We start from the raw sequence: 55123 nt of genomic DNA, 5'->3' as shown, positions 1-55123 counted from the left end.
TGAGGGCTTCCGAGAAGGTTCCGAAGAACACATCGGTGTCTCTGCTGGTGCCGCCCGCGATGACGTCGGTGATGCCGTCGGTGGCGGAGACCAAGGTGTAGAGGATCAGCGGGGTGAAGGCCGAGGCGAGGACCGTGAGCCAGAGGAAACCGATGGCTTCGGAGATGGCGGTCATCAGGGGGACGCCACGGATGGCGCGTTTGGCGACGGCGAGTAGCCAGAGGATCAGCGTGAGGATCGTGGCGGCGGCGAAGACGATGGCGTACTGGGAGAGGAACGTGGTGTTGGTGAAGTCGACGGTCGCGGTGGACTTCACGGCTTTGGAGAGGGTGTCGACGGTCCAGGCGGCGGCGTCGGCGCAGCCGCGGGCGAGGGCGGAGAGGGGGTCGGCGGCGTTGGCGGGGTCGTCGAGGGGACTACTTCGACGAGCGCCTCCTGATTCGCCGTTGTCGCAGAAGTCACGCGCGGGACCGCGTACCAACTCGCAGGACTCATTGCTCTTGCTGGGGCTCGGCGTAGGGCTGGGGGTCGGCGCTGCGACTGCTCGGGAGGCGAGGAGGACTGCCGCAGTCTGGGCACCAGCGAACGCGGCAGCGACGGAGACGATACGTCGGCGATTAGCGGGCATAGGTGAACCCTCCGAACTGTTCGACGGCATCGGCCATCTCCTTGGCGCCGGAAGCGGTCTGATCGCGGCCTACCGGTACGGGGCCGTCCTTCTGCGTGAAGTTGGTGACCTTCCAGTCACCGTTGATCCACTTCAGGTCGAACGTGTTCGTGTACCAGCTCTGGGTCACCGGGGTCTTGGAGGATTCGCCGGCAAGTCCGAAAAGTTCGGAGTACCAGACTGAGACCCGGGCCGCGCTGTCGCTGAAGCTGTCCACCTTCGCGCCCATGGGGTTGGTTCGCGTCACGAAGGTCATTCCATCGGGCGGTGTGCCGTCCGCCTTCAACCCGATGCCGCTGAGGAACTTTTCGTCGGAGTACACCTTGTCCAGGTCGTCTCTGCGCGCCTTTGCCACTTCAGGGGCGTACACCGTGTCCACGATGCCGTTGCGGGCCAGTTGGTTGTACATCCCGTCAGAACCCAGTGCCACGGCGTAGTTCGCCGCCGCGCTCTGGGCGCCCTGTTCATCGCGGGAGTGGCCGGTGGGGATGCCCATCGACTTGCCTTTTACGGGGGTCACGCCCGTCGCCGATGTCGGCTGGGAGCCGGTGCCCTTGGAGGAGGCGCCCGGTTCGTCGTCGTCTCCGCCGCCTTGGTTGGCGAAGGCGATGGCCGCGATCAGCAGGACCACGACCCCGACCACCATGATCAGCGAGCGGGAGCTGCGGGCAGGACGGCGGGCCGCGCCGTACTCGTCGGCGTCCGTGCCCGGTAGCCGGGTGCGGGTCTGGCCCATGCCGCCGAAATCGTCGTCGGTATGGCTGCCGGGGTCGCCGCGGTAGCCGTGTTCGTCCCCGTGGCTCATCTTGTGCCCGTCCCCTCGCTCCGCTGGGGGAGACGCCCTCCCTCAACCGTGTGCAGATCCGCGGAGGCCGACTCCGTGCCGCACTGCCTGTCGTCATCCGAGTCGTGCTCCGTGTCGTACGACGACGGTAGTCGCGCTGGGTTCCGCGTGGGCGCGGTGTGGTGACTCGACATCAGGGAGACGCAACCTCTGCGGAGAGGGAAGGAATGGGGTGCGATGAGGTGGGGTCGGGTGTGGTGGGAACGGGAGTGGAACGGGTCAGACGGCCATCCCGTACACGATGGTGAAGACGGTCCCCAGGGACCCGATGATGAAGACGCCGGTCAGGCCGGCGACAATCAGCCCCTTCCCTTGCTCCGCGCTGAAGGTGTCGCGTAGTGCGGTCGCGCCGATGCGCTGTTTGGCCGCACCCCAGATCGCGATGCCCAGGCAGAGCAAGATGGCCACGGCCATCACTACCTCGATCATCACCCGGGCCTCATTGCCCAGGCCCCCGAAGGGTCCCCAATCTGGAGCGATTCCGCCGATGATGGTGTTGATGTCGCCCTTTTCGGCTGCCAGGATCATGTGTAAGTCACCGCCCCTGTCGGGTTGTTCGCCGCCCGTGCCCGTCGGCATGGGTCATCGCTCTATCTTCGCTGATGAAACCGCCCTCGTATGCCGACTTGGGGGGTCTCTTTACCCGATCTCCGCACGTATGACCGATCCAACCCGCCCTGACCTGCGGTGAAGGGGACCAGTTCACTGCGAGGAGCCCGTACCGTCACTCTGTGTATCACGGAGCGTGACTCCGGGCAATGACTGTCGTTGTTCCACCTTTGGGGTGCTCCTCACGTTTCGGACGCGCACTGTCCACTTTGGTGCTACCTGCGCCCCGTCTGTCCCGATGGTGCGCGAGGCCGGTGGTGGCCGCTCCGAAACCTCCCTACGGCGACGAGGCTGCCGCCGCTGCGGACAAGCTGTTGCTCATGGTGGCAAGTTGCAAGGAGTGGTCGCTGTGACGGCATATCAGGATGAGCTCCCCTGCCGTCATCGGGACGTGGATGCCGTCGAGGGCGGGTGACGATCCTTCCCCCGCCGCGTAGCCAGGAGCTGTCGGCCCGGCGGAGTGGCGGCGTCCAGATCGCCAGCCGAAGGAGATGCGGAGGCTCCGACGTGGGTGGGCGAGGGGCGTGGGCGGAAGGAGGGGATGGCGCGGTGGTGGTGCCTGGCGTCCCCGGAGTCGTGGTGACGGTCCGTCATCGCGACGGATGTTTCCGGTGGGCCAACACCCCGTGTACCACCCCCCTAGACCATCTCCTGAAACGCCGCGTCGCCGCCTACACTGGCGCAGGGTGTACTCCCATGGGGTGAAGGGTGGTTGACGGTGCGTAAGGCCTGGCTGGTCGCGGGGGCGTCCATGGGAGCCTGCCTTGCGTTTGTCGCGCTGCTGTTCGTGGGGACCTACTCGGCCTCCTCCGGCCTCTTCGGCGGTGGCGCCAACGGGAAGTCCGGCGCCGTGGGGCTGGCCAAGGGCGCTGTGCCCGCGCGGTACCAGGCGCTGGTGCAGACCTGGGGCAATCTCTGCCCCGCGATCAACCCCGCCCTGCTCGCGGCCCAGCTCTACCAGGAGAGTGGTTGGAACCCCCGGGCGCAGAGCCCCGCAGCCGCGCAGGGCATCGCGCAGTTCATTCCCGGCACCTGGGCTACGCACGGCGTCGACGGGGACAAGGACGGGGACAGGGACGTCTGGGACCCGGCCGACGCGATTCCGTCCGCCGCGAGCTATGACTGCGCGCTGGCCGGATACGTGAAGAAGGCCGGCGGTGACTCCACCAACAACATGCTCGCCGCGTACAACGCCGGGCCCTATGCCGTCATCAAGTACCGGGGGGTACCCCCGTACAAGGAGACGCAGAACTATGTGAAGGTCATCCGCACCCTGGAGAAGAGTTTCGCCCGGCCTGTCGGGCGGGTTGATCCCTCGCGTCAAGCCGCGGGGGCCATTGAGTTCTCGCAGCAGCAACTCGGTAAGAAGTACCTGTGGGGCGGCAACGGCACCCCCGAGCAGGATGGGCGCTTCGACTGCTCCGGTCTTACCCAGGCCGCTTATCGTACGGTCAACATTGAATTGCCTCGGGTGGCCAACGACCAGTACAACGCCGGACCCCACCCATCACGCGATGAACTGCTCCCCGGTGACCTGGTCTTCTTCTCCGATGACTTGACCAATTCGCGGGCCATCCGCCATGTCGGGATCTATGTGGGTGGCGGATACATGATCAATGCGCCACGTCCTGGTGCCGTGATTCGTTTCGACAAAATCGACACCCCGGACTACTTTGGCGCGACCCGGGTCACCGAGGACGGCGCGAAATCGCTTCCAACACACCCCCCGACGGCCTGACGCGGGCTTCTGCATGGCCGGAACCCTCCACTAAGCCAAGGCCCTGAGCTGCGGCTATGTGTCTCTCTTCGGTAACGTCATGGTGATCTTTCGGTGGAGTATGGAACGTCCATGAGCAATAGGTCGTTCCCTGGACTGAGCAACCGCGCTGACCATGCAGCAGTCACATGACACTGATCACGGGGGTGGCAGAAGCGGTGCACCTCGGTGTGCGCCGCGGTGGACAGGGCACTACAGGGCAACAGAAGGCAGGGGCCGCAGCAGATGTCTGGACTCGCATCGGGGATTCCCCTCGCGGAGCCAAGGACGGGACTCCCCAGCGCGGACACGAGGTTCTCCCTCGCGGAAGCGGGAAATGGGACGGGTCCCGATGTCAGCCTCCTCTATGACATCAACAACCTCTCCAAAGCCGCCCCGCCCTGGTTCGACCGCATCATGGGATTCGTCGGCGAGTACGGGATCATGTTCGGTCTGGTCGCCGTCGGGCTCTGGAGTTGGTGGAGCGTTCGCCGCCGCGGAAGCGCCGAGGATTCCGTCACGGCTGTCGCCGCTCTGGCCTGGGCACCCCTGGCCGCGGCGGTTGCGATCGTCATCAACATTCCCATCCGCGGTTTTGTCGAGCGGCCGAGACCCTTTGTCGACCACAAGGGCCTGGAAGTCCTCGTCCTCGGTAAGACCGACTACTCGTTCGTCAGCGATCACTCCACGATGGCCATGGCGATCGCCGTCGGGATCTTCCTCGCCCATCGCGCACTCGGGTACGCCGCGCTCGGTCTCGCTCTCACCGAGGGTTTCCTCCGCGTCTACATGGGTGTCCACTACCCCTCGGATGTGATCGGCGGATTCGCCCTCGGCACGGCCGCCACCCTGCTGCTCGCTCCGCTCGCGATGGCCCTGCTGACCCCGCTGGTCGCGGCGATCGCCGGATCGCGTGCCGGATGGCTCGTCCGTTCCCAGGTCCTCGACCGGGACGGCGGACGGGCGACGCCGCTCGGCATCCCCGAGCCCCGGGCCGAGGGGACCGGCGAGAAGGACCTCGCGGCCTAAGGGCCGCCCCGATATCCGGCGGGCGCATGGGCCCGGTCGGAAACGGTCATCGCGATATGCCCGATCGCCCGGCTGAGCGGTGGCCGTTGCTCGTTTCTGCGGCTGGTCCGCCGGCGAATCGCATCCGGCCAGGACGGGGCGGGCGGGTCGTCGCGGGGCCGGGGGTCAGCGCCGACTGTTGCGGCTGCGGCGTTGATGGCGGCGCACGATCATCACGGTCGCCGCCCCGGCTATCGCTCCCGTGGCGGCGACGGAGAGTGAGCTTTCGATGGGCCCGTCCGGCTTGGAGGCGCTGGGCAGCGCTACCCCGGTGGTGGGCGGCTGTGCGGATACGAGGGGGCCGGAGGCCCCGGTGATCGAAACCGGTTCAGTGGTGACCGGTCCGCTGGAGGCCAGATCGGTCTGGCCGTTGGAGGCTGGCCCCCGGGTCGATGGGGCGGCGGCGGAGCCGCAGAGGGGGAGGGCGACGGTGAGTGCCGTGGTCGCGGTGAAGGCGGCTATTCGGCCGAAGCGGCTGGGGGAACGGTTCATTGCTGGCGTCCTCGCTGGATGGGATACCGGAGCCCGGGATGGTGGCTGGCGGAACTGGGCGAACTGAAGGAGTGCCGGAACGGCGGACCAACGGACTTCAGCGGGTCGCTTGGGGGCTCGAAAACCTGGCGACCCCCAGCAAGTCCGGTGCGAGCGGGCCGCCTGGGGCACGAGCGGCCGTCCAAGCGCGAGCAGGTACCGAGCACATCCGCGCAGCGCAGGCACAGAGCTGGCGCGGTTGCCTTGTCTGCCCGAACCGCCGGGATCTGCCTGCACCACCGGGACCTGCTTGAACCACTGAGATCCGTCAGAACCACCGGGACCTGCTTGAGCCACTGAGATCCGTCAGAACCGCCGGGATCTACCCGAACCACCGGGTCGGGAAGACCCCGTAGGACCAGGGCACCGCCCCGAGGCCATCGCGGCCATCCGGATGCCGCCGTCCGGGGGATGTTGCACCCGTTCGCCCGTACGCCGGACTACAGCGCCTGTGGGAAGTCGAAGAGGCGGTCGGGGTCATACCGCCGCTTCAGCGTCGTGAGGCGCTCCGCCGCAGCCCCGTAGTACGCCCGCCGCCAGTTCGCGAGCGTGGGGTCCGCGTAGTTCTGATACGCCTCCCCGGACGCGTAGCGTCGCATCACCCCATGCGTCTGCTGCAACCAGGACCGTTCGGCCCGGCCCGGGGTGCCGGCCCGCCAGGCGGCGTTGTACTGGGCCAGCACGCGGGAGCGGCGATGGACGAACGCGGTCGCCAGCGGCTGGACCCGGTTGATCGCGCCGCCGAGCGCGGTCAGGGCGATGGAGCCCTCGCCCTGACCGGCTGGAAGCCGGGTGAACCGCTCGACCGCGATGAGTAGCGTGCGGATACCCCCCGAGGGCATCTCCCGGTGGAAGAAGTCGGAGGCGGCCGTGTACGTGGCGCGTCGGAGCGCGCCCTGTGCCGTGCGCCCTGGAAGGGTGCCCGGGAGGTGGCACTGCCGGGTACTGAACGTCGAGCAGCCCGCGTACCCGAGCATCGCGTCGTGATAGGTGCGCCGGCGCAGGGAGACCGAGGTGGCCGGGGAACCCACGTCATCCATGAGCCGGTCGACGGCGTTCTGGGTCTCGCCCTCGGTCGCGAACGAGAGCAGCGACACCGAACAGGTGGGCCTGCCGCCGCCGGGTCCCGCCGTCAGCCGCATCGACGACCAGATCGCGTCCGGTTGGTCGGGGCCCCAGCGCTGCCAGGTCGCCAACACCGCGGCGGCCTTTGACCAGGGCCAGTTGAGATAGCCCAGTACGACGGGTGGGGCCGGGCGGGTGCGGAAGCGGAAGGCCGTCACCACACCGAAATTGCCGTTGCCCGCGCCGCGTAGCGCCCAGAAAAGCTCCTTCTCCTGCTGGGCGGACGCGGTCAGCACCCTTCCGTCGGCGGTCACGATGGTGGCGGCCGTGAGGCTGTCGCAGGTCAGTCCGTAGGCCCGCGATGCGACACCGTGTCCGCCGCCGAGGGCGAGGCCGGAGATGCCGACGGAGGGGCAGGACCCGGCGGGGATGGTGCGGCCGGTTCTGCCAAGCGCGTCATACACCTCGATGAGCTTCGCGCCAGCGCCCAGGGCACCGTCTGACGAGACGCGGTTCAGGGCGGATACGTCGATCACGAGGCGGCCGTTGCCCGAGGAGGTGCCCGCGTAGGAATGGCCGCCGTTGCGGATCGATACGGGGGTGCGGTGGGCCCTGGCGTAGGCCAGGCACTCCTGGACGTCCGCCTCACCGGTGACATAGGCGACGGCGGCGGGCCGCTGGTCGTCGAACCGGGTGTTGAAGAGTTGGCGTGCGGTCGGGTAGTCGGCGTCCTTGGGGCCTATCAGACGCCCGTCGAGGCCGGTCGCCAGTGCCTTCCAGTCGTGGGCCGCGCGGGAGGGGGGCGGTGTCCTGGCCGGTGGGGGACTCGGGGGTGCGGCGGTGCCGGGCGATGTGCTCCGGGGCGAGGTCCCATCGCCGCCGGGCGTGGCCGTGGGTTTGGAGCAGGCCGCGGTAGCGGTGAGGGCGGCGGTTGATGTGAGCAACGCACGCCGGTCCATCTGGCCTCCCCCGGGGCAGGACTGTGTTGGGGGCTGAGTGTTCCGGTCGTCGGGCGATATGTCACCAGGCCTTGGGCTGCTGACTTCTCCGATGTCACCAGATCTCCCGGGATGTCCCGGATGCGGAGGCGCTTCGTCGTCGAACCGGTGGGGCGTCGTCTGTGGTCGTACGGGTCCGGGCCCGGGTGGCCAGCGCCGGCCGGCCCGCTCTCGGCTCTCTGCTAGCCGGTCGTCGTGGCGGAGGGTGAGGTATGCGAGCTGGCGTCCGTACGAGCGCGCTCGCGTGAGCGTCGGGCCGGTCCACTCCAGCCGCATGGGCAGTGGGCCAGCGTGAAGGAGCCGCGTTCGGTGGTGGTCGGCCGATGGGGCGCCGACTCGTTGTCCGGGAGGTCTTGCGGAATCACCTGACCACGGTACTGGGGGCGTAGGGCGCGGTGTCGGGGGCGTCTAGGCCGTCCGCTTCGCGTGACGGCGGGCCCTGGCACTCGTTAGGCGAGACGGGCGGAGGCCTCTCGTGAACGCTCTCCAGCGTTCTCCAGAAGCAGAAGCGGTAGTTCCGGTTGTTGGGGGTTAGCAGCGATGGTGGTGCGACAGCACGGGCATAGGGGCGGGCTGGTCGCGGCCGTCGTGGTGCTGGGGGTGGTGACCGCCTCCGGTGGTTGCTCAGTAGGCGAGAACACCGGGGCGGTGGGTGGCGTGGCCGCAGATCAACGTCCGGGGTTCGAGAGCGCTCAGGGGCAGCTCGGCGGGGGTCAGACAGCGCCGAACGGGTCCCGGGCGGACGCGGAGGTCGATGATCCCGCCGACCAGGCGAGGGACGGCAAGGCGCCGGCCGATGCGATGCGGCAGGGTGTGGCGCCCGGGGAGAAGGCGCCCTCTGGTCGCTCGGCGGCTGATGTCGTGCGGTCCGCTGCTGATGTACTGCTGGCGGCGCGTAGTGCTTGGGCGCGCACCTCCATGGAGACCGTCACCGGGGGTACCCGGGTGACCCTCAGGGGGGAGGGCGGCTATGACTTCGCCCGGGGGATGGGGCGGCTCACGGTCACCCTTCCCGAGGACCTCGCGGGTGCGGAGGAAAACCGTCCGGTGATTGAGCTGATGGCTCCGGGGGCGCTGTACATGAAGAACCGTGGTGCCGGAGTGCCTGCCGACAAGTGGGTGCGCATCGACACGGCCGCCCTGGGCGATGGGAATCTGGTCACGGGCGGGGCGACCGATCCGTTGGCTGCGGCCGAGCTGCTGCGGGGGGCGCGGGATGTGACGTATGTGGGTGAGCGGACCATGGACGGCGGGAGCGTGCGTCACTATCGGGGAATCGCCGACATCGAGCGGGCGGCGCGTGTCGCTCGGCCCCCCGCGCGGGCGTCACTGGCGGCGGCGGCGAATGGGTTTGCCAGGGATCTGGTGGCTTTCGACGTCTTCGTCGATGACGAGGGACGGATGCGGAAGGTGCGTCACCGCTTCGCCTTCGCCAATGGGAGCGGAACGGTCATGGTCACCTCGACGACCATGCTGCATGGGTTCGGGGCGCGGGTGGCCGTGCGGCTGCCGGCCGAACGCGACATTTATGCCGGGAGGATCAGGGGCTAAATGGTCCGGACGTGCCATGCGCAGTGTGTGCATCACTCCCTACGCTAGGAAGCCGGTACCGGCAGGAAGAGGTGAATGCACGTGGCTCCGCCCAGTACGACATTGGTCCAGGACCACGTGGCCCTCGCCGAGATCGAGCTGTGCGGCGAGTTGATCATCGCGGCTTCGGCCGCCGATGGGGAGCGGCTCAGTTCGGACCGTATCGACGAGGTGCTGAAGGTGGCGGTCGAGCGGTCCTCCCACCAGGGGTGATCGCTCGCGGGTCGGGGTGACGGTGCGCCCCGACCTGCACACCGTCCGCCGTCACTGCATGCCGTCCACCGTCTGTGTGTGCTCATCGACCCTGTGCACGCATCGATGTGGAAGCGTCTTGGATGAGACGGCTGCCACGGAGGCCGATGCGGTCGAAGCGGCTGAGAGGCTGTTCGACCGGGACTGTTCAACCGGGACTGTTCAACTGGGACTGTTCAAGCGGGACTGGCCGACCGGGACCGGCCGGCCTCGATTCAGGTGGGCCATGGACCGCGCCGGCTCCCTACCGGATCGACCGCATGAAGCGAGACGCTCCGTGTCGCGAGCCCGTTGAGGCTGGCTGAGTGCTGGCCAGGCTCTTGGTGAATCAGCTGCGGAGCAGGCGGGCGATCGCCTTGGTGGCCTCTTCGACCTTGGCGTCCACCTCGCTGCCACCCTTGACCGCCGCATCGGCGACGCAGTGCCGCAGATGCTCTTCGAGCAGTTGGAGCGCGAAGGACTGGAGCGCCTTGGTCGAGGCGGAGACCTGAGTGAGTATGTCGATGCAGTAGACATCCTCATCGACCATCCGCTGAAGGCCGCGAACCTGGCCCTCGATCCGGCGCAGTCGCTTGAGGTGCTCGTCCTTCTGCTTGTGGTAGCCGTGCACGCCCCGATCGTGATCTGTGACGGGGATGGTGTCGGTGGCCGGGGGGCCTGCCGCCTCGGTGGTCGTCATCGGGTCCTCCCGTAGTCCTGCCGTACTTATCCGGAAACTGCTGTGTTGAGCGGGGCCGTATACCCCTCGTGGGTATATGGTACCTAATCTCTGGGGGTGCGGCCGGGGCCCCATGCTGATCACTGTGCCCGATGGGCGACACTGAGGAACGATGGTTGGCCGTGGCCGGAAGAATGCGCCTAGCATCAGCCTGTCCGAATCCAAAGCACCCTGAGGACCCCACGTGCGCTTTCGTCTGACCCCCAGGGAGACGAGCTTCTACGAGATGTTCGCGGCGTCCGCGGACAACATCGTCACGGGCTCCAAGCTCCTGATGGAACTGCTCGGGGCCGATGCATCTTCCCGGGCCGAGATCGCGGAACGCATGCGGGCGGCGGAGCACGCGGGCGATGACGCCACCCATGCCATCTTCCACCAATTGAACTCCTCGTTCATCACGCCGTTCGACCGTGAGGACATCTACAAGCTCGCGTCCTCCCTCGACGACATCATGGACTTCATGGAGGAGGCCGTCGACCTCGTCGTGCTGTACCAGGTACAGGAGCTGCCCAAGGGGGTTGAGCAGCAAATTGAGGTCCTGGCGCGGGCGGCGGAACTGACAGCCGAGGCGATGCCGCATCTGCGGACCATGGACAACCTCACCGAATACTGGATCGAGGTCAACCGGCTGGAGAACCAGGCCGACCAGATCCACCGCAAGCTCCTCGCCCAGCTCTTCAACGGCAAGTACGACGCGATGGAAGTACTCAAGCTCAAGCAGATCGTGGATGTGCTGGAGGAGGCGGCCGACGCCTTCGAGCACGTCGCGAACACCGTGGAGACCATTGCGGTCAAGGAGTCCTGAACCCCGTGGACACCTTTGCTCTGATCGTGACCATTGGTGTCGCGCTCGGATTCACCTACACCAACGGCTTCCACGACTCCGCGAACGCGATCGCGACCTCGGTCTCCACCCGCGCGCTGACACCCCGCGCCGCGCTGGCCATGGCGGCCGTGATGAACCTGGCCGGAGCGTTCCTCGGGCAGGGCGTGGCCAAGACGGTCAGTGAGGGCTTGATCGCCACACCGCAGGGCAGCAAGGGAATGGGCATCCTCTTCGCCGCGTTGCTCGGCGCGATCGTCTGGAACCTGGTCACCTGGTACTTCGGCCTGCCGTCCTCCTCCTCGCACGCCCTCTTCGGCGGCATGGTGGGAGCGGCACTCGCCGGCGGTACGGAGGTGATCTGGTCGGGCGTCCTGGAGAAGGTCGTCATCCCGATGTTCATCTCGCCGATCGTCGGGCTGGTCGCCGGCTATCTGGTGATGGTCGCCATCATGTGGATCTTCCGTAAGTCCAACCCCTCCAAGGCGAAGCGCGGTTTCCGTATCGCGCAGACCGTATCGGCGGCCGCGATGGCGCTGGGCCACGGCCTCCAGGACGCCCAGAAGACGATGGGCATCGTGGTGATGGCGCTGGTCATCGCCGATGTGGAGAACCAGGGCGACGCGATCCCGGCATGGGTGAAGGTCGCCTGTGCGGTGATGCTCTCGCTGGGTACCTACGCGGGCGGCTGGCGGATCATGCGAACCCTGGGTCGCAAGATCATCGAGCTTGACCCGCCACAGGGATTCGCCGCGGAGACCACGGGAGCGTCGATCATGTTCGGCTCCGCGTTCCTGTTCCACGCCCCGATCTCGACGACCCATGTGATCACTTCGGCGATCATGGGCGTGGGGGCGACAAAGCGGGTGAACGCGGTTCGCTGGGGAGTCGCGAAGAACATCGTCCTGGGGTGGTTCATCACCATGCCGGCGGCTGGTGCGGTGGCCGCGTTGAGTTACGGGGTTGTGTATCTGGTGTTTGGCTGAGGATTCTGAGGATCGGCGACCAGGTGGGTGGGGGAGTTCGGTACCTGAGCCTTGAGGGCTGAGGTACCGGGCCGTACTCCTGACTTGGCTCTTCTGGTCCGGCTGCTGCTATTGATCATGTCTTACCCAATCCTCTTGCTCTGTGTGCCGCAGTAAAGGGGCATCGGGCCGGGCGGCCGGCTGCGATTGGTGGACGGCCCGTCAGCCACCTTTTCTCGTGTCTCCCACTGGACAGCAACGCCTCCAGAGACCCCTCACCCATCAAACAGGCTGGCGCCGGGAAAACAGGTGGGCCCGCCCCCTGAGGAGAGGGCGGGCCCGGTGTCTTGCGGTGGCACCGCCAGGCAGCACCGCGAGACGAACTGGTGGAGCGGTGGTCAGCCGAAGCGGCCCGAGATGTAGTCCTCCGTGGCCTGGACCGACGGGTTGGCGAAGATGCGCTCGGTTTCGTCTATTTCGATGAGCCTCCCCGGCTGGCCCACCGCGGAGAGATTGAAGAATGCCGTCCGGTCCGAGACCCGGGCCGCCTGCTGCATGTTGTGCGTCACGATGACGATCGTGAAGCGCTCCTTCAGCTGTCCGATCAGGTCTTCGATCGCGAGGGTGGAGATGGGGTCCAGGGCCGAGCAGGGTTCGTCCATCAGGAGTACCTGGGGCTCGACCGCGATCGCTCGGGCGATGCACAGGCGCTGCTGCTGGCCGCCGGAGAGGCCCGAGCCCGGCTTGTGGAGGCGGTCCTTGACCTCGTTCCAGAGGTTGGCGCCCCGTAGGGACTTCTCGACGATGTCCGGCAGCTGGCTCTTCTTGAACGAGCCGTTCAGCCGGAGGCCGGCCGCCACATTGTCGAAGATCGACATGGTGGGGAAGGGGTTGGGGCGTTGGAAGACCATGCCGACCGTGCGGCGGACCGCGACCGGGTCGACCTGTGCCCCGTACAGATTCTCGTCGTCGAGGAGCACCTTGCCCTCGACCCGGCCGCCGGGGGTGACCTCGTGCATCCGGTTCAGGGTGCGCAGGAAGGTGGACTTGCCGCAGCCGGACGGGCCGATGAATGCCGTCACCGAGCGGGGCTCCACGGTCATCGAGATGTCCTCGATGGCTTTGTGGGAGCCGTAGTAGGCGGTCAGTCCGCTGATGTCGATGCGCTTGGCCATCTTTGTGATCACTTCCAGTGGGCCGCTCAGCGGCCGGTCTTCGGTGCCTTCCAGCGGGCGATGCCGCGGGCCACCAGGTTGAGGAGCATGACGAAGGCGATCAGGACCAGGGCGGCGGCCCAGGCGCGGTCGTAGGACGCCTCACTGCCGACTCGGTACTGCTCCCAGATGTAGAACGGGAGCGAGGACTGCGCACCTTCGAAGGGATTGGCGTTGATCAGCTGACTACCGAAGACCAGCAGCATGATCGGGGCGGTCTCGCCCGCGATCCGCGCGATGGCGAGCATCACACCGGTGGTGATACCGCCGAGCGCGGTCGGGATGACGACCTTCACGATCGTTCGCCACTTCGGCACGCCCAGTGCGAGTGATGCCTCGCGCAGCTCGTTCGGGACGAGCTTGAGCATCTCCTCGGTGGAGCGGACCACGACCGGCAGCATCAGGATCGCCAGTGCCAGTGCGCCCATCAGCCCGGACGGGCTGAGTTCGAACAGCAGCATGATCGACAGGATGAAGAGTCCCGCGACGATCGAGGGGATGCCGGTCATCACATCGACGAAGAAGGTGACGGCCTTGGCCAGCGCCCCACCCCCGTACTCGACGAGGTAGACCGCCGTCAGCAGTCCGATCGGTACGGACACCAGCGTGGCCAGTCCGACCTGCTCCAGGGTGCCGATGATGGCGTGGTAGACACCACCGCCCGCCTCGAAGCCGGGGACTCCGGCCATCGAGTGGGTGAGGAAGTAGCCGTCGAAGACCTTGATACCGCGGCTGACGGTCACCCAGATCAGCGAGAACAGGGGTACGACGGCCAGGATGAAGCAGACCCAGACCACGCTGGTGGCCAGCCGGTCCTTGGCCTGTCGCCGGTTCTCCACCAGGGAGGTCGTCACATAGGAGAGGACGACGAAGAAGATCGCGGAGACCAGGCCCCACTGGATCTCGCTCTGCCAGCCGGCTGCCGCCCCCAGTCCACAGCCCAGCGCGATCGCTCCCGCCGCGAAGCCCAGGGGGGCCCAGCGCGGCAGTGTCCGTCCGCTCAGGCTGTCCGTTGGGGGAGGCGTCGGGTCGGTGGGCTTGTTCTGCTGGTGCTGCACCGCTGTCCGGCTCATGCGTTGGCCCCCGAATACTCCTTGCGGCGGGCGATGATCAGCCGTGCCGCGCCGTTGACCAGCAGGGTCAGGATGAAGAGCACCAGACCGGAGGCGATCAGAGCGTCTCGTCCCAGCTCATTGGCCTCGTCGAACTTGGCCGCGATGTTCTGGGCGAAGGTGCCTCCGCCCGGGTTGAGCAGATGCAGGGAGATCACAAAACTCGGGGAGAGGACGGTGGCCACGGCCATCGTCTCGCCGAGCGCCCTGCCGAGTCCCAGCATCGAGGCGGAGATGACTCCCGAACGACCGAAGGGCAGTACGGCCATTCGGATGACCTCCCAGCGGGTCGCGCCGAGTGCCAGTGCCGCCTCTTCGTTGATCTTCGGGACCTGGAGGAAGACCTCCCGGCTGACGCTGGTCACAATCGGCAGGATCATGATCGCGAGCAGGATGCCCACGGTGAACAGCGAGCGGGCGACCCCGATCTCGGTCTTCTCGAAGAGGTACGTCCAGCCGAAGAACTCGTCCAGCCAGAGGTTGAGGCCTTCGAGGTACGGGACGAGGAAGAGCGCGCCCCAGATGCCGTAGATGATCGACGGTACGGCGGCCAGGAGATCGACCACATAGGCGATCGGTGCGGCGAGTCGGCGCGGCGCGTAGTGCGAGATGAACAGGGCGATGCCCACCGCGACCGGTACCGCGATCACCATGGCGATCAGCGAGCTGACGATGGTGCCGAAGAGCAGGACCGCGATGCCGAAGACGGGCGGGTTACCGGCCGGGTTCCAGTCGAAGGTGGTGAGGAAGTTGCCCTCGTCCTGGGAGATGGCGACGCTGGCGCGGTACGCGAGGAACGCGGCGATCGACGCCATGATCACCAGCAGCAGGATGCCCGAGCCTCGGGAGAGGCCCAGGAAGATCTTGTCGCCCGCACGTCCGGTGGAGCCGCTCTTCGCGTCGAGCGGCTGGGTCGGGGGCGAGGGGGGTGGAGGTGCGTCTACGGGTGTGGTTGATGCCATGGTCTTTCCGGTCTGTGTGGGGGAGTCCCCGGGTGGGGCCTCCCCTGGCGGCGGTGCACCGGATGGGGTGGGTGAAGTCGGTGGAGTCCAGGGGCTGGGCCGCGCTCCGGGGCGGGGCGACGGCCGATCACGCTTGGTTGAGGTCGGGGCCGAGCCGGGTGTCGTCTCGAAGACCGACAGCGACTCGATCGCCTGGCGCCTGGGGCGCCCCAACCCGGGGGTCCGATCCTTTCGGGGCGCCTTCGGCCGCTGGAACCAAGGCCTGAGCCGAGGCCGGTAGCCAAGGCCGGAACCAGGAGCTTTGGCCGCCCGGTCCGTCGGCCCCGGGCCGGGGCCGGGCCGAGTCGCCCGGAGAGGGATGCCGCCGCGTTCTGGCCTGGGCGCATCCGACCCGGAGCTCCCTCCGGTGCGCCCATGGTCGACGCACCGGCCGGTCGATCCCGGTTCGGCGACCCGTGCTACTTCAGACCTGCCACGGTCTCCCGCACCTTGGCGTTGATCTCCGTGGGAATCGGGGCGTAGCCGGCGGTCGAGAGGACCTTCTGACCCTCGTCGCTCGCCGTGTACGTCAGGAAGGACTTGACCGTGTCCAGGGTCTCCGGCTTGTTGCCGGTGTCGCAGACGACCTCATAGGTCACCAGCACGATCGGATACGCGCCGTCCGCCTTGGTGGCGTAGTCGAGTTCCAGGGCGAGGTCCTTGCCCGTGCCCTTGACCTTGGCGGCGGCGATCGCCTTGGACGCGTTCTCGGAGGTGGCCTCCACCGGTGCCGTCGCACCGGTGTCGATCTTCACGGCCGGGATGGACTGCGAGGTGGCGTAGGACAGCTCGAAGTAGCCGATCGCGCCGTCCACCTGCTTGACCTGGGCGGCGACACCGGAGGAGCCGGAGGCCGCCTGGCCGCCGGGTGCCGGCCACTTCTTCTCGGCCTCATAGGGCCATTCGCTCTTGGCCGCCGCTCCCAGGTACTTGCCCAGGTTCTGCGTGGTGCCGGAGTCCTCCGAGCGGTGGAACGCCTGGATCGCCTTGTCCGGGAGCGAGGTGCCCTCGTTCTGCTTGACGATCGCCGGGTCGTTCCACTTCTTGATCTTGCCGTTGAAGATGTTGGCGATGGTGGGGGCGTCCAGGCTCAGCTCGTCCACGCCGGCGAGGTTGTAGCCGATCGCGATCGGGCCGCCGACCATCGGCAGATTGATGCCCTGGCCGCTCTTGCAGATCTTCTTGGACTCGTCGACCTCTTCGGGCTTGAGCGCCGAGTCGGAGCCGGCGAAGCCCACCGTGCCCTGGTTGAAGGCGACGATGCCCTCACCGGACGACGAGGACTTGTAGTTGATCTCCACGCCCGAGCAGGCCGCCATGTAGTTTTTGACCCAGAGGTCCATGGCGTTCTTCTGCGCACTGGAACCGGAGGCGAGGAGCTTGCCCTGGGCGCCGTCGCACTTGATGTTCGACGCGGCGCTGGTCTTGGCGCCGCTACCGCCCGTGCTGTCGGAGTTGTCGTCCGAACCACACGCGGTGAGAACCAGGGCGCCGGACACGGCGAGGGCACCGAGCGCCGAGGCGCGAAGCCCGTTCTTGCGCTGAAGCTTCACTTTCGGGTGTTCCTTCCAGAGACCGCCGGGACGCCGACCGTTGTCGGGTGCTCGCCTGGCGGCAGATGTCGGGGGTGGTGGGGAGCCGGCTGAGTGCCGGATACCGCGTAAGTCCGAAATTAGGCAGATCAGGTGAAGCTGCTCATGGGGGTGAGTGAACAGGAGGTGAACCGTGTCGGGCGGCTCGGTGCCCGGGCTCCCGGGGGCGGGTCAGCAGCGTTACGAGGGGGCCGGGCGCTTGGGTATCACCGCGGTGACCAGGCGCGTTGGGGCGGAGGGTGACGGGGCGCCGCTGGGCGGCTGGTGGCTGGGCAGTCCGCCCGAACGGGCGGTGTCGCTGGGCGGTGCTGTCACCGGAGGGTGGTCGGTGTCCTGCCGCGGGCGATGACCGATGTCCGCTGCTGGCGGGGTGATCCACATCTGCCGGATGGTCGCTGCCCAGGAGCGGATCGCGATCACCGCCGCTCCCGACGGCTCCCGTTCCCGGCCGCGAATCCGTTTTCGTGGTGGGGGAGGACCTGCATCTGACCTCCGGCCGAGTGCTTCCCGACCCGCCGCCCGACCCGCCGCCCGATCTGGCGTCTGGTCCGCGTTCTGGCCTGAGGCCGTGTTCACCGGCGCTGTGACCGCCGGGCCGTTCTCGGCGGGGGGTCCGTTGTCGCTCGCGTGTTGGCGCACCGCTCGCTGGCGGGCCCGCTCGTATGCCCGATGCCCCGTCGATGTCGATGTCGATGTCGATGTAGATCCCGTACGCCGGTGCCGTACATGGGTGCCGTACGGAGGGTGCCGCACCCGCCCCTTGCCCAACCCGTGTCACCTTCCCCTGGTGCTCTTCCCCCGGCCGAAGGGCGCTGTCGGCGCCCCGTGGTCGTCATCTCGGACCGCCCTCGGCCCAGGGCGCGAGCAGCGTCCTGGGCCGGGTGATCGAGTCCCTTGCGCAAAGTAGCGCGAGCCCGGCGGTGAATCGCCGGTAATACCCACCCGGGTGATCACTCCAACAGCGCTAAACCACTGGGGTGTACTGGTAGTACGCTCTTTCTGTGCGTACTATCATTCTGAAGGTCATCGGAACACTTCTCGTCCTGGTCCCGCTGATGTATCCGCTCTGGGCGCCCGAGTGGGGGCGCGGCATCCTCGGCGAGGTGGAGAGTCAGGGGATGCCCGGCGCGCTGATCGCCGTCGCCATCTTCTTCGGGCTCGTCGCGCTCTACTGCCGGGCCCTCCAACGGACCCTGACCCTGCTGCCGTCCACGGCCAGAACCGCGGCTCCCGCCTCGGTGTGGTGGATGTTCGCGATCCCCTACAACTTCACCGAGGACTTCTTCATCGTCCGCAGCATCGCGGCCTCGCTCACCGCCGACCCCGTCATCCCCACCCCGGTCGTCCGGCGCTGGGCGACCGTCGGATACGGCTGGTGCGCCGCGCAGATCCTCTCCCTCTTCCCGGGAGCAGCCGGCTATCTGGGGGGTGCGGTCGCCCTGGTGTTGTGGGCGGCACACTGGATCATGACGGTCCGGTTCAATCGACGGCTCGCCGATCGGCGGCCGGCCGCCCCGCTCGCCGCCCACCACCCCTAGGGAACCCATGCCCCTGCCTCGATACCACCGGCTTCCGGCCGAAACCCGGGCCGCCATCCTGGCCGTCGCCCGTGCCCACTTCGCCCGGGACGGCAAGGAAGCGGCCTCGTTCAACCGGATCATCGCCGAGGCCAAGATCTCCAAGACGTCCGCGTACCACTACTTCGACGGCAAGGACGATCTGTTCGACGCCGTCGCCGACGACGCGGCGGAACGCACCCTCACCGCACTCGGGCCCTGGCGGGAGGTGAGCACCGCGGCCGAGCTGTGGCAGCAGCTGACGACCGGTACCGGTCGGCTCCGGGCGCAGCTGCGCGAGCACCCGGACGATCGGGCGGTACTCGCCGAGATGCGGCAGGGGCGCGACGGCGGCCGGAGCGATGAGCCGGCGGGGGACTGGATGGGGCGACTCATCGCCAACGGCGTACGGATCGAGGTGATCGACCCGGGGCCCGATGCCGAACTGGTCGCCACCGCCACCCGCGGGGTCTTCGACGCGCTGGACCGTTGGGCGCTGGAGCACCCGGAAGCCTCCGAAGAGTCGATCGTCGACGCCCTGACCACGCTGCTCGCCCGGCTCTGGGGGACCACCGTTTCCCGCTAGCCCCGCCGGCTGCCCCTCGATCGGCTGGTCAGGACCGGCGCAGGGTGTCCAGGAGGGCGTCAACCAACTCCCGGTCCCGCTCCTGGGTCAGCCGGGCGCGCGCCGCCTCGGGGGCGAGCCATTCCACCCGGTCCACCTCGTCGCTCGCCTCGAACGAGCCCTTCCCCGCTTCCGCCGCCCAGTAACGGACCTCCTTGGGGCGCCCATCGACCAGATAGTGGACGGTGGGCAGCTCCGCCCCCGGCACACAGTCACAACCGGTCTCCTCGCGCACCTCCCGCAGCGCTCCCGCCAGAGCGTCTTCGTTCCGCTTGAGCTTCCCCTTGGGGTGCGACCAGTCGTCGTACTTGGGGCGGTGTACGAGGCAGACGGCCAGCGAATCCGCTGACGGGGGCTGGAGGGTGGTCGCGGGGCTTCCACCCGCCGACGGAACCACTCCGTTCGCCGCCTCGGTGGTGAGCGCCTCGGCGGTGAGCCCCTCGCCGGGCGGCCGTTCGCCGCCGGCCCCCGGGGTCCGTCGCCAGAGCACACACCCCGCGGCCAGCAGCGGCTCCATGTCGCCCGATCCATGGCTGGGGGCACTCATCCCATCGGTCATCTGACCGCTCCTCGCCGAGTCGTTGAAGTCTGTGGAGAGAGGGGTTTGTCTACGGCGGTCCTTTCTGGCGGACCGTGGCGGGGCGTAACAGGCCGTGCGGCACCTCGCAGGTCATAGCGGTCCGCGCAGTGCGGAGCAGTCCACGCGGAGCAGTCCACGCGGAGCAGTCCATACAGCGCAGTCCACGCGGAGCAGTCCATACAGCGCAGTCCAGCAGTCCCACCAGCACAGTCCGTACAGGGAACGTCGGCGAGTGAGGCCCGGGGCATGGGCTGACCCGGCTGCCCTTGGTCACGCCGGCCCCTGCGGTACCGGTGCATCACTCATCGGCCCGCCTGCACCGCGAAGGACGTCTGCCAGACCTCATGGAAGGCGAACCTGGCCGCCTCGACCTCATGGCGCTGGTCCGCGTGGAGGACCCCCAACGCATAGGCGGTCGCCGGGGCGATGCGCGGGGTTCGGGCAGCCGCGGTCGCTGCGGCGGCTGCCTCGGCCGCGTCGCGATGGCGATCAAGCAGCCGGCCCGCGCGCCGAAGGGCCGCCGAGGCCGCCGGATCCCTGCCGCCGAACCCCAGACCGGCCCTTGGATCCCTGCCGTCGAGGCGCAGCTCAACCTCGGTGGCCATGCCACCGAACCCCTGGGCCGCTGGTTGCTGAAGCACCTCACCGGCGTACCGGTGCAGGCGCAGCAGGATACGGACCTGATGCCAAGGAGTGTCCTGGACCTCCTCGGCAGATGCTGTGGCAAGGCCGTTGACGAGCGCGTCGGCGTTGTAGGGATGCCCGGCCCGGGCCAGCGGCAGCAAGGAAACGGCCTTCCACAGCCGTTCCTCGGCCAGCAGCGCCTGCCCCTCCAGGACATCCAGCCCGCCCAGCCCGTCCAAGATGCCCGCGCTGCCGTTGCGGTGCGGCTTCGCAGCCGGGCTGAGCGGTAGTTCGGAGGCGAGCAGGGCGACCCCGTCGGCCACCGCGTGCAGCCGGGCGGACCCCAGTGCCTGGAGCGTCGTGGAGTGCGCCCTCGTCCTGGCGAGGTTCAACTGACGCTCCAGCAACGCCCCGGCGCGGGCGGCACCTATGGCGAGGGCTCCTGCGGTGGCCTTGTTCCGCGACTGCCCGCGCTGCCCCGGCACCGATTCCGATTCTGATTCTGATTCCGGTTGTGCCTCCGCTCCCGAAACCGCCTCACCGGTGCCCGACAGCCGCCCCAGCGCCTCCAACAGCCGCTCCAGCCGTGCCGTACAGGCATGTTCCTGTGCCAGCGTGCCGGAGACCCAGGCCAGTTCCGTCCTCAGCCCGTCCGCCCAGGCCACGTCCAGCAGCGGACGGAAGGTGTGCAGGGTGGCGCTGATGCGCCGGGCCGCCATCCGCAGCGACAGCGCGGCCCCCGTCGTACCGGCCGCACCCGCCGATTCGGCGCCGCGCTCCCCGTACAGCCTGAGCCCGCGCAGAAAGTCCCCCGCGCGCGCGTGGAGATACGCGGCGAGCAGTTGGCCCCCCGGGGAAGTCCCGTCCCCGGACGGGGTTCGGGGGGCCGGGGACGATTCAATTCTTGACACGCCTGCGCCTCCGCGCATCGATCAACATCTCCTGGACATGCTTGAGCGGTTGCCCTTCCGCGTCCGTGGAGTGTCGGGTCCACTCGCCGTCAGGCCCCAGATGCCAGGACGAGACGGAGTCGGACATACCGCTCTCCATGAATCGGGTCAGGGCCGCCCGGTGGGCCGGGTCGGTGACCCGTACCAGCGCTTCGATCCGACGGTCGAGGTTGCGGTGCATCATGTCGGCGCTGCCCAGCCACACCTCGGGCTCGCCGCCGTTGCCGAAGGCGAAGAGCCGGGAGTGCTCCAGGAACCGACCGAGGACGGACCGCACCCGGATGTTCTCCGACATGCCGATGACCCCGGGCCGGATGGCGCAGATGCCCCGTACCCATATGTCCACCTGCACGCCCGCCATCGACGCTCGGTAGCAGGCGTCGATGATGGCCTCGTCCACCATGGAGTTGACCTTGATGCGGACATACGCCGGCCGGCCGGCACGGTGGTGCGCGGCCTCCTTGTTTATCCGTGAGACCAGTCCGTCCCGAAGCGACTTGGGGGCGACCAGCAGCCGGCGGTAGGTCTCGCGCCGCGAGTACCCGGAGAGCCGGTTGAACAGGTCGGAGAGGTCCGCCCCCACCTGCGGATCGGCGGTCAGCAGCCCCAGGTCCTCGTAGAGTCGCGCGGTCTTGGGGTGGTAGTTGCCGGTGCCGACATGGGAGTAGCGGCGCAGCAACTCGCCCTCCTGGCGCACGACCAGCGAGAGCTTGCAGTGCGTCTTCAGCCCGACCAGCCCGTACACGACATGGCAGCCCGACTCCTCCAGCTTCCGCGCCCATTTGATGTTGGCCTGCTCATCGAAGCGGGCCTTGATCTCCACGAGAACGAGGACCTGCTTGCCGGATTCGGCCGCGTCGATGAGGGCGTCGACTATGGGGGAGTCGCCGGAGGTCCGGTAGAGCGTCTGCTTGATCGCCAGCACATCCGGATCCGCCGCGGCCTGCTCAAGGAACGCCTGTACGGAGGTGGAGAAGCTGTCGTACGGGTGGTGCAGCAGCACATCCCGCTCGCGCAGCGCCATGAATATGTCCGGCGCCGACGACGATTCGACCTCGGCGAGGTCCCGATGGGTGCCCGCGATGAACTTCTGGTACTTCAGCTCCGGTCGGTCCTGGGCGGCGATACCGAAGAGCCCGGTCAGATCGAGCGGTCCCGGCAGCGGATAGACCTCGGCGTCCGTGATCTTCAGCTCGCGTACCAGCAGGTCAAGGACGTAAGGATCGATCGACTCTTCGACCTCAAGGCGCACCGGAGGTCCGAAGCGGCGCCGCATGAGCTCCTTCTCCAGCGCCTGGAGCAGGTTCTCGGCGTCGTCCTCCTCGACCTCCAGGTCCTCGTTCCTGGTCACCCGGAACATATGGTGCGCCAGCACCTCCATGCCCGGGAACAGCTCCTCCAGATGGGCCGCGATGACGTCCTCCAGCGGCACATAGCGCTGGGGGGACGCCTCCAGGAAGCGGGAGAGCAGCGGTGGGACCTTCACCCGGGCGAAGTGCCGGTGACCGCTGACCGGATTGCGCACGACGACGGCGAGATTGAGCGAGAGCCCGGAGATGTACGGGAACGGGTGCGCCGGGTCCACCGCCAGCGGGGTCAGCACCGGGAAGATCTGGTGCCGGAAGAGGGTGAACAGGCGGGCCTGCTCCTTCTCGGTCAGATCGGGCCAGCGGATGAGGTGGATGCCTTCGTCGGCCAGGGCCGGGGAGACATCCTGCTGGAAGGTGGCGGCATGCCGGGCCATCAGCTCACGTGAGCGGGTCCAGATCAGATCCAGCACCTCACGGGGTTGGAGGCCGGAGGCGGAGCGGGTGGCGACACCGGTGGCGATACGGCGCTTCAGCCCGGCGACCCGGACCATGAAGAACTCGTCGAGGTTTGACGCAAAGATGGCGAGGAAGTTAGCCCGTTCGAGTAGGGGCGTGGCCGGGTCCTCGGCCAGTTCCAGCACCCGCTCGTTGAACGCCAGCCAACTGCGCTCCCGATCCAGGAACCTGCCCTGGGGCAGCGCGTCCCCCGATCCGGTGCGGTCGTCCTCTTCGTAGGTGTCGAGGTCCGCATCGAGATCGGGCTCCAGATCGGAGACCGTTGCCGCAACTGTGTGGGGTCGGTGCGCGGCTATGGAACCGACGGACGGCTGGGGGTGCTGGACCGAGGCATCGGCAGGCTGCTTACTCATGAACCCATTCTTCCGCGTGAAGTGCACTGTAGGCGCGTCGGAGCGGGCCGAGATGGGGTGGATTCTCCCGGCTGGCGGTGACGGGACAGAGCGTACGGAGTCGGGCACAGCATGCTGCATGGGGCGAGGGTCTCAGCCGAGTCTGAATGCCAGATGACGGCGGGGTGGCCGGCGGGAGACCTGGTGAGGGCCCTGCGGGTGGGCCGTGGACGCCGCTCGGATGCCCTTCGGGCGATCCGGGGGCCCTGGCTTGACGAGATGGCTCAGCCTGACGAGACGGATCTTCTCGAAGGGCTGGATCGGCTGTCCGGCCCACGGCGGCGATGGGGTGGGCAGGCCGGAGCGGCCCATGCCGCACCCGTGCCCCGGTGGAGACCTGCTGGGCGAGCGGCTCGGGCCGCTGTTACGGGGGCGGGAAGCCCAGGTCAGGACTCCGTGCGGTACATCAGGTCCACCTCGTGCGTGGTGAAGCCCAGCCGTTCGTAGACCGTCACCGCGGCCTTGTTGTCCGCGTCGACGTACAGCATCGCCGTGGGCAGCCGCTGGGCCGCGAGGTGACGCAGACCGATTCCCGTGAGCGCCTTGCCGAGGCCGCCGCCCTGGGCGTCGGGTCGTACGCCGACGACATAGACCTCACCGAGCTGTTCGGCGGCATGGACCTTGGTCCAGTGGAATCCGACGAGCTGGCCGTCGCGCTCGGCGAGGAAGAAGCCCTGCGGGTCGAACCACGACTCATTCATCCGGTCGTCCAGGTCACGCTGGGTGAGCGAGCCCTGCTCGGGGTGGTGGGCGAAGGCGGCCGCGTTCACCGCGAGCCAGGCGGCGTCGTCCTGCCCGGGGACAAAGGTGCGCACCGTGACCCCCGGCGGGAACACCGGCTCGGAGATTTCGGACGCTGAGGTCAGGGGCCGGCGCATCTGACGCAGCTCGCGGAAGAGGGTCAGCCCGAGCACCTGTGCGAGATGCCGAGCGGCGGACTTACCTCCGTGTGCCCACACCCGCAGCCGCTTGCCCGACGCGGCGAGCAGCGCGTTGCCCAGGGCCCGGCCATGGCCACGACCCCGAAGCGAGGGGTGCACGACGAGTTCGGCGGCCGGAGCCTCGACGGGGTCGGTGTCCTCCAGCTGGGCGTAACCCGTCAGCTCGCCGCCGACGGTGAGCAGAAGATGACGCACGCCCTCGCGCTTTCCGCCGCGCAGTTGAAGCCGCCCCTGCTCGGAGACGGCCTGGGTGCCATCGACGGCCGCGGCCTCGGCGAGCAGGGTGGACACCTCGTCCGCCTGTTCCTGAGACAGCTCGTCATAGGTGTGGATTTGGCGGCCGGGCTCCGGGATCACTGCGTCAGTCCTCATGTGGAGAGGGTACGGCGCAGGCCAGGCGCACTGAGGGGCGGCGGGGCGGTCGCGCTCTCGCGACCGCCCCCCCGAGCTGGGAACCCGTTGGGTTCGGGCCGTCGGCAGCGGCCGGCTACCGCGGTGCCCGTCCGGCGCCGGTCCCCCGGGGTGCGCCCGGTCAGCGCTTGGGCGCGGACCCGTTGGCGGAGGTGAGGCGCTTGGCCTTGGTGCCGCAGAACTCGCCTTCGGCGATATAGGCGGACCAGTTCCAGTCGCCGTTGAGGTTGTAGGAGAGCGTGTGCCGGCCGTCCTCCGTCGTCAGGGCGTGGGAGAGCGACCCGAGCCAGCCACCGCTATGGCCCCACAGCTTGACGCCGCAGCTGGTGGTGAAGGTCAACAGACCCAGGCCGTATCCCGTCGTGGGGTCCTCGGAGTCACGGACCGTGGTCTTCATGGCGGCCAGTTGCTTCTTGGGCAGCAGCCTGCCGCGCATCAGCGCGCTGAAGAATCGGTTGAGGTCCGTCGTGGTGGAGATCATGTCGCCGTCCGCCCACGACTGCGAGGCGTTCTGCCGGGTGACGTCGTAGATCTTGGTCGCCGCCACGTCGGACAGCTTGGAGTACGCCTTGCTGTGCGGGTTCGGCATGTCCGACGTACTGCCGGGCATGATCGTGCCCCGTAGCCCGAGGGGCCTGATGATGCGCCCCCGCACCTCGTCCTCGTAGGTCCTGCCGCCGACGGCCTCGATGATCAGCGCGGAGAGTACGTAGTTGGTGTTGGAGTAGCTGTGCCGGGCGCCCGGCTGGAAGTTCGGCCGGTGCGAGAGCGCGGTTCGCACGGCCAGATCCGGGGTCACCGTGTCGTAGCGGTGCTTGAGGAAGCCTTCGGCTTCGACGTACTTCTTCTGGTAGCCGGGGTCGCCGAGATAGTCGAAGAGTCCGCTGGTGTGGTTCAGCAGCTGTCGGACGGTGATCTTCCGGCCGTCGTTGCCATGGCCCCGGACGACTCCTGGTAGATGGCGTTCCACCTTGTCGTCCAGGCTGAGTCTGCCCTCGGTCTCCATCTGGAGCAGCACGGTCGCGACGAACGTCTTGGTGATGCTGGCGATACGGAAGCGGTCATTGACCCCGCGCGGTGCGCCCGTCTTGAGGTTGCCGACGCCCGAAGTGCTCTGCCAGCTGCCGTTCTTGTCCCGAGCGCCCGCGGTGATGCCGGGGATACCGGCGGCGACCAGCTCATCCATGGCGCGCTGGGTCGCTTGATGTCCTGTGTGCCGTGGGGCCGGAGAATCGGCCTGCGCCGGAGTGGTGAAGGCGGTTGCGGCCATTGCCGCCGCGACCGTGCCCACCGCGCCGGTGCGCGCCCACCGTCGTGCTGCCATGCGTTGCTCCTTAGCCGTTCCCGTGACCGGGTGTCTGCGAAAGCGGTGACCGGCGCCGGCACACCGGGGAGCCCCGGTCGGACCCCGCCGACACTGTGGAAGAGGACTGCGGACAGGGCCGTACAGGTTGATCTATGTCGTACGGTTGTCCGGATTTAAGCCCCTTGGGGATTACCGGAGTGCGGCCAGTGGGAGTAAAGGAGGGTTGCTGACCCTTTGGGCGCTCTGGGGTGGCATGGTGCGGAGTTGGCCCCACTGGATGGCCGAAAGTGGCCGTAGGCGGCCGTCAGGGCCGATGGTCCTGGTGAACCGTCTCGAAGCAGCCTTCGATCTCCCCGAACTCGGCGGGCTGCTGGGCCGGTTGTGGCGGGGGTGGCGCCGAGGTGATGGGTCGATGGCCGACGTGACCCGATCGCGGGGGCGATGGGGCGCCGGGCCTCCCGGCGTCTGATCCGCCCGGTCGTACCCTATGCCGGTGCAGCTCACGGGAGGTTTCCTGGGCTGATCGGCGAGTCCGGGAGTGTGCTGTGCGGCGGGTGCTCCAGGGTCGCTCCACGGCCCCGATCGGCGTCCTGGGTGGGCCCGGATCGGCGCTGCAATCGGGTGCGGATCGGCGCTGCAATCGGGTGCGGATCCCTGAGAAGGCAATCAGCTCGTAACCGCATACCCCTGTCGCGCTACGCGCGTTGACTCTAGGCTTCCGCTCGCAGCGGTACCGCCACGGCCGAGCCGCAAGGGGACTAAGGGGACAAATGACAGCAAGATCGCGTCAGACGAAACTTCAGAGAAACCGACGCCGCCTGCTCACCGCGGTCGCCGCGTTCACCACCGTCGGCGCACTGGTCGCCGCGATGCCCGCCGGGGCTCAGGAACGCGACGACCGTCAAGGCAAGGGCGGCGGTCATGGGCACGGTCACGGTCGTACCGTGGACGTCCAGTTGCTCTCCTTCAATGACATCCACGGCCATCTGGAGCCGCCGTCCGGGTCATCCGGCCGGGTCACCAAGACCAATCCCGACGGCACCACCAGCACCGTCGACGCGGGCGGTGTCGAGTACCTCGCCACCCATCTGCGCAAGGCGCGCAAGGGCAACCCCTACTCGGTCACGGCGGCTGCGGGCGACCTCATCGGTGCCACTCCGCTGCTCTCCGCCCTCTTCCACGACGAGCCCATCGTCGAGGCGTTGAACAAGCTGGACCTGGACGTCTCCTCCGTCGGCAACCACGAGTTCGACGAGGGCGCCAAGGAACTGGCCCGCATCCAGAACGGCGGCTGCCACCCCACCGAGGGCTGTTTCGAGCGCGGCAAGAAGTTCAAGGGTGCCGACTACCCCTATCTGACCGCCAATGTGACCCATGAGAAGACCGGCCGTCCGCTCCTGGACCCGTACTTCGTCTGGGAACGCAATGGAGTCAGGATCGGCTTCATCGGGGTGACCCTCGAAGGCACGGGCAACATCGTCAACGCGGCCGGCGTCAAGGGCCTGAAGTTCGGCGATGAGGCCGAGGCCATCAACAAGTACACCCGCATCCTGGAGCGCAAGGGCGTCAAGTCCATCGTCGCGCTGCTGCACGAGGGCGGCGCACCCGCCTCGACCTCGTACAACTTCAACTGCGACAGCCCCGGCCCCGGTGACGGCATCTCCGGCCCGATCGTGGACATCGCCAAGCGGATCAGCCCGCAGGTCGACGCCCTGGTCACCGGTCACACCCACCAGGCGTACGCGTGCAGCATCCCGGACCCGGCGGGCAAGCCGCGCACGGTGACCTCGGCGGCCTCCTTCGGCCGGCTGTACACCGACACCACCCTGACGTACGACCGGCGCACCAAGGACATCGTCCGCACCGCGGTCACCTCGGCGAACCATGTCGTCACCCGTGACGTCCCCAAGGCCGCGGACATGACCCAGCTGATCCAGCGCTGGAACACCCTGGCCGCGCCCATCGCGAGCCGTCCGATCGGTCATATCTCCGCCGACATCGAGAACTCGACGACTCCCGAGCGCCCGTTGGGCAATCTGATCGCCGATGCCCAACTCGCGGGTCTCTCGCCCACCGACAAGGGCGGGGCCCAACTCGCGCTGATGAACCCCGGCGGCATTCGGGCGAGCCTGGTGCACAAGAGCACCGGGACCGAGGGCGACGGTGTGGTGACCTATGGCGAGGCGTTCACCGTCCAGCCGTTCACCAACATGATGCATGTGGTGGATCTGACCGGTGCCCAGCTGATCACCGCACTTCAGCAGCAGGTGAGCGGCCTCAACCAGGCATCCCCCAAGATCCTCCAGGTGTCGAGGGGCTTCACCTACACCCTGGATCTGACGAGGGCCGGTGCGGATCGGATCGTCACCGGTTCGGTGCGGCTGAACGGTGTGCCGATCGACCCGGCCCAGACCTACCGGGTGGCGATGAACGAGTTCCTCACCGGTGGCGGTGACGGCTTCTCCGTACTGAAGGAGCACACCAACAAGCTGGTCGGCGCGTCCGACCTCGACGTATTGCTCGACTACTTCACGGCCAACTCCAGCGCGGCCACACCGCTGGCCCCGCCGGCGCTCGGCCGGATCACGGTCGTCCGGTAGTCACCGATCCGGAGAGGGGGTGGCGGGCCCGGGAGGGGCCCACCACCCCCTCTCCGCTGCTGAGACCGCCTCGGCACGGGTGCGGATTCCCTCATGGGGGGCGGGAACCGCTGTGAGCTCCAACCGCTGTCCGCGAAACGATCCCGCAGCCGTCGAACACGGCGACGAGCGTCAGCGTCCCTCGGTGGAGCACCCCGAAAACCCCACGCGAGACGGAGGCCCTTGGGGGTCACTTCCCCGTGGTGACGCTCCAGCGGCCGACCTCGCGGTACGCCGAGTCGCTCACCGTCTCGCCATCGCCCGGCTCCAGTGCGTAGTGCGAGAGGTTTCCGGCCCAGTACCGCAGAATCCGGCCCAATTCCCTGGCCCGGTCATCGGCGCTCGCCGAGGGCTGCAAGTCCACTTCCAGTACGAACTTCATGCCTTCTATCGTTTCACTGAACCTCCCGGTGAGACTTTCTGTGTGGGTGTACGCAGAAGTGCCAGGCAGCTGGCGTTGACCTGGTGAAAAAGCCTCCAGGGGCGGTGCGGCCGAGTCGCGCTGGTGGGCCTGACCTGTTCGGCTCATGTGCCCGGGTTCGCCGGCACGACTTCCGTGCGGTGGCGGCAGAAGCTGGGACGAGCCGGGAGAAGCTAGAGCCGAGAAGAGCTCAGTAGGTCCGAGGAGACCCGAGTAGCTTCCGGGAAGAACCTCCGAGAGAAGAAGAGAGATCATCATGCGGATCGCCGTCGCCGGTGCGACCGGGAACATCGGGGCCCTCACCGTGGGGGCCCTGGAGCGGGACGGGCATGACGTCCGGCGCATCAGCCGCTCGCTCGGCGTGGATCTGTCGACCGGCGCCGGGCTCGACGACGCCCTGGTGGGCGCCGACGCGGTCATCGACGTCACCAACAGCCCGGTGGCCGACCGGACCGGGACGGTGGACTACTTCGGCACCACCACCAGGAACCTGCTCGCGGCCGAGGAGCGGGCCGGTGTCCGGCACCATGTGCTGCTCTCGATCGCCGGGATCGCCCATATCGAGGGCAACGCTCACTACGCGGGCAAGCGGGAGCAGGAGCGGTTGGTCGCCGCGGGGCCGGTGCCGTGGACCGTCGTCCCGGCCACCCAGTTCCATGACTTCGCCGCGATGGTGACGGGCTGGACCGAGCAGGACGGTGTTGCCCCGATCGCTCCGCTGCTCGTCCAGCCGATCGCGCCCGCGGACGTGGCCGGCATCCTCGCCGAGATCGCGGTCGGCGAACCGCAGGGACGCCATGTCGATATCGCGGGGCCCGAAACCCAGGACCTGGTGGACATGGCCCGGCGCACCCTCGCGAAGCACGGGCGCTCGGTGCGGCTCGTGCCGACGTGGTCGGGCCTGTTCGGCCTCTCCATGGCCGGCGATGTGCTGCTGCCCGGCGAGGACGCCCGGATCGCGCCGACCACCTTCGACGCCTGGCTCGCCGAACAGGGGTAGACCCGGGCAGGGGTAGGGGTAGGCGGCAAGCTGAGCCCGCCTACCCCCTGCTGCCCGTGAGCTCATGGCGGGGCGTGAGCTCACCCCAGCGAAGGCGGCGGGTGCGCGGCCCCGGGCAGCCGGATCGCCGCTTGGGTTCCCCCACCGGACGCCGGCCGCAGTTCCACCTCGCCCCCAGCCTGCTGGATGGTGCGGGCCACGATCGACAGACCGAGCCCCGACCCCGGTAGGGCCCGTGCGGAGGACGAGCGCCAGAACCGCTCGAAGACATGCGGCAGCTCGTCGACCCCGATGCCCGGACCGTGGTCCCGTACGGTCAGTTCACCCGAGGTGAGCCGCACTTCCACGGTGCCACCCGGTGGCGAGAACTTCACCGCGTTGTCCAGCACATTGACGATGGCGCGCTCCAGAGCGGCCGGCTCCGCCCGCACGTACCAGGGGCGCAGCAGGGTCTCGAAGGACAGCTCAGGGCCGCGCAACCGGGCCCGCTCCAGCGCGGATTCGGTGATCTCGTGCAGGGCCACCACCATCAGCGGACCGCCCTGGACCGCATCCGGACGCGATAGCTCCTGAAGGTCTCCGATGAGCGACGCCAACTCGGTCATCTGCGCCTTCACCGACGCCATCAGCGCTCGCCGGTCCTCCGGCGGAATCTCCCGCCCGGTCTCCTCGCTGCGTGCCAGCAACTCGATGTTCGTCCGTAGCGAGGTCAGTGGCGTACGCAGTTCATGGCCCGCGTCCCCGATCAGCCGTGCCTGGCGGTCTCGTGAGGAGGCGAGTGCCGCGGTCATCGCGTTGAAGGACCGGGACAGCCGGGCGATCTCGTCCTCGCCCTCCACCGGGATGCGAACGGTCAGATCCTCGGTGCGCGCCACGTGTTCGACCGTCTCCGTGAGGTGGTCGACCGGCCGTAGTCCGGCGCGTGCGACCCACAGTCCGGCCGCGCCCGCCCCCAGGACGCCGATGCCGGCCAGACCGGTGAGCAGCAGGGCCAGTCGGTTCAGCGAGGTGCTGATCTCATCGAGCGGCCGGGACACCGAGACCGCGAGCACCACCCCGCTCCCGCGGAGTTGCTGCTGGGTGGTGTGGACACGGACCGCGTCCCCGTCGTCCGTGGTGCCGTTGTGCAGAGCGCTCTTGCGCAGTCCGCTGGCCACGGCGATGTCCTGCGAGGTGACCTCGACCGCCTTGGATTCGGGCCCCACACAGCGGTTGCCCGCCGAGTCGACGATCTGCAGGTAGGCGAAGAGCAGATAGTTCTCCGCCGGTTTCCCACCGATGAAGCAGAGGTCCCAGGCCGCCTGCACCGACTCCTGTGATGCCCGGGTGTTCTCCAGCGTGGTGTCCAGTTCATCGTTCAACTGGGTCCGGGTCAGCAGCCAGCAGGCGACCGAGACGGCCGCCACGGCGACCGCGACCGCGGTGGCGACCAGCAGAGCGAGCCGGGATCTCAGCGCGAGCCCGCGGATCCGGCCGGCCACCGCGCTCATGTCTCACCGCCGCCGGCCCGCAGCACATAGCCGACCCCCCGTACGGTGTGCACCACTCGGGGCTCGCCGCCCGCCTCTGTCTTGCGTCGCAGGTACATCACATACACATCCAGCGAGTTCGAGCTCGGCTCAAAGTCAAAACCCCAGACGGACTTCAGGATCTGCTCCCGGGTGAGTACCTGGCGGGGATGGGCCAGCAGAAGTTCCAGCAGGGTGAACTCGGTACGGGTCAGATCCACCACGCGGCTTCCGCGATGCACCTCACGGGTGGCCAGATCCATCCGTAGATCGGCGAAGTACAGCACCTCATGGCCGTCGTCGTCGCCCGCTTCCGCCGCCGCCTGGTAGGCACTGCGCCGCAGCAGTGCGCGAATCCGGGCGAAGAGCTCGTCCAACTCGAACGGCTTCACCAGATAGTCGTCCGCGCCCGCGTCCAGCCCCGTGACCCGGTCGCCCACGGTGTCGCGGGCGGTCAGCATCAGAATCGGTACGGTCGAGCCGGCGGCCCGAATGCGGCGGGCCGCTGTGAGCCCGTCCATCCTGGGCATCTGGATGTCGAGGACGATCAGATCAGGGGCGTACGACTCCGCTTTCGCCAGCGCGTCGATGCCGTCGATGGCCATCTCGGTGGCGTAGCCCTCAAAGGCGAGAGAGCGTTGGAGCGCCTCACGCACAGCCGGTTCGTCATCGACGATGAGGATGCGTTCGGCTTCACGGGAGCTCGTCATGGGGCCAGCCTTGCACGCGTCTAGACGCTGGCGCCGGACCGGAGGGCGCCCAGTACGTCCTTCACCGTGTCGACGGGGATCGCGAAGCCGAGCCCGACGCTGCCGGCGGTGGAACCGTTGGCCGCGCTCGGTGCGTACATGGCGGAGTTGATGCCGATGATCTCGCCGCGCATATTGATCAGTGCCCCACCGGAATTGCCCGGGTTGAGCGAGGCGTCCGTCTGAATGGCCTTGTAGGTGGTCCTGGAGTCGCCGGTGTCCCCGTTGAACTCCCGCCCGCCGAACTCAAACGGCCACTCCTGCTGTTGCGGCTGGCTCTCGCGTTCCTTGGCGACGGTGACATCACGGTCGAGTGCCGAGACGATCCCACTGGTCACCGTTCCCGTCAGCCCCTCGGGGGAGCCGATGGCGACGACCTCCTCACCGACCTTCAGCTTGCTGGAGTCCCCCAGCGCCGCCGCCTTCAGCCCGCTCGCCCCCTGGAGCTTGATCAGTGCCAGGTCCTTGCTCGCGTCGGTGCCGGTGACCTTGGCGGTGTAGGCCTTGCCGTCGCTGAGCCGCACCTTGACGGAGTCGGCCCCGGAGACGACGTGGTTGTTGGTGATGATCTCGCCGTCCCCGGAGATGATCACTCCCGACCCGGTGGAACCACCCGCTGTGCTGTTCGCCGAGATCTCGACGATGCTGGGCGAAACGGCCTGCGCCACACCGGCGACGGTGCCCGCGCTGCTGGTGGACACATTGGTCCCGCTCACCCCGGTGGGGCCCGGACTCTCCTTCTCCCCGGTGACCTGGCCAAGGAGCGCCGACGCTCCGCCCCCGATGGCCGCCGCCGCGATCGCGACGGCCACGATGAGCCCCACCGGCCGCCGGGCACGACGACGGGACTGGGGCTCGGGAGGCTGAGGGGGCTGAGGCGGCCAGTAGGGCGACTGCGGCGGTGTCTGAGGGAAGTCCGTCATGGCAATGACTGTCCCGGCCGTAGATGAGAGGAGTCTGAGTCCTCGGTAAGAAGGGGCGAAGAACCCCGTATGCCCGGCATAAGGAGCCTCGGTCCGGCGGTCTGCGCCGGCGCTGGCTGATCGTCGTTCCTGCGGAATGCGCCCTGGGTACGGTTTCGGTGTCGACTCGGCGAACGGAGATGCCAGCATGTCCGGTGGCACTGACGAACACATCGGCGCGCGTATTGCCGACTACCGGAAGCTGCGCCAGCTCACCCAGATCGGACTGGCTCAGCGCGCTTTTGTCTCCAGGGGCACGATCGCGAAGGTCGAGGCCGGACTCAGCCCAGCGACACCCGCCATGGTGGCGGCGGTGGCTCGCGCGCTGGAAGTCGATGTGGCGGTGCTCAATGGACAGCCGTATCTGTCAGAGATGCAGCAGGACAAGCTCGATCACATGATCGCGCCGCTCTCCGCGGCGCTCTGCCACCCCGGCGTCCACAGCTTCGCCTATCGCGACCCCGAAGCCGAGGCGATCATCGGCAGCCCCGAACACGATCAACTGTTCTCTCCTCATACCGGAGAGAACGAGCCGGTTGCTCTCCTGGCATGGGTGCCCGCACCCCACAGCTGGCAGCGATCCCGCCTTGCTGCTACTCGCAGCCGCAGGACTGCCGGATCACCAGCCCCGAAGGGAACTGCTTCACCCGCTCCCGCCGTGACCCCGTCAGCCGCAGGCTCTCATCCAGCACCAGGTCCACCGCCGCGCGGGCCATGGCCGGTCGGTCGGAGGAGACCGTGGTCAGGGGCGGGTCGGTGAGATGGGCTTCCTTCACATCGTCGAAGCCGGCCACCGCCAACTCCCGGGGCACATCGATCCGTAGCTCACGGGCCGCCCGGAGCACCCCGATGGCCTGGTCATCGGTCGAGCAGAAGATCGCGGGCGGCCGATCCGGGCCGGCCAGCAGTCTCAACGCGACACGGTAGGCGTCGTAGCGGTTGAACGGCGCCTCGAACAGGCGCCCTTCGACCGATCGGCCGGACTCCAGCATCGCCCGTCGCCAGCCCTCGACATGGTCGTTGACCGGGTCGCCCACCGAGGGCAGGGCCTCGGGCCCGCCGAGGCAGGCCACATAGGCGTACCCGTGCTCCAGTAGGTGCCGGGTCGCCATCTGGGCGCCCCCGATGTCGTCGGTCACGACGGCGACATCGTCCATCGCCTCGGGACGGTCGTGCAGCAACACCACGCGGGCTTCCCAGGCTTCGATCTCGGCCGCGGCCTTCTCGGTGAGGCCTTGGCTCACCAGGATCAGCCCCGAGACCCGCATGCCCAGGAAGGCCCGCAGATAGTGGACCTCGCGCTCATGGCGGTAGTCGGAGTTACCGACCAGCACCATTTTCCCGCGCTCGGCCGCCGCCTGCTCCACCGCGTGTGCCAGCTCCGCGAAGAAGGGCTGCCGGGCATCGGGGACGATCATGCCTATCAGGTCGGTTCGCCGCGAGGCCATGGCCTGGGCGACCCGGTCGGGTCGATACCCCAACTCCTTGATCGCCGCGAGGACGCGCTCTCTGGTGGCCGGTGCGACCGGCCGGGGTCCGTTGTTGATGACATAGCTCACGACGGCGGTTGAAGTCCCCGCCAGTCGTGCCACGTCGTCCCTCGTCACCTTGGCCACGAGCGGAGTCTACGCGCGGTGTCCTACCTCCGGGCGGGCCGTACGTATGCGGCTTCGGCTCCGGAGGCTTCCTCCGTACGAGTGACGACAGAAGCAGCGGCTTCTTCGGCCGCCCGCTCCACTTTTTCCGGTGCAACGAAGCGATAGCCGACATTACGTACGGTTCCGATCAGGGACTCATGTTCCGGGCCGAGCTTGGCGCGCAGCCGCCGTACATGGACGTCGACGGTGCGGGTGCCGCCGAAGTAGTCGTAGCCCCAGACCTCCTGGAGGAGCTGGGCACGGGTGAAGACCCGGCCCGGGTGCTGTGCCAGATACTTCAGCAGCTCGAACTCCTTGAAGGTCAGATCGAGCACCCGCCCCTTGAGCTTGGCGCTGTAGGTGGCCTCGTCGACCGAGAGATCGCCGTTGCGGATCTCCATCGGGGAGTCGTCGGTGGTGATCTGCTGGCGGCCCATCGCGAGCCGCAGCCGGGCTTCGACCTCCGCGGGACCCGCGGTGTCCAGGAGTACGTCGTCGATGCCCCAGTCCGCGGTGACGGCCGCGAGCCCGCCTTCGGTGACGACGAGGATCAGGGGGCAACCGGGCCCGGTGGAGCGCAGCAACTGACACAGGGATCGCACCTGCGGCAGGTCGCGGCGGCCGTCGATGAGGATCACATCGGCGCCGGGGGTGTTGAGGAGGGCGGAGCCCTCTGCCGGGGCCACGCGCACGTTGTGCAGCAGCAGCCCGAGCGCGGGGAGCACCTCCGCCGATGGCTGGAGGGCGTTGGTCAGGAGAAGCAGTGAACTCATCGAGTTTCACCTGCCGGGGTCGTCGTTGTGTGATGGTGCACGGTTCGCTCGCCCATAACGTCGGTTCCTCCTCGGTCCCTGCGAGGACGTTCTGCGGCCCTGCTGCTTCCATATTGCGCGTTCTGTACGTTTTGCTCTTGGTGCTGCGGCTGGCGATCACTACTGCCGATCACCAGTGACTCCTTGTGTTCATCTGCCTGTAACAACGGCGAGAAAACACAAAAGGACCCGGGGGCTGCATCGCCCGGGTCTCTTCCCAGCACAATAGCCCACATGACTTCCGAGCCAGAGGGCCGATTTCACTCTGTGGATGTTCCCCAGATCACTTACGGCCCTCGGCGCCGCTTCCTTCGTACCTCTGACGGGGTACAGATCGAAGCGTTTTACCAACCCTGTACGCGGAGTGTGAGCGATATCGCGGTCGTCGTCGCTCACGGTTTCACCGGTTCGATTCACCGTCCGGCGCTCCGACGTGCGGCTGATGTGCTTGCCCAGCACGCGAACGTGGTCGCCTTCTCCTTTCGAGGACACGGCCATTCGGGTGGCCGCTCCACCATCGGTGACCGCGAGGTGCTGGATCTCGCGGCGGCTGTCGAGTGGGCACGGACCTTCGGCCACTCCCGGGTGGTGACCGTCGGCTTCTCCATGGGCGGCTCGGTGGTCCTGCGGCACGCCGCCTTGTACGGCCCCGGCCGCGGGGAGCGCCCCGAAGCCGGGACGGACGCGGTGGTCGCGATCAGCGCCCCGGCCCGCTGGTACTACCGGGGTACGGCTCCGATGCGCCGGTTGAACTGGGTGGTCAGCCGCCCGGTCGGTCGGCTGGTCAGCCGCTACGGGCTGGGCACCCGTATCCACCGGTCCGGCACCGCCTGGGACCCGGTGCCGCTCTCCCCGGTTGAGGCCGTACCGCTGATCGCGCCGACCCCGCTGCTGATCGTGCACGGCGACCGCGATCCGTACTTCCCGCTGGATCACCCCCGCACGCTGGCGGCGGCCGGCGAGGCGGAGCTCTGGCTTGAGGCGGGCATGGGCCATGCCGAGAACGCGGCCGACGAAGGCCTTCTCGGTCGGATCGCCCACTGGCTGGCCCAGGAGTAGCCGGGCGGATGGACGATGATGGATGCCGACGAGAGGAGTGGCATATGGCGGCGGTCACGATCCGCTACTGGGCCGCGGCGAAGGCGGCCGCCGGGATCGCGGAGGAGCCCTGTACGGCGCTCACGCTCGCCGAGGCCCTGGCCGGAGTCCGGCAGCGGCACCCGGGGGAGCTGACGCGGGTGCTCAGCCGGTCGTCGTTCCTCGTGGACGGTGCGCCCGTGGGGACCCGTGACCATGAGACCGTACGGCTTGCCGAGGGCGGCACGGTCGAGGTGCTCCCGCCGTTCGCAGGAGGGTGAACCCCACAGCATGAGCAGCGATCAGCAGTACCCCTACCCGCCACAACCCGGCCAGCAGGGGCAGCCGTACGACCCCTACGCGGACTCCTACCAAGGTCAGGCGCAGCCGGGTCAGCAGGACGGCCAGCAGACCCCGTACGGCGACCAGGCCCACCAACCGCAGCCGCAGCCGTACCAGCAGCCGGGGCCCTACACCCCCCAGCAGCCAGCGCCGCAGCCGTTCCAGCAGCAACAGCAACAGCAGCAGCAGCAGTCGCCGTATGGGCAGCCCTACGCTCAGGCCGCACCAGGACACCAGGACCCCTCCGCCCAGACCTGGGAGGGCGAGACCTGGGACACGACCTACCAACCCGCGGTGCCGCCCCACACCGCGCCGGCCGCGCCGTCGCCCGCGGCCGCCGAGACGGCGTACATGCCCCCGGTGCGTGATCACCAGCCCGGCCCGGCGCCCGCGGAGACCGCCTATCTGCCGCCCGTGCGCGACACCCGTCAGGCCACCCCCCACGGCCCTGGTTCCCCGCTGCCGCCCGAGGCCCGCCCTACCGCTCCGCGCCCGCCGGGTGGGCACGCGGCCCCCGCGCCCGCGGCGGCGCAGGGAAGTCCCGGGGAGGGCTACAGCACTCCGACCACCGCTGGGAACACCCGGATCACCGATGCCCAGCGCGCCAGGGCCGAAGGGCGCTCACCGATCATCGCGCCCGGAATCCAGCCGGCCGCGCTGACCGCCGGGCTCGGTCTGCTCCTCGCGGTCGGTGCGGCTCTCGGTTCCTACGCGATGCTGCTGCCGCTGGTGCTGCTCCAGGCGGTCACCGCGGCCGGCTGGTTCCGGCTGAACGGCATGTGGCCCGCGCGCCAGGGCATCGCGCTGGCTTTCGCGGGCGGGCTCGCCGCCGATGGCGTACTGCTGTGGGCCGGTCGGGAGAACGCCCCGGCCGCGATCCTCGGCACCCTCGGAGTGTGGGTGCTGCTCACCCTCGTACTCCAACTCCGCAGCCACGCGGGCGCGGACGAGCGGATGTACGGGCTGATGGCGACCGTGGCATCGGCGGCGCTGGCGATCCTCGCCGCCGGCTACTTCGCCGCGTCCGATGACGCGGTGACGGTCGGCGCCATCGCGGTAGCGGTCGCCACCGTGGTCAGGGCGCTACCGCTGCCGGGGCCGGCCTCCATCGTGGTGTCGCTGCTCGCCGCCGCGGGCGCGGGCGCCGTGGTGGGGGGCATGACCGACCTGGGGTCGGGGGGCGCTCTGCTGGGAGTGGTCGCCGGTGTGATGGCGTTGGTCGGCCTACGGGTGGCCAGCTATGACTACCCGTCGCGGTTCGTTCACTTCACCGCCGGGGTGGCGCTTCCCCTGACGGCGGCGGCACCGGCCGTCTATCTGATCGGCCGGGTCTTGGCCTAGACCTGCCACGCGGTGATCAGGAACCAAAGCCAGTGCCCATACGTCGTTCGCTGATGACAAGGCGTCGTCCGGACTCAGCCAATTCCCTCGGGCGTCACGCGGAAGGGCACACCAAGGTGGGGGACACCGGGCAATGCGCGCAGTGCGAATACTTCTGATCATCTCCGTCATACTCGGCGGCATCTTCATCGCCGCGGATCGGTTGGCGGTCAACTTCGCCGAATCCGAGGCGGCGGAGAAGGTCAGAACCTCCCAGGGGCTGCGTTCGACTCCGGAGGTGTCCATCAAGGGCTTTCCCTTTCTGACCCAGGTCGCGGCCAAGGAGCTCGACGAGGTCGGCATCAGCCTCTCGGGCATCACGGCGGTCGCCGGCGGCCGTACCGTCAATGTCACCGAGGTCAGGGCCGCACTCGTCGATGTGAGGATCGACAGCAACTACTCGTCCGCCGTCGCCGCCAGCGCCAAGGGTTCCGCCCGGATCTCCTACGCGGATCTCAGCCTGGCCGCGCCCAAGGGAGCCCAGGTCAGCTATGCCGGCGCCGAACGGGCGGCAAAGGGCCAGGTCAAGGTCTCAGGACCGCTCCTCGAAGTGCTGGAAGGCGCGGGAATCGGGGTGCCGAGCACTTTTGAGGACCTGTTGAAGGGGCGCACGGTCACCGCCTACAGCGTGGTCGAGTTGGGGAGCGACAACGCGGTCAAGCTCAAGGCCGACTCGCTGCCGAAGCTGCCGGTGCCGGGCTTTGACGACGAGGTGCGCCGGGCCCTCGACTACGACCTGAAGATCGAAGGAATGCCCGCAGGGCTGAAGCTCGATCGGGCGGAGACCACGGAGGACGGACTGAAGTTCTCCGGCACGGGCACCAATGTCTCCCTGGTGGGCTGACGGCTCCGGCCCTGTCCGGTGTCTCGTCGATCCTCGACCGTGACGCCGGGTGGCGGCGAGGAGTGACCGCCACCGGCGGGTGCACGGGTGGCAGCCGCGCTTGCCGAGCCGCTCCCGACTCGCCTCTCTCACGACCGACCGCTCTCCGGTGGCTGTTCTTCTGCTGTCGTTCTTCAGCGGTCGTTCTTCGGTGTCCGGGTGGCTCGGTTCTGAACCGAGCGTTCTGTACAGGTGTTCGTTCTGTACAGAACGAACACCGGTCGTCCGAAACCGTTTCCCGCCGGTACACGGGCCCGAGCCGGAGCAAGGTCGAATCCGTCGTACGGGAGCCGCAGCGGCCACGGGGAGCGCACGTGACCCATGGACCGCGCGGTCCGTTGACCCCCTGGGGACCTGAGTCCATGAGCTCTCCCGGCGCCCCAGCGCGGGGGCCGGCAGCGGTTATCGCCCGCCACGCCCCAATCGATCCCCATCCATGGGCATATTCCGTATGGTGAGACGGCTGTGTCCGCTGAGCAGGAAGTGGGCAGGTGCAGGCCGCCCCGAGGTCGGTCGGGGTCGTCTGGATTCAAAAATAGTCTTACATAGTGGATGATCGCGTCTCAATATTCGACACGCCGGTGACATGGCGCCCGGATCGTCCCTACGATCGGACCCATGAAGCGACAGGCGGACCTTACGAAGCGGCGGGCAGTAGACCTGTGCCGCGTCGCCGCCATGCTCTGTCGCGCCATCTGAGCGGGAGCCTCGCTCCCGTATCCCCGGCCCTTCGACCTCTGCTCAGGGCCGCCCCGTGCGGTACGCCCGCCTCCCCGCGTTTTGCGCGTATCCGCACTCCACTTGATCTTCATCGCAGAACCCGCCGCACACTGCCCCGGAGGAGAAAAGCATGAGCCGCAGCGACGTCCTGGTAGACGCAGACTGGGTCGAGGCCCACATTGACGACCCGCAGGTCGCCATTGTCGAGGTCGACGAGGACACCTCGGCCTACGAGAAGAACCACATCAAGAACGCGATCCGGATCGACTGGACCAAGGACCTCCAGGACCCGGTTCGCCGCGACTTCATCGACCAGGAGGGCTTCGAGAAGCTCCTCTCCGCCAAGGGCATCGGGAACGACACCACCGTCGTCCTCTACGGCGGCAACAACAACTGGTTCGCGTCCTACGCCTACTGGTACTTCAAGCTCTACGGCCACGACAGCGTCAAGCTGCTCGACGGTGGCCGCAAGAAGTGGGAGCTCGACTCCCGTGACCTGGTGGATGGCGCGCAGGTGCCCTCTCGTGCGGCCACCGAGTACAAGGCCAAGCCGCAGAACACCGCGATCCGTGCCTTCCGCGATGACGCCGTCGCCGCGATCGGCACCCAGAACCTGGTCGACGTGCGGTCGCCCGATGAGTTCAGCGGCAAGCTGCTCGCCCCCGCGCACCTCCCGCAGGAGCAGTCCCAGCGCCCCGGCCACATCCCCACGGCCCGCAACATCCCGTGGTCGAAGAACGCCAACGACGACGGCACCTTCAAGTCGGACGACGACCTGAAGGCCCTGTACGAGAACGAGCAGGTGGACCTCTCGAAGGACACCGTCGCCTACTGCCGCATCGGTGAGCGCTCCGCCCTGACCTGGTTTGTGCTGCACGAGCTGCTCGGTGTCGAGAACGTCAAGAACTACGACGGCTCGTGGACCGAGTACGGCTCCCTCGTCGGTGTGCCGATCGAGCTCGGCGCCAACAAGTAAATCCCGACTTCCCGACTTCCGGACCTTTTGGAGAGCTGTATGTGTGGAGCGAAGGCGGGCGGCCCCGACGCCTCGACGATCAAGCCTGGTGAGACCACGATCCAGGGCCAGGTGACCCGCGACGGCGAGCCCGTCACCGGTTATGTCCGCCTGCTGGACTCGACGGGCGAGTTCACCGCTGAGGTTCCGACCTCCGCGACCGGACAGTTCCGTTTCTACGCGGCCGAGGGCACCTGGACCGTACGCGCCCTGGTGCCTGGCGGTACCGCTGACCGTACGGTCGTGGCACAGACGGGCGGCCTCGCCGAGGTCGCGATCGCGGTCTGAACGACCGCGGTCGAGACGCTCGCCGTCTCAGCGCGGTCTGAGGGCCGCGCCGCTTGACCGGCCGAAGGGCCGCACCCCCGGGGGTTGGACGCCACTGGGATTGGGGTGCGGCCCTTCGGTCGTGCCCGCGGAGGGAGCAGGCCGCCGTAGCCGCGGTGGCCCGTTCCCTCTCTTCCACGGGACGCCAGGTGCCCTCGGCCCGCGTCACGGCCGTACCCTGGAGACATGTACGCACGGCGTCGGCGTGCCTATTTCCTGCTGATGGGCGGATGCCTCGTTCTCTTCGTGTCCGCCTGGGCATTCGTACGGCTGTGGTCGGTACCGGCCGCGGTCGCCATGTGTGTGGTCGCCATGGTCATTCCGCCGGTCGCCGCGATCATCGCCAACCGGCGCGGCCCCGACGACCGCTGGTGGGACGATCCCAGCGGAGACCCGGAGTCCGATGACTGGTGGGACGAGTTGGACGGCAAGAAGCGTCGTTGACCCCAGGCGCCCAGGGGTGGGTGACGTCCCGTCAGTAGACGAGGGCCTGGACGTCCTCCGCCATGACCTCGCTGACGAATACCTGTGCTCCAGCGATCCGTACGCCGTCCAGCACGTCCTTCTCGGTGATGTCCCGACGGGCGGCGCACTGTGTGCAGAGAGTGATCGTTCCGGCCGCCTGGATGGCCGCGATCAGGTCAGGCAGCGGCGCGGCATGCGGAAGTTCGAATTCCGCGGCTCGGTCAGGTAGCGCGAACCACGCGGACTCCCCGGTCAGCCAGAGCGACACCTCAACACCACTTGCCACGGCCACGGCCGCCACGGTGAACGCCTGTGAACAGCGTTCGGGCGCATCCGCGCCGGAGGTCACCTTGATCACGAGCTTCTTGGCCATGCCCGAACTGTAATGCGCCACGCCAGGGGCTCAGCGCGCACCACCCGTACAACCCATCGGAACGGCTGAGCCCACGGGAGCCACCGCGTTCAGTGCCCACCCCGCCGACCTCAGCCCCGACTCCACCGACGCCTTCGCCGAGCCCGCCAACCCGGCTGGCCGCGCCGAGCCGGCCGATCCCGTACAAGGACGGTCCCGTACGAGCTGCGGGGTGCTCCCGTGCCGCGTTGGACGACCTCACACCACTGCCCGGGCCCCAACCCATTAGGCTGGGCCCGGGCTGGTTCTCGTCGGTCCACCGCTCACCACAGCTCATATCGAGTCACCGCGAGGAGCACACCGTGCTTGAGATTTTCTTCGAAGCCCTCCTGGTCCTGGTCTGCGTCGGCGTCGGCGCCTTCGCATGGCTGACCGTGAAGAAGCTCTACCAGGGCCAGCGCTAGTCCCCTCGCGCTCCCACCGCCTGCCAGCCGCACCGCACCCCTACAGATCGCCAGAGCCCTCATGATCGAGATTCCGTCCGACCTGAACCCGGACCTCGTCCCCCTCGCTTTCCTCCTCGGCACCTGGGAGGGCGTGGGAGTCTCCGACTTCCCCGGCGCTGAGAAGTGCAACTTCGGCCAATCCGTCACCTTCAGCCATGACGGTCGCGACTTCGTCGAGTACACCTCGCGCTCCTGGGTGCTCGACGCCGAGGGCAACAAGGTCCGGCCCCTGGAGAGCGAGCACGGCTACTGGCGCGTCGACAAGGACCGCAAGGTCGAGATCGTCATGGTCCGCGACCAGGGCATCGTCGAGATCTGGTACGGGGAGCTGGGCCAGCAGAAGCCGCAGATCGACCTGGTGACCGACGCCGTCGCCCGTACCGCCGCCTCCGGGCCCTACAGCGGTGGCAAGCGGCTCTACGGCTATGTGAAGGGCGATCTGATGTGGGTGGGCGAGAAGGCCACCCCCGATGTGCCGCTGCGGCCGTATATGTCCGCGCATCTGAAGAAGATCGTCACCCCGGAGCAGGTCGAGTCCTGGGCCAAGGACCTCGGCGACCTCCCGGACGACGGAATCGCGTTCTTCAAGTAGGGATCAACCGCAGGGCGGGCCCTCGCGGAGGGCCTCCCCGCGCCGGGCCCTCCCTTGGACAGGACTTCGCCGCCGCATCCCCCTGGGGCCTTTGCTTCCCCTGCCTACACTGGGGGTGTGGTGAGCACCGACTGGAAGAGCGATCTGCGGCAGCGCGGCTACCGCCTGACCCCGCAGCGACAGCTTGTCCTCGAAGCCGTCGACACCCTGGAACACGCGACCCCCGACGACATCCTCTGCGAGGTGCGCAAGACCGCGTCGGGAGTGAACATCTCCACCGTCTACCGGACGCTGGAACTGCTGGAGGAGCTGGGCCTGGTCTCCCACGCCCATCTGGGCCATGGCGCTCCGACCTACCATCTCGCCGATCGCCATCACCATATGCACCTGGTCTGCCGGGACTGCACCAGCGTGATCGAGGCGGATATCGAGGTCGCCGCCGAGTTCACGGCCAAGCTGCGGGAGACCTTCGGGTTCGATACGGATATGAAGCACTTCGCGATCTTCGGCCGTTGCCAGAAGTGCACCGCTCAGTCTTCAACTACCGAGTCGTAGGCTTGCCTCTATGAAGAGCCCATTGCTGTCCCTTCCCGGTGCCGTCCCCGCTGAAGGAGTCGATGAAGGAGTCGCCGCGCACTACGGCGATCTCTTCCGTGAACAGCGTGCCCTCGCGGACGGCAAGGGCCTGGTCGACCTCTCGCACCGCGGAGTACTCACCGTCACCGGGGACGACCGGCTGGCGTGGCTGCATCTGCTGGTGACCCAGCACCTGACCGAGCTCCGCCCCGGCCAGGCCACCGAGGCGCTGGTCCTCTCCGCCAACGGCCACATCGAGCACGCCCTCTATCTCGTCGACACCGGTGACACCCTCTGGGCCCATGTCGAACCGGGCAGTCAGCAGGAGCTGATCGCCTATCTGGACTCGATGAAGTTCTTCTACCGGGTCGAGGTCGCCGACCGTACCGATGACATCGCCATCGTCCATCTGCCCGCTGGTTCCATCGCCGAGGTCCCCGACGGTGTCGCCGTACGGGAGGTCCCCTACGGCCGTGACCTCTTTCTGCCCCGGGTCGATCTGGAGTCCTACGCGACCACGAACGGCCCGCTCGCCGGGACGCTGGCCCATGAGGCACTGCGCGTCGAAGGCCATCGCCCACGGGTCGGCTTTGAGACCGACCACCGCACCATCCCGCATGAGCTGGGGCTGATCGGCAGCGCGGTCCATCTCCAGAAGGGCTGCTATCGGGGCCAGGAGACCGTGGCGCGCGTGGAGAACCTGGGTAAACCGCCGCGCCGGCTGGTCTTTCTCCACCTGGACGGCAGCGACGTACATCTGCCGACGCCGGGCACCGCGGTGCGGCTCGCGTCGGACAGCGGCGAGGACGGCCGCAAGCTCGGCTTCATCACCACATCCGTCCGCCACCACGAGTTGGGCCCGATCGCCCTCGCCCTGGTGAAGCGGAACGTGCCGGTGGACGCCCAACTGATGGCGGGCGACACGGCAGCCGCCCAGGAGACCGTCGTGGAGCCCTAGGGCCTCTCGGTTGGACCGTGCCGGGCCCAGGGTCCACCCCGGCGTACCGCCAGTACGTCCGGACCCCTGTTCCGTGCCGTCCGCGTCCATCCATGCCCAGCGCCTCCGACCGTCGAGGCCGCGGTGGCTGGTGCCGGGGGTACCGGTCGGCGTGATCTGCCGGGCGGGCCCGCACGGTTTTCAGGAGTAGGCGGCCGGGCGGGACCGCACGGCTGTATCGAGCGGCCCGAGCGGGCCGATCGGCCCGAGCGCTATATGTCCAGCAGGACCGTGAACGGGCCCTGGTTGGTGAGCGACACCCGCATGTCCGCGCCGAACCGGCCCGTCTCCACCCGTGCGCCCAGCTTCCTCAACTGCGCCACCACCTCGTCCACCAGCGGTTGGGCCACCGGCCCCGGTGCCGCGGCGTTCCAGGTGGGGCGGCGGCCCTTGCGGGCGTCCCCGTAGAGAGTGAACTGCGAAATCACCAACAAGGGCGCATTCGCATCGGAGCAGGACCTTTCATCTGCCAGAATCCTCAGTGACCAGAGCTTGCGGGCCAGTTGCGCCGCCTTCTCCGGGGTGTCCTCATGGGTGACCCCCACCAGCACACACAACCCCTCACCGATGATCTCGCCCACCGTCTCGGTCCCGGACCCAGCTGCCACGACGACGCTCGCGCCGTCCACTCTCTGCACCACCGCACGCATACAGACCAACCTATCTGGGGCTGAACGGGTGCAGAGCACCTGCGTCAGACGGTAGCGGAATGGCACGATGCACTCAGAGGCGGTGCTTCCCCTCAGCCCTGTGCCCGGGGGAGAGCGCAACCCCCAACCCCCGGCCCCGCGACCGGGGGAGCCCCACCCTCGGCCTTTCTGGTCGAGGGAGGCACCACCTTCGGCCCTCCGGGCCTGGGGACATCCCATGCACCGGTCGAGGAGACGGAATACGCATATGAATACACCTGGCACCGGACAGCCCGCCGGTCCCGTATCGATTGCCACCTCTCCACTGACGATGGCAACGGCCCGGCCCGCCCTTCCGCCCCAACAGCGCGCCATCGCCACCACATCGCGCACCGAGCCCTCCCGTACGGAGAACCCGCGCCCGGCCCCCGCCCGCCCCGATGAATCGGACGAACCCGTCCAGAAGGCCCCCTCCGCGGACGGCCTCCAAACGAACGCCGCACCCCTGGAAGCCTCCCGCCCGGAAGTCTCACCCGTGGACGGCTGCCGACCGAATGTGCTGTCCGCGCCCGTTCGCCATGACCTCCCCACGCTGCGGCTGCCCGAACTGCGCACCCTGCGCCGGGACTCCCAGCGGGACGAGGCCGATCTGAGCTATGTACGACGGCTGCTCCAGGGGCGGATCGATATCCTCCGGGCCGAACTGGCCCGCCGCAGCGAACCCGAGACGCCCATCGACCCCGAGGCCCCGGTCGTGGATCGGCTCTCCGAGATCCTTGCCGACGCCCCTTCCCGCCACCGCACCTCGGCCCGCCATGTGACGCTTTCCACACCCCATGGCGAGGAGTACCGACGGCTCGCGTCCGACATGCTCGCCGATGTGGAGCTGTCCGACCTCGAAGCCCGTACGGACGACGAGCTACGGGCGGGCCTCGGTCAGCTCACCCGCTATGAGCAGCAGGTTTCCCAGCGCCGACAGCTGCTCCAGCGCACCGCGGACGAATGCAGTGCGGAGATCGCCCGCAGGTACCGTGACGGTGAAGCGCAAGTAGACGACCTGCTGACCTGAAGCGATCCTTCGGGAGGCGGGCCACCGCCCCGGAGGGCCGACGATGAGCATCACTCCTGCCGTACCCCCTGTGCTCGCCGAAGTCGTACGGTCCGGATTCACCGAGGGCCGTCACCGTGGCTCCCTGGTCGTCCTCGCACCCGACGGTGAAGTGGAGCTCGCGCTCGGCGATCCCCTGACACCGGTGTTCCCGCGGTCCAGCAGCAAGCCGTTCCAGGCCGTGGCCGTGCTGCGCGCCGGACTCGATCTGACGGGCGAGCGATTGGCCCTGGCCGCCGCGAGCCACTCCGGTGAGGACTTCCACCTCGCTCTCGTCCGCCGGATGCTCACCGAGCACGGCATCGCGGTCGATGAGCTGCGCACCCCGCCCGATCTGCCACTGGACCCGGTCGAGGCCGAGAGCTATCTCGCGGCAGGGCGGGTGCGGGAGCGGATCACCATGAACTGTTCCGGCAAGCACGCGGCGATGTTGGCGGCCTGTGCGACCCAGGGCTGGGACCGTGCGACCTATCTCGACCCGGCGCATCCGCTCCAGCTGCTGGTGGGCGAGGTGGTGGAGGACCTCTCGGGCGAGCGGATCGCCGCCACCGGGACGGACGGCTGCGGCGCCCCGCTGATGGCGATCAGCCTGGTCGGGCTGGCGCGGGCCTTCAGCTCGCTGGTACGGGCCGAGCCGGGGTCGGCCGAGCGGCGGGTCGCCGACGCGATGCGGGAGCACCCCGAGTACGTGGCGGGTACCCGTCGCGCCGACACCTGGCTGATGCGCGAGGTGCCGGGCACACTGGCCAAGATGGGCGCGGAGGCGGTCCAGGCGGTGGCGCTCGGGGACGGGCGCGCCCTTGCCTTCAAGATCGATGACGGTGGCCCCCGGGCGCTGGGGCCGGTGCTGGCACAGGCCCTGGCACTGATGGGCGTAGATGCTCCGGTTCTGGCTCGAATCGGTCGATCACCGCTGCTCGGAGGCGGTGTGGAGGTCGGAGAAATTCGCGCGACTTTCTGAGCCGGCTGCGCCTAGCGTGGTCGGTATGACCCTAGAGACCCGTGCGGTGAAGGAGTCCGAGTTCCCTGACTGGCTACGGGCCGTGGCCACCGGATTCCTCCGCCCGCCGACCCCTTCCGACGAGGAGGTCGAGGCCCGCCGACCGGGGGTGGAGCTGGCCCGCACGCTCGGCGCCTTCGACGGCGGCCGCTGTGTGGCGACGTACCGTACGTTCCCCCAACGACTCACCGTGGTCGGCGGCGCCACCGTCGCATCGAACGCCCTCACCAATGTCACGGTCTCCCCGACCCATCGTCGGCGCGGTCTGCTCAGTACGTTGATCACCGCGGATCTGGCGGTGGCGAAGGAGCGCGGCGATGTGGTGTCGTCGTTGATCGCGGCCGAGTATCCGATCTACGGGCGGTACGGCTTCGGTCCGGCCGCCTGGATGACCGAGTGGGAGATCGATGTCCCGCGCGCCGCTCTCGATCGTCGTTGGTCGGGTCCGACCGACGGCGGACGGATCGATCTGGTGGATGTCCAGGACGTCCGCAAGCTCGGCCCGGAAGTGCACGCCTGCCTCGCGGCGAGCCAGCCGGGCACCGTGAGCCGCACGGAGCGCTGGTGGCAGCTGAACACCGGCCAGCTGAGGGTGCCGAGCCAGCCCTGGACGGAGCCCTTCTACGCGGTGTACCGCTCGGCGACCGGTGGGGTGGAAGGGCTGCTCGCCTACCAGTCCGACGACAACTGGGGCGATGCCAAGCAGCCGCTGAACACCGCCCAGGTCCGCGAGATGATCGCGCTGACGCCCGCTGCCGAACGGGCCCTGTGGACCTATGTCTGCTCGATCGACTGGGTCGCCAAGGTGCGCTCGGGCTACCGGGCCCCCGATGATGTGCTGCCCCTGCTGCTGCCCGATCCCCGGGCGGCCAGGGTGCTGACCCAGGCGGACTTCCTCTGGGTACGGATCCTCGATGTGGCGCGAGCTCTGGAGGCACGCACTTATGGCACCACCGGGACACTGGTGCTGGAACTCCACGATGGGCTGGGCCTGTCGGCCGGACGCTTCCGCCTTGAGGTGACACCCCAGGGCGCCGAGTGCGCCACGACGACCGCGACACCGGATCTCACCCTCGATGTCAGGGAGTTGGGTGCGATGTATCTGGGCGATGAGTCGGCGGTGCGGTTGAAGGCGCTGGGGGCCCTGGAGGAGAACAGGGCGGGGGCGGTGCTGGATGCGGAGCGGATGTTCAGCACACCGACGCGGCCCTGGTGCCCGGACATCTTCTGAGCACTCCATCGGTCGCCCTGCCGTCTTCCCCCGATGACTTCGCTGAGGCGCCCGCTCGGTGGCGGTGCGGAGATCGCGGCGTGCGGCCGTGACGGTTGCGGGCGCCCGGGGTTGGTCGGCGCGTGTCGGTGCCGGCCGACCCCGGGCGTTCCGTTCTCCGGGGTCGTGACCGGCTCCGCAGCGCTGGGGTGTTGGTCGCGTTCGCGGTCCCAGCCGGTGTACCCAGGGGCGGGTCAGCTGCCGGAGGAGACAAGCGGAGCTGCCAGGAGCAACCCTCCGATGCCCGCACAGGTGGGGTTCTCGGCCTTCACTCCCACCATGAACAGGGCGAATCCAACGGCGGCCACAAAGCCGAACCGCACCTGCACATACTGCTCGATAAACAGGGTGATCAGGGGCACGGCGTCCCTCCTCATGGTCGTCGTCCCCGGGTCGCGGCGAGCGGAGTCGAGCAGGCGGCGAGGCACGGGGATGGGGCAGCGGGTCGGGGAGAGGCAGGTCATGCGGAACGAGCCGCAGAGAGCACCCGTACGACGCTGGACGGGAAGCCGAAGGCGCTGAGATAGCGCATAGGGTTGGCCAACTAACAACCAACTTCAATAAAGTTGTCCCCACTTGGCTGCGATCGTTAAACAACTTGCAGATATCTCGCCCTAGATGGCCAGAAGTTATAACGTTCTGTTGTGAACTCTGCGGACGGACAGCAAGCGACGAGCGGCCCGCACAAGCCCTCACCCACCGAGGTGGCCGAGATCCTCACCGGGCGCATTCGCGCCGGACACCTCCAGCACGGTCAGCGGATGCCGACCCAGGAGCAGTTGGCCGAGGAGTTCGGCGTGGAACGCCGGGCGATCCGGCAGGCGTTGGATCTGCTGCGGCAGGAGGGGCTGCTCAGTGCCGCGATCAAGGGCGCCCCGGCAAGAATCACCCAGCCGGTCGTGGGCAGCGCCTCCACCGATGAGCCACAGCCGACCGACGCCGGGCTGGGACCGCGGATCCTGTCCGCGTTCCGCGAGCCCCATGTCCGCGTCGACGCCGTGTCGCTGACCGCGGAATCGCTCAACCTCGCCATCGCCGAACCGCTGCGGTTGATGCGTACCGGACAGTTGACGCCCGAGACCGTGAAGGTCCGGCTGATGCTGCCGTCCCGGGACCTGGCGCTCGCCTTCCCGCGCCCCGCGGAGGACTCCGGGGACAGCCGGCTCGTGCATGAGCACTGGCTGTCGCTGCGCAACAGCCATGGCCGGGTGCTGCGCTCCAGCCTGCGGGCGCTGCGCACCACCCGGGACATCGATGTGGAGGTGACGCTGCGGGTGCTGCCCTTCACCCCGCCCATGAAGTTGTACCTGTTGAACGAGTGCACCGCTCTCTTCGCCTTCTACACCGTCACCAAGCGCAGGGAGCAGATCGAGGACACCTCGACCGAGATCTACGACGCTCTGGGCAGCGAGTCGGTCCTCTTCCCCTTCGAGGGCGGCGGCGGGACTCGGGACGAGGCCTTTGTGACGCAGTCCCAGGCGTGGTTCGACGGTCTGTGGGGCACGCTGGCCAAGGAGATCACCCTCGGTTGACCCCATCGGTCCGATGGAGTGGCTACCCACCGCGCCCCCCTTCGGGGGCCGTTGCGGGCAGTATGGAAGGGACCGCACCGGGAGACCGGCCCTGCCCGCCTCGACGGACGGAGCGAAGTGACTGGCTCGCCCTCAGCCGCTGCAACCGACCTCTTCGCCGCTGCCAAATGCGTCCTCTTCGACTTCGACGGGCCGATCTGCCGTCTCTTTGCCCACCATCCGGCCCCGGTGGTCGCCGCGGGCCTGAGGGACTGGGTGGAGCGTCGGGTCCCGGGCGGGGTGCCGGTGGAACAAGGCGATGAGGGTGACCCGCTCGCCCTGTTGCGAGCCGTGGCCGACCGGCATCCGGATGGCCCTCTCGTCCAGGAGCTGGAGCGGCGGCTGACCGAACAGGAACTGCGGGCCGCACTGACCGCGCAGCCCACCGAGGGTGCGAACGCGCTGATACGGGGGCTCCACGAGGCCGGCTTCCGGCTTGCCGTCACCACCAACAACGCGCCGGACGCGGCCCGCCGGTATCTCGCTCGGGTGGGACTCTCGGAGTACTTCGGCGGGCATGTGCACGGCCGGGTCCCGCGGGGGCCGCAGTTGATGAAGCCCGATCCGCACTGTCTGCGCAGCGCCCTCGCCACCACGGGGTCCACTTCCCAGGAGTCGTTGATGATCGGAGACTCGGTGGCCGACGGCGAGGCCGCGGCACGGCTGGGGGTGTCCTTCCTCGGATACGCCCGTGATGAGGCCAGACGGGAACGGCTCCACCGCGCGGGGGCGGTGGTGGTCGTCTCCTCGATGGTGGAGCTACTGCCGCTGCTCGACGGGCTGGAACCTGGCCTGCCATGGGACGGTCAACCAAGTTCGACCAACTCTCTTTGAGTTGGCCGGCGTGGGGCATGCCGGGAGATCTCCTCCCGGAGCGGGTGTTCTGGTGCGCGCCATATCCGAGGAAACGGCCTCCGCGGCGGAGTCGGAAGGGTAGCTTCCTCTCACATCACTTTTCGGTCACTGGCTTATCGGTGACACCAGGAGAACCACAGGCATCAGAGGCATCAGGGTTGGGAGAGACGCCAGTCCTATCGGCGGATCAGTCCTATCGGCGGGTCCGACGAGTCGGCGGGCGCCCGGGTGGACCCGCCGTGAGGGAAGTCAGCGGTACGAGCAGGACGGCCGTAGCGTGAGCAGTGCGGCAACCCCAACCAGGCCATAGGCACCGAGCACGGGCACCAGCATGCAAGAGCACCAGAGGCAGTAGCGATGACAGATGAGACGGCTTCAGCAGCTCATCGACAGGCCGTCGAGCTGAGCAACGGCGATGGTGAGGTCTTCGGCCCGCTCAAGGGCTACCACCATGAGACCTACGCCTTCTCGCTGCCCGAGGGCAACCCGCTCTGCGCGCGGTACAAGCGCGGCAAACTACGCGCGCCCCGGCTGGGAGTGTTCTGGTACGACCGACGGTGCTTCGCCTCCGAGGACCGTCTGCTGACCGCGCTCCAGGGACGGATCTCCCGGATTCCGGACACCGTTGAAGTGGCCGAGAACATCTTCCTCCAGGGCTTTGTCGAAGGGGCGCCGCCGAGCGTCGGAGCGCTACCCGGCCGCCCCTTGATAGCGCGGCAGGAGCGGCAACTCATGCAGCTCTTCCAGGAGTTGGTGACCGTGAAGGCCAGTGAACTCGACGGTGTGCCGCGCACCTGTGAGCCTGCCCGCCCCTGTGCGGACAGCGATGACTCCACGGCGTTCCTCCAACGGATGATCGACTTCACCGAGGACCACGTCTACCGGGACGGACTCGACGAATACGGCGAGATCTTCGACCGATTGGGCGTCCGCGGGGTGTCTCTTGAAGCCCTCAGAGCGCCCGTGCGCCCTTTTACCGCGCGTCCGTTCACCCTGGTTCACGGCGATCTCCACCGGCGCAACTTCATCGTCGACACCATGGGCGATCTCTGGACCATCGACTGGGAACTCGCGATGATCGGCGACCCGCTCTATGAACTGGCCACCCATCTGCATCTGATGCGCTACTCACGGCGGGACGCACAGCGCATCGGGGGCCTGTGGGCGCGGGCGGTGGAGAGCATGCTCCCGGGCAGTGCGCGTGGTTGGGAGCGGGATCTGCCCCATCTGCTGGCCTACAAGCGCACCCAGTCGGTCTTCACCGATGTCATCCGTACGGCAAGGGCGCTGGGCGCCGGCACCGATCCGCACTGGACCGGGCTGCCGGCCGCGGCCTGGAAGGTTCGGCGCGCCTTGGTGGCAGCCCGGCGGCCGCTGAGGCTGCGGGAAGTGCCGAACCTTCCGCAGGTGATGGCCGTGTACACGGATTGGCTTAGGGCCCGGGGAGGTTGAGCGAGGACTCCCGGGGCCGGGCTCCGGGGTCCCATTCACCGGGGCCCGGTGAGTCATCGCCGCTCACGGCGATGAAGCCGACCGTGTCGAGACCGCTGGGACCCGGCCCCCACCAGGCCGTGGGAACCGCCTTCCGGGCATCTGAGGGACCCCGCTTCTGGATGGCTACGTGGGTGGCGTTCATCGGGTCCGCACCTTGAAGAGCGCACCCGACAGTCCCACTGCCACCAGCAGAATTCCCGCGCACCAGGTCAACGCGGTCCAGGGAGCCGTGCCGACCGGTTCGTCGAGCAGGAGACCGCGCAGGGACTCGATCAGCGAGGTCACCGGCTGATGGTCGGCAAAGCCATGCAGCCAGGTGGGCATGGTGTCGATGGGAACGAAGGCACTGCTGGGATAGGGCAGGAACGTCATGAAGAAGGTGAAGCCACCCGCGGCCTCCGGGGTACGGGCCAGCAGTCCGAAGGCCGCCGAGAGCCAGGAGATCGCCACCAGGAACGCGATCAACAGGCCTGCCGCGGCCAGCCAACCGCTGACCGTGGCCGAGGGCTGGAACCCGATCAGCAGCCCCACGGTGAGTACCAGGACGGTGGAGGCGAGATTGCGCAGGGTGCTGGCGGCGACATGCCCGGCCAGTATCGAGGTCCCACCCACGTCGAGGGAGCGGAAGCGGTCGATGATTCCGCCCTTCATGTCCTCGCTCACCCCCATCGCGGTGGTCGCCCCGCCGAAGGACGCGCAGAGGATCAGGATGCCGGGCACCACATAGGTCACATAGTCGGTGCCGGTCTCGATCGCTCCACCGAAGAGGTAGACGAAGACCAGCATCAACATCACCGGCAGCACCATGGAGGAGATGAGCGCGTCGAGATTGCGTCCGCTGATGCGGATGCTGCGGCCGGCCATGGTGGTCGCATGGCCCAGGCCGCCCAGTACGTCAGACATGCTGAGGCTCCTTTCCCGTCAGGGTGAGGAAGACGTCGTCGAGCGTTGCTTGATGGACCGAGAAGCGCAGAAGGTCACAACGGTCCGGGTCCGCTTCGTCCAGCAACGCGCGGACCCCAGCGGCCGATCCGTCCGTGGGAAGGCCGATGGTGAGAGTCTCCGGGATGTGGTGGAGTCGGCGCGATGTGTTTTCCGTGCGCTGCACGATCCGCAGATACGCCGATGGGTCGACCGCCGTGAGATCGAGCCGATGCCCGGAGACCCGAGCCTTCAACTCATCCGCCGTGCCTTGGGCGACCAGCCTTCCGTTGTCCACGAGACCGATGCGGTTCGCGAGCCGGTCGGCCTCCTCCAGATACTGCGTGGTCAGAAAGATCGTGGAGCCGCTTCTCGCCAGCTCCCGCACCAACTGCCACAACTCCATTCTGCTGCGCGGGTCCAGGCCGGTCGTCGGCTCGTCGAGGAAGACGACCTCCGGATCGCCGACGAGGCCCGAGGCGAGGTCGAGCCGGCGCCGCATACCTCCTGAGTAGGTTTCGGTTCTGCGGTGGGCGGCGTCGGTGAGGTCGAACCGTTCCAGCAGTTCGATGGCGCGGCGGCGGGCCGCCGCGCGGGACAGCCCGCGCAGCCTGCCCATCATGCGGAGGTTCTCCTCGCCCGACTGCTTCTCGTCGATGGCGACGAACTGGCCGGTCAGGCTGATGGCACGGCGTACTCGGGAGCGCTCGGCGACGATGTCGTGCCCGGCGACCCGCGCTCGGCCCGCGGTGGCGCGGGTGAGGGTGGTGAGGATGCGGACGGTGGTGGTCTTGCCCGCCCCGTTGGGTCCGAGCAGGGCGAAGACTGCGCCGCGTTCGACCTGGAGGTGGAGGGCGTCGAGGACGGTGAGTTCGCCGTACGCCTTGGTGAGGCCGTCGGCTTCGATGGCGAGTGTCTGCGGGGTCGATGTCATGGCTCCCTTACTGCGTATGGCATACGCTCTATTGCGTAAGGCTTACGCATTACTAGGATGGGAGTCAAGAGGGAAGGCCCCAACCGATATGAGGCGGCGGCGATGACGCACAGCGGGGATGACGCACAGACGGGCCTGCCCGCCAGCCTGGAGGCGGCGTGGGGCCTGCGTGAACGTCCCGCGAAAGGCCCCAGGCCCGGCCTGAGCCTTGATCGGATCGTCGATGCGGCGGTCGCGCTCGCGGCGGCGGAGGGGCTGGGCGCGGTGTCGATGGGGCGTGTCGCCAAGGAGTTGGGCGTCGCCACGATGTCGCTGTACCGGTATGTGGCCGCCAAGGACGAGCTCTATGTCCTCATGCTGGATGC

Annotated in this window: 56 protein-coding genes and 1 pseudogene (2 of these 57 running past the window's edge); 29 read left to right on the top strand and 28 right to left on the bottom strand. The window is 68.3% G+C overall.

The window, feature by feature from the left end:
- The 3 genes from NBG84_RS39585 to NBG84_RS39575 form a co-directional block, all read right to left on the bottom strand.
- Positions 1-628, bottom strand: the 5' end (the start) of a protein-coding gene (locus NBG84_RS39585) for a hypothetical protein (RefSeq protein ID WP_250924577.1). 677 nt of this gene lie to the left of the window's left edge; the window shows 628 of its 1305 coding nt (coding positions 1-628); the start codon lies at positions 626-628; its stop codon lies off the left edge, out of view.
- Positions 618-1472: a hypothetical protein gene (locus tag NBG84_RS39580; RefSeq protein WP_250924576.1), complete on the bottom strand. Its 855-nt coding sequence runs from the start codon at positions 1470-1472 to the stop codon at positions 618-620. The genes NBG84_RS39585 and NBG84_RS39580 overlap by 11 nt, the downstream gene beginning before the upstream one ends.
- 258 nt (positions 1473-1730) lie before the next feature.
- Positions 1731-2039, bottom strand: a complete 309-nt coding sequence (locus tag NBG84_RS39575) for a hypothetical protein (protein WP_250924575.1) — start codon at positions 2037-2039, stop codon at positions 1731-1733.
- Between the two features lie 799 nt (positions 2040-2838).
- Here NBG84_RS39575 and NBG84_RS39570 point away from each other — a divergent pair.
- Both NBG84_RS39570 and NBG84_RS39565 read left to right on the top strand, forming a co-directional pair.
- Positions 2839-3858, top strand: coding sequence for a C40 family peptidase (locus NBG84_RS39570; RefSeq protein ID WP_308312164.1), 1020 nt, complete (start codon positions 2839-2841; stop codon positions 3856-3858).
- Between the two features lie 264 nt (positions 3859-4122).
- Complete coding sequence (locus NBG84_RS39565) at positions 4123-4905, top strand: phosphatase PAP2 family protein (protein ID WP_250924574.1); 783 nt, start codon at positions 4123-4125, stop codon at positions 4903-4905.
- 165 nt (positions 4906-5070) lie between these two features.
- Here the strand turns inward: NBG84_RS39565 and NBG84_RS39560 are convergent, their stop codons facing one another.
- A complete protein-coding gene (locus NBG84_RS39560) occupies positions 5071-5436 on the bottom strand; it encodes a hypothetical protein (protein ID WP_250924573.1) in 366 nt (121 codons plus the stop codon).
- Between the two features lie 479 nt (positions 5437-5915).
- The gene (locus NBG84_RS39555) at positions 5916-7499 is read right to left on the bottom strand and encodes an FAD-binding oxidoreductase (protein WP_250924572.1); all 1584 of its coding nucleotides are present in this window, start codon (positions 7497-7499) and stop codon (positions 5916-5918) included.
- Positions 7500-8078: 579 nt separating this feature from the next.
- Between NBG84_RS39555 and NBG84_RS39545 the strand changes: the two genes are divergently transcribed.
- Together NBG84_RS39545 and NBG84_RS39540 are read left to right on the top strand one after the other, a co-directional pair.
- Positions 8079-9089 (top strand): SCO4651 family lipoprotein, encoded by a 1011-nt coding sequence (locus NBG84_RS39545; protein WP_285368979.1) that lies wholly within the window; start codon positions 8079-8081, stop codon positions 9087-9089.
- A gap of 81 nt (positions 9090-9170) precedes the next feature.
- Positions 9171-9341, top strand: coding sequence for a hypothetical protein (locus tag NBG84_RS39540; RefSeq protein ID WP_250924590.1), 171 nt, complete (start codon positions 9171-9173; stop codon positions 9339-9341).
- A 367-nt stretch (positions 9342-9708) separates the two neighbouring features.
- On the opposite strand, the gene NBG84_RS39535 is transcribed toward NBG84_RS39540, so the two are convergent.
- Positions 9709-10059 carry a metal-sensitive transcriptional regulator gene (locus NBG84_RS39535; protein WP_250924569.1) on the bottom strand — a complete coding sequence of 117 codons (351 nt, stop codon included), beginning with the start codon at positions 10057-10059 and terminating at the stop codon, positions 9709-9711.
- A 223-nt stretch (positions 10060-10282) separates the two neighbouring features.
- Between NBG84_RS39535 and NBG84_RS39530 the strand changes: the two genes are divergently transcribed.
- Both NBG84_RS39530 and NBG84_RS39525 read left to right on the top strand, forming a co-directional pair.
- Positions 10283-10903 (top strand): DUF47 domain-containing protein, encoded by a 621-nt coding sequence (locus NBG84_RS39530; protein ID WP_250924568.1) that lies wholly within the window; start codon positions 10283-10285, stop codon positions 10901-10903.
- A gap of 5 nt (positions 10904-10908) precedes the next feature.
- Positions 10909-11907, top strand: coding sequence for an inorganic phosphate transporter (locus NBG84_RS39525; RefSeq protein WP_250924567.1), 999 nt, complete (start codon positions 10909-10911; stop codon positions 11905-11907).
- A 377-nt stretch (positions 11908-12284) separates the two neighbouring features.
- On the opposite strand, the gene pstB is transcribed toward NBG84_RS39525, so the two are convergent.
- The 4 genes from pstB to pstS form a co-directional block, all read right to left on the bottom strand.
- Positions 12285-13061: a phosphate ABC transporter ATP-binding protein PstB gene (gene pstB / locus NBG84_RS39520; protein WP_250924566.1), complete on the bottom strand. Its 777-nt coding sequence runs from the start codon at positions 13059-13061 to the stop codon at positions 12285-12287.
- Positions 13062-13087: 26 nt separating this feature from the next.
- Positions 13088-14173, bottom strand: a complete 1086-nt coding sequence (pstA, locus tag NBG84_RS39515; RefSeq protein ID WP_250924565.1) for a phosphate ABC transporter permease PstA — start codon at positions 14171-14173, stop codon at positions 13088-13090.
- Positions 14170-15174, bottom strand: coding sequence for a phosphate ABC transporter permease subunit PstC (pstC, locus tag NBG84_RS39510; protein ID WP_250924564.1), 1005 nt, complete (start codon positions 15172-15174; stop codon positions 14170-14172). Before pstC ends, pstA begins: the two co-directional genes overlap by 4 nt.
- 458 nt (positions 15175-15632) lie before the next feature.
- Positions 15633-16766, bottom strand: coding sequence for a phosphate ABC transporter substrate-binding protein PstS (pstS, locus tag NBG84_RS39505; RefSeq protein WP_250924563.1), 1134 nt, complete (start codon positions 16764-16766; stop codon positions 15633-15635).
- Between the two features lie 1040 nt (positions 16767-17806).
- On the opposite strand from pstS, the gene NBG84_RS39500 reads away from it, so the two are divergent.
- The gene (locus NBG84_RS39500; protein ID WP_250924562.1) at positions 17807-18343 is read left to right on the top strand and encodes a hypothetical protein; all 537 of its coding nucleotides are present in this window, start codon (positions 17807-17809) and stop codon (positions 18341-18343) included.
- A 7-nt stretch (positions 18344-18350) separates the two neighbouring features.
- Positions 18351-18947, top strand: coding sequence for a TetR/AcrR family transcriptional regulator (locus tag NBG84_RS39495; protein ID WP_250924561.1), 597 nt, complete (start codon positions 18351-18353; stop codon positions 18945-18947).
- A gap of 28 nt (positions 18948-18975) precedes the next feature.
- On the opposite strand, the gene NBG84_RS39490 is transcribed toward NBG84_RS39495, so the two are convergent.
- The 5 genes from NBG84_RS39490 to NBG84_RS39470 form a co-directional block, all read right to left on the bottom strand.
- On the bottom strand, positions 18976-19383 hold the full coding sequence (locus NBG84_RS39490; RefSeq protein WP_425608790.1) for an NUDIX hydrolase: 408 nt from the start codon (positions 19381-19383) through the stop codon (positions 18976-18978).
- A gap of 485 nt (positions 19384-19868) precedes the next feature.
- The gene (locus NBG84_RS39485) at positions 19869-21119 is read right to left on the bottom strand and encodes a CHAD domain-containing protein (RefSeq protein WP_425608786.1); all 1251 of its coding nucleotides are present in this window, start codon (positions 21117-21119) and stop codon (positions 19869-19871) included.
- Entirely contained in the window at positions 21088-23319 is a 2232-nt protein-coding gene (locus NBG84_RS39480) for an RNA degradosome polyphosphate kinase (RefSeq protein WP_308312162.1), read from the bottom strand. Before NBG84_RS39480 ends, NBG84_RS39485 begins: the two co-directional genes overlap by 32 nt.
- A gap of 425 nt (positions 23320-23744) precedes the next feature.
- Positions 23745-24671: a mycothiol synthase gene (gene mshD / locus NBG84_RS39475; RefSeq protein ID WP_250924559.1), complete on the bottom strand. Its 927-nt coding sequence runs from the start codon at positions 24669-24671 to the stop codon at positions 23745-23747.
- Positions 24672-24831: 160 nt separating this feature from the next.
- Positions 24832-26034 carry a serine hydrolase domain-containing protein gene (locus tag NBG84_RS39470; RefSeq protein ID WP_250924558.1) on the bottom strand — a complete coding sequence of 401 codons (1203 nt, stop codon included), beginning with the start codon at positions 26032-26034 and terminating at the stop codon, positions 24832-24834.
- A 752-nt stretch (positions 26035-26786) separates the two neighbouring features.
- Here NBG84_RS39470 and NBG84_RS39465 point away from each other — a divergent pair.
- The gene (locus tag NBG84_RS39465; RefSeq protein WP_250924557.1) at positions 26787-28616 is read left to right on the top strand and encodes a bifunctional metallophosphatase/5'-nucleotidase; all 1830 of its coding nucleotides are present in this window, start codon (positions 26787-26789) and stop codon (positions 28614-28616) included.
- 229 nt (positions 28617-28845) lie between these two features.
- Here the strand turns inward: NBG84_RS39465 and NBG84_RS39460 are convergent, their stop codons facing one another.
- Positions 28846-29037 (bottom strand): hypothetical protein, encoded by a 192-nt coding sequence (locus NBG84_RS39460; protein ID WP_250924556.1) that lies wholly within the window; start codon positions 29035-29037, stop codon positions 28846-28848.
- A gap of 295 nt (positions 29038-29332) precedes the next feature.
- Between NBG84_RS39460 and NBG84_RS39455 the strand changes: the two genes are divergently transcribed.
- On the top strand, positions 29333-30076 hold the full coding sequence (locus NBG84_RS39455; RefSeq protein WP_250924555.1) for an SDR family oxidoreductase: 744 nt from the start codon (positions 29333-29335) through the stop codon (positions 30074-30076).
- Between the two features lie 80 nt (positions 30077-30156).
- Here NBG84_RS39455 and NBG84_RS39450 read toward each other — a convergent pair whose 3' ends face one another.
- From NBG84_RS39450 to NBG84_RS39440, 3 genes are read right to left on the bottom strand one after another with little or no spacing between them, the layout of a single operon-like run.
- Positions 30157-31566: a sensor histidine kinase gene (locus NBG84_RS39450; RefSeq protein WP_250924554.1), complete on the bottom strand. Its 1410-nt coding sequence runs from the start codon at positions 31564-31566 to the stop codon at positions 30157-30159.
- Positions 31563-32294, bottom strand: a complete 732-nt coding sequence (locus NBG84_RS39445) for a response regulator transcription factor (protein WP_250924553.1) — start codon at positions 32292-32294, stop codon at positions 31563-31565. The genes NBG84_RS39450 and NBG84_RS39445 overlap by 4 nt, the downstream gene beginning before the upstream one ends.
- A gap of 20 nt (positions 32295-32314) precedes the next feature.
- Positions 32315-33256 carry a S1C family serine protease gene (locus NBG84_RS39440; RefSeq protein WP_250924552.1) on the bottom strand — a complete coding sequence of 314 codons (942 nt, stop codon included), beginning with the start codon at positions 33254-33256 and terminating at the stop codon, positions 32315-32317.
- Between the two features lie 136 nt (positions 33257-33392).
- Between NBG84_RS39440 and NBG84_RS39435 the strand changes: the two are divergent.
- Positions 33393-33629: pseudogene (locus tag NBG84_RS39435) on the top strand (helix-turn-helix domain-containing protein); the annotation flags it as partial.
- A 33-nt stretch (positions 33630-33662) separates the two neighbouring features.
- On the opposite strand, the gene NBG84_RS40935 reads toward NBG84_RS39435, so the two are convergent.
- From NBG84_RS40935 to NBG84_RS39425, 3 genes are all read right to left on the bottom strand, one after another.
- Positions 33663-33797, bottom strand: coding sequence for a hypothetical protein (locus NBG84_RS40935; protein WP_285368996.1), 135 nt, complete (start codon positions 33795-33797; stop codon positions 33663-33665).
- A gap of 91 nt (positions 33798-33888) precedes the next feature.
- Complete coding sequence (locus tag NBG84_RS39430; protein ID WP_250924551.1) at positions 33889-34911, bottom strand: LacI family DNA-binding transcriptional regulator; 1023 nt, start codon at positions 34909-34911, stop codon at positions 33889-33891.
- 23 nt (positions 34912-34934) lie between these two features.
- Positions 34935-35705: a response regulator transcription factor gene (locus NBG84_RS39425; protein WP_250924550.1), complete on the bottom strand. Its 771-nt coding sequence runs from the start codon at positions 35703-35705 to the stop codon at positions 34935-34937.
- 273 nt (positions 35706-35978) lie between these two features.
- On the opposite strand from NBG84_RS39425, the gene NBG84_RS39420 reads away from it, so the two are divergent.
- From NBG84_RS39420 to NBG84_RS39390, 8 genes are all read left to right on the top strand, one after another.
- Positions 35979-36803 carry an alpha/beta hydrolase gene (locus NBG84_RS39420; RefSeq protein ID WP_250924549.1) on the top strand — a complete coding sequence of 275 codons (825 nt, stop codon included), beginning with the start codon at positions 35979-35981 and terminating at the stop codon, positions 36801-36803.
- 44 nt (positions 36804-36847) lie between these two features.
- Positions 36848-37102 (top strand): MoaD/ThiS family protein, encoded by a 255-nt coding sequence (locus tag NBG84_RS39415; RefSeq protein ID WP_250924586.1) that lies wholly within the window; start codon positions 36848-36850, stop codon positions 37100-37102.
- 10 nt (positions 37103-37112) lie between these two features.
- Positions 37113-38504, top strand: a complete 1392-nt coding sequence (locus tag NBG84_RS39410; RefSeq protein WP_250924548.1) for a hypothetical protein — start codon at positions 37113-37115, stop codon at positions 38502-38504.
- 133 nt (positions 38505-38637) lie between these two features.
- Positions 38638-39387: an LmeA family phospholipid-binding protein gene (locus NBG84_RS39405; protein WP_250924547.1), complete on the top strand. Its 750-nt coding sequence runs from the start codon at positions 38638-38640 to the stop codon at positions 39385-39387.
- A 657-nt stretch (positions 39388-40044) separates the two neighbouring features.
- Positions 40045-40125 (top strand): putative leader peptide, encoded by an 81-nt coding sequence (locus NBG84_RS41765; RefSeq protein WP_352103060.1) that lies wholly within the window; start codon positions 40045-40047, stop codon positions 40123-40125.
- 151 nt (positions 40126-40276) lie between these two features.
- Positions 40277-41122: a sulfurtransferase gene (locus tag NBG84_RS39400; protein ID WP_250924546.1), complete on the top strand. Its 846-nt coding sequence runs from the start codon at positions 40277-40279 to the stop codon at positions 41120-41122.
- A gap of 39 nt (positions 41123-41161) precedes the next feature.
- Positions 41162-41449 (top strand): DUF1416 domain-containing protein, encoded by a 288-nt coding sequence (locus NBG84_RS39395; RefSeq protein ID WP_054232391.1) that lies wholly within the window; start codon positions 41162-41164, stop codon positions 41447-41449.
- Positions 41450-41674: 225 nt separating this feature from the next.
- Positions 41675-41932, top strand: a complete 258-nt coding sequence (locus NBG84_RS39390; RefSeq protein WP_250924545.1) for a DUF3099 domain-containing protein — start codon at positions 41675-41677, stop codon at positions 41930-41932.
- A 31-nt stretch (positions 41933-41963) separates the two neighbouring features.
- On the opposite strand, the gene NBG84_RS39385 is transcribed toward NBG84_RS39390, so the two are convergent.
- Entirely contained in the window at positions 41964-42326 is a 363-nt protein-coding gene (locus NBG84_RS39385; protein ID WP_250924544.1) for a DsrE family protein, read from the bottom strand.
- A gap of 504 nt (positions 42327-42830) precedes the next feature.
- Here NBG84_RS39385 and NBG84_RS39380 point away from each other — a divergent pair.
- From NBG84_RS39380 to ygfZ, 3 genes are all read left to right on the top strand, one after another.
- The gene (locus NBG84_RS39380) at positions 42831-43403 is read left to right on the top strand and encodes a heme-binding beta-barrel domain-containing protein (protein WP_250924543.1); all 573 of its coding nucleotides are present in this window, start codon (positions 42831-42833) and stop codon (positions 43401-43403) included.
- A gap of 117 nt (positions 43404-43520) precedes the next feature.
- On the top strand, positions 43521-43958 hold the full coding sequence (locus NBG84_RS39375) for a Fur family transcriptional regulator (protein ID WP_250924542.1): 438 nt from the start codon (positions 43521-43523) through the stop codon (positions 43956-43958).
- A 10-nt stretch (positions 43959-43968) separates the two neighbouring features.
- Complete coding sequence (ygfZ, locus tag NBG84_RS39370) at positions 43969-44937, top strand: CAF17-like 4Fe-4S cluster assembly/insertion protein YgfZ (RefSeq protein WP_250924541.1); 969 nt, start codon at positions 43969-43971, stop codon at positions 44935-44937.
- 251 nt (positions 44938-45188) lie between these two features.
- On the opposite strand, the gene dtd is transcribed toward ygfZ, so the two are convergent.
- On the bottom strand, positions 45189-45626 hold the full coding sequence (gene dtd, locus NBG84_RS39365; RefSeq protein WP_250924540.1) for a D-aminoacyl-tRNA deacylase: 438 nt from the start codon (positions 45624-45626) through the stop codon (positions 45189-45191).
- A gap of 535 nt (positions 45627-46161) precedes the next feature.
- On the opposite strand from dtd, the gene NBG84_RS39360 reads away from it, so the two are divergent.
- The 3 genes from NBG84_RS39360 to NBG84_RS39350 are packed head-to-tail and all read left to right on the top strand — an operon-like array spanning position 46162 to position 48944.
- The gene (locus NBG84_RS39360; protein WP_308312163.1) at positions 46162-46674 is read left to right on the top strand and encodes an RsiG family protein; all 513 of its coding nucleotides are present in this window, start codon (positions 46162-46164) and stop codon (positions 46672-46674) included.
- Positions 46675-46717: 43 nt separating this feature from the next.
- Entirely contained in the window at positions 46718-47674 is a 957-nt protein-coding gene (locus tag NBG84_RS39355; protein WP_250924539.1) for an asparaginase, read from the top strand.
- A 25-nt stretch (positions 47675-47699) separates the two neighbouring features.
- Positions 47700-48944 (top strand): GNAT family N-acetyltransferase, encoded by a 1245-nt coding sequence (locus NBG84_RS39350; protein WP_250924538.1) that lies wholly within the window; start codon positions 47700-47702, stop codon positions 48942-48944.
- Between the two features lie 233 nt (positions 48945-49177).
- On the opposite strand, the gene NBG84_RS39345 is transcribed toward NBG84_RS39350, so the two are convergent.
- On the bottom strand, positions 49178-49345 hold the full coding sequence (locus NBG84_RS39345) for a hypothetical protein (protein ID WP_250924537.1): 168 nt from the start codon (positions 49343-49345) through the stop codon (positions 49178-49180).
- 282 nt (positions 49346-49627) lie between these two features.
- On the opposite strand from NBG84_RS39345, the gene NBG84_RS39340 reads away from it, so the two are divergent.
- The 3 genes from NBG84_RS39340 to NBG84_RS39330 all read left to right on the top strand — a co-directional run bounded on the left by NBG84_RS39340 (position 49628) and on the right by NBG84_RS39330 (position 52861).
- Positions 49628-50515 (top strand): GntR family transcriptional regulator, encoded by an 888-nt coding sequence (locus tag NBG84_RS39340; RefSeq protein ID WP_250924536.1) that lies wholly within the window; start codon positions 49628-49630, stop codon positions 50513-50515.
- Between the two features lie 117 nt (positions 50516-50632).
- Positions 50633-51388, top strand: a complete 756-nt coding sequence (locus NBG84_RS39335) for an HAD family hydrolase (protein WP_250924535.1) — start codon at positions 50633-50635, stop codon at positions 51386-51388.
- Positions 51389-51766: 378 nt separating this feature from the next.
- Positions 51767-52861 carry a phosphotransferase gene (locus NBG84_RS39330; RefSeq protein ID WP_250924534.1) on the top strand — a complete coding sequence of 365 codons (1095 nt, stop codon included), beginning with the start codon at positions 51767-51769 and terminating at the stop codon, positions 52859-52861.
- Here the strand turns inward: NBG84_RS39330 and NBG84_RS39325 are convergent.
- The 3 genes from NBG84_RS39325 to NBG84_RS39315 are packed head-to-tail and all read right to left on the bottom strand — an operon-like array spanning position 52842 to position 54758.
- Positions 52842-53045 carry a hypothetical protein gene (locus NBG84_RS39325; protein ID WP_250924533.1) on the bottom strand — a complete coding sequence of 68 codons (204 nt, stop codon included), beginning with the start codon at positions 53043-53045 and terminating at the stop codon, positions 52842-52844. The genes NBG84_RS39330 and NBG84_RS39325 overlap by 20 nt on opposite strands.
- Positions 53042-53806, bottom strand: coding sequence for an ABC transporter permease (locus tag NBG84_RS39320; RefSeq protein WP_250924532.1), 765 nt, complete (start codon positions 53804-53806; stop codon positions 53042-53044). The genes NBG84_RS39325 and NBG84_RS39320 overlap by 4 nt, the downstream gene beginning before the upstream one ends.
- Complete coding sequence (locus NBG84_RS39315; RefSeq protein ID WP_250924531.1) at positions 53799-54758, bottom strand: ATP-binding cassette domain-containing protein; 960 nt, start codon at positions 54756-54758, stop codon at positions 53799-53801. Before NBG84_RS39315 ends, NBG84_RS39320 begins: the two co-directional genes overlap by 8 nt.
- Positions 54759-54860: 102 nt before the next feature.
- On the opposite strand from NBG84_RS39315, the gene NBG84_RS39310 reads away from it, so the two are divergent.
- A protein-coding gene (locus tag NBG84_RS39310; RefSeq protein WP_250924584.1) for a TetR/AcrR family transcriptional regulator crosses the window boundary here: on the top strand, positions 54861-55123 show its 5' portion. The gene runs 511 nt beyond the window's last position; only the first 263 of its 774 coding nucleotides appear in the window; its start codon is at positions 54861-54863; its stop codon lies off the right edge, out of view.

Source organism: Streptomyces albipurpureus, from assembly GCF_023701525.1.
Lineage (GTDB): Bacteria > Actinomycetota > Actinomycetes > Streptomycetales > Streptomycetaceae > Streptomyces > Streptomyces albipurpureus.
Note: the sequence above shows the minus strand (reverse complement) of the source record. Positions and strands in the feature narration are given on the sequence as shown.

What these genes read in the sequence shown, in the direction of transcription:
- NBG84_RS39575 (WP_250924575.1), bottom strand. Translation starts at nt 2,039, where the DNA reads ATGATCCTGGCAGCCGAAAAGGGCGACATCAACACCATCATCGGCGGA.
- NBG84_RS39315 (WP_250924531.1), bottom strand. Translation starts at nt 54,758, where the DNA reads ATGACATCGACCCCGCAGACACTCGCCATCGAAGCCGACGGCCTCACC.
- NBG84_RS39450 (WP_250924554.1), bottom strand. Translation starts at nt 31,566, where the DNA reads ATGAGCGCGGTGGCCGGCCGGATCCGCGGGCTCGCGCTGAGATCCCGG.
- pstC (WP_250924564.1), bottom strand. Translation starts at nt 15,174, where the DNA reads ATGGCATCAACCACACCCGTAGACGCACCTCCACCCCCCTCGCCCCCG.
- NBG84_RS39320 (WP_250924532.1), bottom strand. Translation starts at nt 53,806, where the DNA reads ATGTCTGACGTACTGGGCGGCCTGGGCCATGCGACCACCATGGCCGGC.
- NBG84_RS39350 (WP_250924538.1), top strand. Translation starts at nt 47,700, where the DNA reads ATGACCCTAGAGACCCGTGCGGTGAAGGAGTCCGAGTTCCCTGACTGG.
- ygfZ (WP_250924541.1), top strand. Translation starts at nt 43,969, where the DNA reads ATGAAGAGCCCATTGCTGTCCCTTCCCGGTGCCGTCCCCGCTGAAGGA.
- NBG84_RS39580 (WP_250924576.1), bottom strand. Translation starts at nt 1,472, where the DNA reads ATGAGCCACGGGGACGAACACGGCTACCGCGGCGACCCCGGCAGCCAT.
- NBG84_RS39460 (WP_250924556.1), bottom strand. Translation starts at nt 29,037, where the DNA reads ATGAAGTTCGTACTGGAAGTGGACTTGCAGCCCTCGGCGAGCGCCGAT.
- pstB (WP_250924566.1), bottom strand. Translation starts at nt 13,061, where the DNA reads ATGGCCAAGCGCATCGACATCAGCGGACTGACCGCCTACTACGGCTCC.
- NBG84_RS39410 (WP_250924548.1), top strand. Translation starts at nt 37,113, where the DNA reads ATGAGCAGCGATCAGCAGTACCCCTACCCGCCACAACCCGGCCAGCAG.
- mshD (WP_250924559.1), bottom strand. Translation starts at nt 24,671, where the DNA reads ATGAGGACTGACGCAGTGATCCCGGAGCCCGGCCGCCAAATCCACACC.
- NBG84_RS39425 (WP_250924550.1), bottom strand. Translation starts at nt 35,705, where the DNA reads ATGAGTTCACTGCTTCTCCTGACCAACGCCCTCCAGCCATCGGCGGAG.
- NBG84_RS41765 (WP_352103060.1), top strand. Translation starts at nt 40,045, where the DNA reads ATGAAGCGACAGGCGGACCTTACGAAGCGGCGGGCAGTAGACCTGTGC.
- NBG84_RS39470 (WP_250924558.1), bottom strand. Translation starts at nt 26,034, where the DNA reads ATGGCAGCACGACGGTGGGCGCGCACCGGCGCGGTGGGCACGGTCGCG.
- NBG84_RS39445 (WP_250924553.1), bottom strand. Translation starts at nt 32,294, where the DNA reads ATGACGAGCTCCCGTGAAGCCGAACGCATCCTCATCGTCGATGACGAA.
- NBG84_RS39495 (WP_250924561.1), top strand. Translation starts at nt 18,351, where the DNA reads ATGCCCCTGCCTCGATACCACCGGCTTCCGGCCGAAACCCGGGCCGCC.
- NBG84_RS39480 (WP_308312162.1), bottom strand. Translation starts at nt 23,319, where the DNA reads ATGAGTAAGCAGCCTGCCGATGCCTCGGTCCAGCACCCCCAGCCGTCC.
- NBG84_RS39390 (WP_250924545.1), top strand. Translation starts at nt 41,675, where the DNA reads ATGTACGCACGGCGTCGGCGTGCCTATTTCCTGCTGATGGGCGGATGC.
- NBG84_RS39455 (WP_250924555.1), top strand. Translation starts at nt 29,333, where the DNA reads ATGCGGATCGCCGTCGCCGGTGCGACCGGGAACATCGGGGCCCTCACC.
- NBG84_RS39535 (WP_250924569.1), bottom strand. Translation starts at nt 10,059, where the DNA reads ATGACGACCACCGAGGCGGCAGGCCCCCCGGCCACCGACACCATCCCC.
- NBG84_RS39560 (WP_250924573.1), bottom strand. Translation starts at nt 5,436, where the DNA reads ATGAACCGTTCCCCCAGCCGCTTCGGCCGAATAGCCGCCTTCACCGCG.
- NBG84_RS39415 (WP_250924586.1), top strand. Translation starts at nt 36,848, where the DNA reads ATGGCGGCGGTCACGATCCGCTACTGGGCCGCGGCGAAGGCGGCCGCC.
- NBG84_RS39405 (WP_250924547.1), top strand. Translation starts at nt 38,638, where the DNA reads ATGCGCGCAGTGCGAATACTTCTGATCATCTCCGTCATACTCGGCGGC.
- NBG84_RS39325 (WP_250924533.1), bottom strand. Translation starts at nt 53,045, where the DNA reads ATGAACGCCACCCACGTAGCCATCCAGAAGCGGGGTCCCTCAGATGCC.
- NBG84_RS39420 (WP_250924549.1), top strand. Translation starts at nt 35,979, where the DNA reads ATGACTTCCGAGCCAGAGGGCCGATTTCACTCTGTGGATGTTCCCCAG.
- dtd (WP_250924540.1), bottom strand. Translation starts at nt 45,626, where the DNA reads ATGCGTGCGGTGGTGCAGAGAGTGGACGGCGCGAGCGTCGTCGTGGCA.
- NBG84_RS39465 (WP_250924557.1), top strand. Translation starts at nt 26,787, where the DNA reads ATGACAGCAAGATCGCGTCAGACGAAACTTCAGAGAAACCGACGCCGC.
- NBG84_RS39545 (WP_285368979.1), top strand. Translation starts at nt 8,079, where the DNA reads ATGGTGGTGCGACAGCACGGGCATAGGGGCGGGCTGGTCGCGGCCGTC.
- NBG84_RS39380 (WP_250924543.1), top strand. Translation starts at nt 42,831, where the DNA reads ATGATCGAGATTCCGTCCGACCTGAACCCGGACCTCGTCCCCCTCGCT.
- NBG84_RS39555 (WP_250924572.1), bottom strand. Translation starts at nt 7,499, where the DNA reads ATGGACCGGCGTGCGTTGCTCACATCAACCGCCGCCCTCACCGCTACC.
- NBG84_RS39385 (WP_250924544.1), bottom strand. Translation starts at nt 42,326, where the DNA reads ATGGCCAAGAAGCTCGTGATCAAGGTGACCTCCGGCGCGGATGCGCCC.
- NBG84_RS39330 (WP_250924534.1), top strand. Translation starts at nt 51,767, where the DNA reads ATGACAGATGAGACGGCTTCAGCAGCTCATCGACAGGCCGTCGAGCTG.
- NBG84_RS39565 (WP_250924574.1), top strand. Translation starts at nt 4,123, where the DNA reads ATGTCTGGACTCGCATCGGGGATTCCCCTCGCGGAGCCAAGGACGGGA.
- NBG84_RS39355 (WP_250924539.1), top strand. Translation starts at nt 46,718, where the DNA reads ATGAGCATCACTCCTGCCGTACCCCCTGTGCTCGCCGAAGTCGTACGG.
- NBG84_RS39485 (WP_425608786.1), bottom strand. Translation starts at nt 21,119, where the DNA reads ATGCGCGGAGGCGCAGGCGTGTCAAGAATTGAATCGTCCCCGGCCCCC.
- NBG84_RS39395 (WP_054232391.1), top strand. Translation starts at nt 41,162, where the DNA reads ATGTGTGGAGCGAAGGCGGGCGGCCCCGACGCCTCGACGATCAAGCCT.
- pstA (WP_250924565.1), bottom strand. Translation starts at nt 14,173, where the DNA reads ATGAGCCGGACAGCGGTGCAGCACCAGCAGAACAAGCCCACCGACCCG.
- NBG84_RS39440 (WP_250924552.1), bottom strand. Translation starts at nt 33,256, where the DNA reads ATGACGGACTTCCCTCAGACACCGCCGCAGTCGCCCTACTGGCCGCCT.
- NBG84_RS39400 (WP_250924546.1), top strand. Translation starts at nt 40,277, where the DNA reads ATGAGCCGCAGCGACGTCCTGGTAGACGCAGACTGGGTCGAGGCCCAC.